The sequence below is a fragment of the Kitasatospora sp. NPDC036934 genome (genome assembly GCF_055608425.1).
The window spans coordinates 1-53,108 of sequence record NZ_JBVJQR010000040.1; the positions used below are offsets into that span (position 1 = coordinate 1).

The window sequence follows — 53,108 nt, forward strand, 5'->3', positions numbered from 1 at the left end:
CAGCGCCTCGCCCTGCCAGGTCCGCAGGAGCACGCGCCGGGCGACCGCCTCGTGCTCGGGGCCGAGGCCGAGCGCCACCTCAGCCGCCTCGTAGGTTACGGATGCCGCGCTGCTCCGCCACCGGCCGGGTCGGGCCGGTGGCGGCGGGCCGTGGGAGCCGGGCTCGGCGGTGAGGGCGGACCGACGGAGGAGACGGGCGGGTGGCCGGGGGTCAGGCCTCCTGGGGTGCCCGATCGGCGCCGATGCCGTCCTTGTCCGTCTTCGTGGGAGTTCCGTCGCCCATTCGGCGAACGCCGGGTGCGAGCACGAGGAGGCCGCGGACGACGAGATTGGCCACAGCGGCGGTGACCAGGACGGTGGTCGGGCCGACGACCGGGATGAGCATGCCGGTGACCGCCATGCCCATCGGGTTGAGCGCGAGGGAGCCGATCCAGTCGTAGGAGCTGACCCGGGACATCACCTCGGAGGGGACTTCGCGCTGCAGGGTGCTGTGCCAGAGGGCGTCGCTCATGGTCACGCCGGCTGCGCCCAGCAGGGCGACGGCGGCGACGGGCCCCACGCCGGCCGCCGTGGTGAGCGCCAGCAGGAAGAGGGAGTCCAGACCGACCAGGAGGTTGGAGGCCAGCAGTGGACGGGCGGGGCGCCACCAGAACAGGAGCAGGCTGCCGAGGAGGGCACCGATCCCCTGGGCGGCGATGACCATACCCCAGGCGCTCGCTCCCATGCCGTCCTTGCCGACGGCCAGTACCGGGCCGACGACGTAGATGGCCGGGCGCACCACACCCTGGTAGAAGCCGAAGCTGCTCACCATGGACCAGACCCAGTTGCGCCCGGCGAACTCCCGCCACCCCGCGACCAGGGACTGGCGCAGGCTCTCCTTCGCCCCGGTGGCCGGCGGCCTGAGCGGAAGACGGGCGAGCAGGGCGGCACTGGCCAGGAAGAACACGGCGTCGCCGAGCACGATGTAGCCCGGGTTCCAGAAGAGGAGCAGACTGCCCGCGGCCGCGGGTCCGCAGATGGCGGTGACGCTGCGGCTCAGGGTGATCAGCACGTTCGCGTCGTGGATGCGATCGACCGGTACGAGGTCCGGGACGACGCCGGTGTTGGCCGGGGTGAAGAAGGCGCGCGCCGTGCCCCAGACGGCCTGGAGGACCAGCAGGAGGACCAGGTCCGGGTGTCCGAGGACCAGCAGGAGAGCGGTGCAGGCCTGGCTGCCGGCCATGACGAGATTGGTCGCGATCATGATCGTCCTGCGCGCGCGGTCCCCGACCGCACCGCCCACCAGCAGGAACAACACCTGCGGAGCGGTCTGCGCGGCGAGCACCAGGCCGAGGGAGGACGCCGAGCCGGTGGCGTGCAGCACGGCGAAGGCCAGTGCCACCGGCGCCATGGTGGCGCCGAACATGTTCAGGGCTCGGGAGAGCAGGTAGAACGGGAATCCGGGGACGTCGGACATCGCCTTGCGGCGCAGGGTCTGCATGGTTTCCGTTCCGCTCAGGCGGGGCTGACGGCCCAGGCCGTGCCGATGACGGCGCCTCGGAGCTGTTTGACGGTGCTGGAGCCCAGGCCGAGGTCTATGCTGCGGCAGCCGTGCTGGAGGGCGTAGCGGACCGGGCCGTGGATCATGGCCTGGAGATAGCTGTGGTCGCGGCCGGGCATCTCGTCGACCAGACCGATCTCGTAGCTCTCCAGGAGCGTGTCCTGCCTGGCGAAGAAGGACGCGACGAGCAGCTCTCCGTCGGTGCTGCGGACGGTCGACGCCCAGCAGGCTTCCGGCCCCAGGGTCCGGACCCACTGCCGCAGACGGTACTCGCACATGCGTGGATGGTCAGGCACCCCGTACTTGCGTTTGACGGCACAGACCAGCGGGGCGGCCTCGGTGATGACGTCCTCGGCGGGGACGCAGTCCGTGCGGTGGCCCAGCGCTGAGAACTTCCGGCGGTCGCGGCGGCAGGAGGCACGCTGACTGGAGGTCAGCGCGGCTGTGTGTTCCTCCTCGTCGTTACCGGTGACCGGCAGTACGGCGGTGGTGTCGAGCGGGCGCACGGTGGCCCGGCCGGCTAGGCCCGAGGCGAAGGAGTCGACTTCGCGGTCGCGCACGTACAGGGCGACCGGGTAGTCCCCCGCCGCTTCCGCCTGCCCGAAGGCCTCGGCCGCCAGGACGGCCCGCACCTCGGCCGCCTCTTCCGCGGGCAGTTCGCTGGAGGTGAGCACCCCTGCGGCGAGCTCGCCGCTGCTGCCGACGAACACCCATCGCCGGGGGTCGTCGGGGACGACGCCACCGAGCAGGTCGGCACGCACACCGAGGTCGTGGGGCCCGTTGGCCGACTGTGGGCTGCGCGGGCTCCGACTGCTCACGGCGCCCAGGACCCGGCCCTGCGACCTCGCCACCGTCCATCCGGTGGACCACCGGACGTCGTCCGCGGCGGCGAGCATCCGACTGGGTGCGAGCGCCGGCGCGCCGAACTGCCATCCACCGTGCCGCAGTTCGTCGGGCACCTCACTGAGGGTCTCGATGATCAGCTGCATGGGGCGGAGGCTACCAACTGTCATGGGCACCGCACCACCGTCCATCTCGCCATGCAAGACGGCACGGTGACGTGGTCCGCAGGGGGGGGCACACGGGCCGGCTTCCCATGGGCCGCGGGTCAGGCCCAGGCCCCCAGGACCGCGAACCGGTACCGCTTGTAGAAGCAGTCCGCGTCCCGGAACCCCGCTTCCGCCAGCCATTCCAGATGTGTGCGGACCGGCACCGAGCGGTCGTACGCCATGCGTTCCCTGGCCTCGGTCAGTTCACGGGCGCTCGCGTTCCGGCGGGCCACGTCGCGCGACCACATCTCGTCGTAGAGGGTGTCCAGACGGGCGGTGGGGCCGGCGACCTGCTCGGCATGGACGAAGACGCCGCCGGAGGCCAGCACCTTGCGGATGCGCGGGTACAGGGCGCGCTGGTCCTCGTGCGGCAGGTGATGGATGGCGAGGGCGGAGACCACGATGTCGAACGGGCCGTCCGGGAGGGGGGCCCGCATGTCCGCCTCGACGACCTCGTGACGGACGGCGTACAACGCGAGTTCACGGCGGGCGATCGCGAGCATTCCGGGCGAGGAGTCCAGGAGCGTGAACGAGGCGTCGGGCAGGAGGGAGGCGAGTTCGGCGGTCATCAGGCCGGTGCCCGCACCCAGGTCGAGGACGCGCACGGCGGAGTCCCGGGCGGCGCCGACGGCAATGTCGACGGCGGTCTCGTAAAAGGGCGTCAGATCCGGTACCAGCCTGGCCCTGGCGCGGTCGAATGTCTCAGCACCTGCGTCGAACAGGCGGGATGCGTCGAGCACGGAAGGTTCACCCGTCGTTCGAGGAGGGGGCGCTCATCCTACAGACGCGAACGGTTCTACTGGAGCGCTCAGTTGTCGATCTCTCAGTATCTGAAATGACTGTTGCGCTATGCGGACAAGGTCTCTAAGTTGACGAAAGATCATCAAACCCCGCCGCTCACCCGTGGGATGAGCGTCTTCCCCGAGGAGCACCCATGACGTCTGAGCAGTCGCCCGAGTCCGTCGTCCGCGCCCTCTGGTGCGCCGTCCTCGGAGTCGAGGAGGCGCTACCGGAGGACGGGTTCTTCGAGCTGGGAGGACACTCCCTGCTGGCCATCGAGTTGCTCCAGCAGGTCGAGACCGATCTCGAAGTGGAGATCTCGGCCGACGTTCTGTTCCTGGACGGGACGCTGGCCGCACTCCTGGACGCGGCGCAGAAGGCGACGGCACAGAAGGCGACGGCACAGTGAAACCCCGGATAGGGGTGCTGTTCTCGCCCCGGGGTGCCGCCTCCGCCCGCGACGTGCTCGTGGCGGCAGCCGACGACATCGAGATCGTTCCGCTCCTGCGGTCCGGTGCCGGCGAACGGCAGCCCGCCCTCCCGCTACTGATCGACCGGTTGTTCGGTGCGCCCCTGGAGATCGACGAGGAGCACCTGACGGACCCGGGCCGGCCGCTGGCCGGGGTGGTGACCTTCGCCGACGCCGAGCTCGAACTGGCCGCGGCACTCGGCGCACACCTGGGCGTACGGCACCGGAGTGCGACCTCGGCGGACAAGTACCGTCAGCGCACAGTCGTCGGCGGGGCCGGATTCTCCCGGATCGCCGCACGCCCCGTGGACCGCGCGGAGGACTTGTCGGAGGCGGCCCGCCTCCTCGGGTATCCCTTCGTCGTCAAGCCGCGGCGCGGTGCCGGTGGCACCGACGTCATGATCGTCCGGGACGCGGCGCAGGCTTCCGCACTCAGGGACTCCTGGCGCTGGGCCGGCGGCACCCTCTACGCCGAACAGTTCATCCCGACGGCCGACCGGCCGCCGGGATCCTGGCGGGCGGACTACGTCTCGGTGGAGGTGCAGAGCATCGGCGGCAGCCACGATGTGATCACCGTCTTCGACAAGTTCCCGGTCCACGAGCGGAGTTCGGAGACCCGACAGGGCGGCCGGATGGCCACGACCGGCGACATCCTCCCGTGCGGACTGCCGCTCCGCCTGCGCACCGAGGTCGAGGAGCTGGTCCTCGGCGCACACCGGGCGCTGGACATGGACGACGGCATCACCCACACCGAGGTCAAACTCGGTGCCGACGGCCCGGAGATCATCGAGATCAACTGCCGGGTGGGCGGGCACCTTAGCCGGGTGCTCAACCGCCGCTCCGGCTTCGACCTGGTGCGCCAGGCCCTGCTGATCACCGCCGGACTGCCGCCCCAGCCGCTGCCCGACAATACGGGAGAGCGCCATGTCGCCGGCCTGTTCGTGCCCTTCGCCGACACCGACGGCCCGGTCCGCTCGCAGGTCTCCCCCCGCGCGCTGCGCATTCCGGGGGTCGCGGCGGTCGACGAGGTCGCACGCGCGGGCGCAGCGCGGACCGACACCGACGCGATCGCGTGCAACGTGGTCCTCGACTGCCCGCAGGAGGACGACCTGCGGCACGCCACGGCCGGTTTCCTGGCCCGCGTCAGCGAACTGTTCGCCGAGGACGGCGTCGGCCACCGCGACTGGACCGCGGAGATGAGCGCGAGGCTCGACACCGAACCATCCGCGGCGCCCACGCCGCGTCCCACGCTCTCATCTGGCAGGAGCCTATGAACGCCCAGGCACAACAGCACGCCATGCAGGCCGTCCTGCTCGAGTCACTGACCCGCAAGGCCGGCGGCGACCCGGCGGGCTTCAGCACCGCGCGCTCGTGGGCGCAGAACGGCGGCAGCTCGCTGGACGCCTACGCCGCGATCATGCGCATCGAGGAGGAACTCGGCCTGGTCGTGCCCGTGGCACGCCTGCTCGGCCCGAAACCCCTGGACGAGCTCATCCGGCAGGCCGGCGCCCCCACCTCCACGGTGCCGGCGGGAGTACCGTCCGAGGGTGCCGTGGCCGCGACGGCCTCGCAGCGACGCCACTGGCGCCACGCCCAGGGCGAGGGATCGGCCGCCTTCCTGAACATGGGCCGCGCCCTACGCTGCGCCCGCGACTTCGACGCGGACCGCGCCGAGGCCGCCTTCCGGGCCCTCGTCGCACGCCACGAGTCCCTCCGCAATCGCTACGTCCCCACCGCCGACGCGCTCCTCCTGGAGGAGGTCGCGGACTGGCCGGAGCGGGTCGAGTTCGTCCGCCACCCCGAGGCGGTGCACGCCGAGGCCGCAACGGCCCTGATCCGCAAGGCACTTGAACCCGCCTTCCGGCTGGCGGAGGAACCACCGGTGCGCGGTGGCTGCGTCCCGCTCAGCGACGGCGGCGCCGTCGTGTACGTCGGTGTCCACCACATCGCGGCCGACGGCTGGACCATCGACCTGCTCGTCGGCGACTTCCTCGCCCTCTACACGGAAGCCGGCCACGAACTCGCCCCGGCGACCCCCTTCAGCCGGTACGCGGCCACCCTGGAGGCCGCGGCCCGCTCCGGCGTCTACGCCGACGACATCGCCTACTGGCAGGAGAAGTTCGCCCGGCTCTCACCCGACTTCACCATCGCCCGGCGCAGCGGAGCCGCCGGTGGCCAGCGTGCGGGCACCTCCCGCCTGCTCTGGGACGGCCCCGGTGAGGCGAACGCCCTCCGCGAGCGGGCCCGTGCGCTGGGCGTCACCACATACAGCCTGCTGCTGTCCGCTCTCCTGGCCGCGGCCCAGGTGCTGTCCGGCGAGGACGAGGTCGTGGTGATGAGCGGCGTCGCCAACCGCAACCGCGCCGAGCACCGCAACACCGCGGGTCTCTTCACCAACCAGATCTTCTTCGTCGGCGACTTCCGCACCCCGGGCTCCATCGACGACTACGTGCGGCAGGTCCACGACGACGTGGTCGAGAGCCTGGCCCGCTCCCAGCTGCCGGTCGAGGTCGTCCTCGACCGGATGGGCGCCTACGACGCGGCCCGCACCCTCGCCCCGTACGCCAACATCCTCTTCCAGGCCGCCGAGGCGCCCATCGACCCGCCGGGGCTGCGTGACGGCACCTGGAGCTCCCACCCGTTGGGCAGCGGCTCCATCAAGCGGCACTGCAACATCCACCTGGAGGACGACGGCGCCGACGGCCTCGCCATCGAGCTGGACTACAGCCTCGCTCTGGTGGGCGCGCACGACGCGGCCCGGCTGCTGCGCGCCCTGCGGGCCGCCGCCGACCGCACCGTCCACGGCGGCGACGGCTCGGTGACGGAGCTGCTCGCCGCCGCCCGGGAGGCGGCCGGGAGCCCCGCGCCCACCCTGACCGTCTTCTCCGTGGACTACCCCGGCGCCCGGGCCGAACCGGCGCTGGCGTCCGTCGTCCGGGACAGCCTGCCCGGCGCCGGCCTGGTGGAACTCCCGGTCCCGCAGAGCCTGGACGCCGAGGAGATCGAGGACTGCCTGCGCCGGGGCCACGCCCTGATGGCGCGCGACACCACGGGCCCGGCGGCCGTCCTCGGCTACTGCTCGGCCGCCGCCTGGGCCCGGCACCTCGTCGCCACCCTGGACGGGGACGCCGCCCCGGCCCTGCTGACGCTGAACGGCAACGATCCGACCGAGGCCGACTGGTACGAGGAGTTCGCCCACCTCATCGGGAGGTTCGACACCGACGCCGACCTCACCGAGGTGGCGCCCGCGCGCATCGCCCTACCTCGCGACGGGGACCTGCCCAGTCGGTGCGCGGCCGCGCGGGACACCCTCGCCGTGATGCGCCGGCTGCTGGAGGGCGCGGTGGAGCGGCGCTTCGGCGCTCCGCTCGGCCGGGTGGCCCGGGAGACCCTGGACGTCCAGGTCAAGTGGCTGACCTACCTGGGCAGCTGCGTCGTCGTCGGAGCCGGGACGGCCCGCCCGGAGGAGCGCGCCCTGCCGGACGTGCGACTGGACCAGAGCGGCCGGACCGCGGCGTGGCTGCACGCCGAACTCGATCCCGACGGATCCCTGCGGTGAGCGAGGACGCCTTCGTCCAGCGGATGCTGGCGGCCCATCAGCTCCAACGCCGGTACTGTCGCGAACCGCACCCGGTGAGCCGTCGCGTGTTCGCCGACATCCTGGGGCAGGCCCGGGGCACGGCCTTCGGGCGCGACCACCGGCTCGGCCGGGTGCGCACTCCCGCCGACTTCAAGGCGGCCGTCCCCATCGGCGGCTACGAGTCCTTCCGGGGCTACGTGGAGCGCATCAGGGACGGCGAGCAGAAGGTGCTCACCGAGAGCCGCCCGTACGCCCTGCACACCACGTCCGGCACCACGGGCAACCCGAAGTACATCCCGACCACCCGCCACTGGCGCAACCGGTTCCGGGGGCCCGCCCTGTACGCGCAGTGGGGCCTGTACTTCCAGCGTCTGGGCCTGGAGCACTACCACCCCGGCAACGTCCTGGACATGTCGTGGGAGCGGTCCGTCATCGATCACCTGCCGGGACCGGACGGCACGGTGCCCGTCTACAGCATCACCAAGAGGCCCTCCGCCGTGGGCCCCCGCGACTGGAACCCGCCCTGGTACGGGGAGCCCTGGTTCCTCGACGACGCCGGCAGACTGTCCCTCTACGCCAAGCTGCGGCTCCTGGCCGACTCCGACGTCCGCATGGTCGTGGCGGTCAACCCCTCCCGGATCACGGCCCTCGGTGAACTCCTCAACGAGGAGCTGGAGACGCTCCTCAAGGACCTCCACGACGGCACGCTGCGCGGTGCGTCCTTCCCCGGCCTGGCCTCCGCCCGGGAGACCGCGTACCGCCTGGAGGCCGCGCACTCCTTCGGCGGGCGCGTCACCCTGGTCGACCTGTGGCCCCGGCTCTCGCTCCAGGTGTGCTGGAACTCGGCCTCCGCCCGCTACTACCGGGGATGGCTGGACCGCCTCGCACCCGGCGTCCCGCTCATCCCGTTCAGCACGACGGGCACCGAGGGCATCGTCACGATACCGGTGGACACCCACCCCTCCGCCGGTCCGCTCGCCGTCGACCAGGGCCTGTTCGAGTTCGTGCCCTGCGCGCCGGAGGATCCGGGGGAGCCGGTCCCGCCCGACGCGGCCACCGTCGACCACGACGAACTGGTCAACGGCGGCACCTACCGCCTGGTCATGAGCCAGGCCAACGGCCTCTACCGGTACGACTCCGGCGACATCTACCGGGTGGTCGGGCGGGTGGGCGGCCTGCCCCGGCTCGAGTTCGAGGGACGCGGCGGATCCGTCAGCTCGTTCACCGGGGAGAAGCTGACCGAGTCCGACGTGCACGCGGCGATCCGCGCCGCCGTCGGCAGCGCCTCCGTGCCCAGCGCATACTGCCTGGTGCCGTCCTGGGCCCGACCGCCGGGCTACACGCTGGTCATGGAGTGGCCGGACGGCCCGGGACCGGCGAGCGACGCGTTCTGCGCCCGCGTGGACGCCACGCTCTGCCGGGTCAACTCCGAGTACGCCGAGAAGCGCGGCTCCGACCGGCTCGCACCGGTCAGCGCCCGCACCGTTCCGCCCGGCACGTTCCGCGCGCTCGCCGAGCGCCACGTGGCCCGGGGTGCCTCCGCGGCCCAGGTCAAGCACCGCTGGCTGCACACCGACGACACCTTGCTGGCCGCCATCCCCGCGCACCCGCCCGGCGCGCGACCCATCGACCGAGCAGAGGACCGCACATGACTGATCTGGACACCCTCGCCGAGGACTTCCACCGCGACGGCTACGCCGTGGTCCCGGGCGTGCTCGACGAGGACGACTTCACCGAGGTCCGGCAGGAGTACGCGCGCCTGTTGGACGAACGCGCCGAGCAGTGGCGCCGCTCGGGCGCCCTCACGGGCGGCGAGGACCTCGTGGGCAGGCCCTTCGACGAGCACCTGGTGGCCCTCACCGCGCTCCCCGGCTTCGACACCGCACTGCTGAGCGAGCTCGACATCACCCTGCCGCACATGCCGTTCACCTCGCTCCAGCCGCACAGCCGGGTGCACACCGGGCCGGGCGTCCTCGGACTGCTCCGCAACGCCCGGGTCCTCGACGTGGTGGCGCGACTGGTCGGCGAGGAGATATCCGCGAGCCCCAACCAGCACGTACGGCTCAAGCTGCCCGCCACGAAGACACCGGGCGGGTTCGGCGCCCGACGCGGTGAGACCATGCACGCGCCCACGATGTGGCACCAGGACGCGATGACCCAGATCCCGCAGTCCGACGACACCACCCTGGTGACCTGCTGGATCCCGCTGATGGACGTCCCTGCCGAACTCGGCTGCCTGTTGGTGGTGCCCGGCCGGCACCGCGAGGAGAACCTGCTGCCCTGGCCGATGGGCCCCGACGTCGTCCGGGAGCTGGAAGCCGCCGCCGTGCCGTTGCCCGTCTCGAAGGGCGACCTCGTCCTGCTGCACAAGCGCACGCCGCACGGCTCCACCGTCAACCGGTCCGAACGCCTCCGCTGGAGCTTCGACTTCCGCTTCTACCCCTCGCACGAGCCCTCGGACCGGCCGTGGTTCCCGTCCGTGGTGACCCGCAGCGCCGCCGAACCCGCGCTGGCCACCACGGACGCCGTGCACTGGCGTGAGCGGTGGGAACAGGCCCGTGACATGTTCGTCGCCTCGGGCCAGATGGTCCCCGGCCGCCGGGAGTTCTCCCAGCTCGTCGCCGAGTCGCTGATAGCCCGCTGGGAGAATGGCGACGTACCGCACCTGGCACCGGCCGGAACCTCGGCCGATGCGTGAGCCGACCACCCGCCCGGACCCGGTCGTCGACCGGGTACCGGCCGGCGGGGAGACCCTCGCCCTGCACACCTGGGACGACGGGCGGCCCGGTCTCGCCGACCTGTTCTACGTCCACGGCCTGCAGAGCCACGCGGGCTGGCTCTTCGAGACCGGGCCCGCGCTGCTGGAGCGCGGTGTCCGGCTGACGGCGCTCGACCGCCGGGGATCCGGCGCCAGCACCGGCCCGCGCGGCCACCTGCCGGACGCCCGCACCGTGCTCGACGACTACGGCACGGTCCTGGCCGGCCTCGCCGCCTCGGCCCCCGGTCCGGTCACCGTGCTGGGCCAGAGCTTCGGCGGCAGCCTGGTCGCCGCCATGGTCGCCTCCGACCGGATCCCGCGCGGCTCGGGCATCGTGCTGTGCGCCCCGGCCCTGGGGCAGCAGCGCGCCCGCCTCGACGAAGCCGCCCGCCTGCGCACGCTGAGCAGGAACGGCCTGGACGCCTCGGCGGTGCAGCTCGAGGACGAGCAGTACACCACCGTGCCCGACTACCTCGCGTGGATGGCCAACGACGGTCTGATGATCCGGTCGGTGACGGATTCCTTCCGCGCCGCCATGGTCGAGACGGAGGACCTGTACGCGGGTGCGGGCCCCGCTCCCTGGGCTGACCACGAGGTCTGGGTGGCCTACCCCGACCAGGACTCGATCATCGACCTCCGGGCCTCCGAGGCGATGCTCGCCGACCTCGCGCCGCAGGCCGTGTCACGGTACTTCCCGGTCGCCTCCCACTACCTCGAGTTCACCGACGTCCGGGAGCAGTACTGGGATTGGCTGGCCACGGTGGTCCGCACCGGGGCAGAGCGGTGAGCGCCGGACGTCCCGCCGCAGGGGCGGGTTCCCCGTGCTGACGCTCACGGTGCACGAGGCGCGGATCCCGATGGAACGCCCCTTCCGGCACGCCCGGATGACCCGCCGGGAAACGGCTTCCGTGCTGGTCGCCGCGGAGTACGACGGGGAGACCGGCTGGGGGGAGGCAGCGCCTCGGGAGTACGTCACCGGAGAGTCGGTCGGCTCGGTCCTCGCCGCGCTACGCGGACGGGAACTGCCTTCCTCGGTGGCCGAGTTGGTCGCGGCCCCATTGGAGGAGGCGCTGGCCGGCCTAGCCGCGCTCGAACTGCCGGCCCTCCTCGGCGAACCCGGCCGACCAGCCCCTGCGGCCGCGGCCGCCCTGGAGACCGCCCTGTTCGACCTGATCTGCCGCAGGCACGGGGTGGCCGGTCTCCAGGCCCTGCGCCTGGCCGGGTACGACGACGTGCTGGCCGCCGAAGCCGCCCCCGCTCCGGTGGCGACCGTCCTGGACCTGAGCGGTGCGCCGCTGGCCCGCCTCGCCGCGATGTCCGGCCCCGCACGGAAGGCGATCCCGCACGTCAAGCTCAAGGCCGGTCCCGAAGTGGCCCCGGTCGCCGACCTGGTGGCACAGGTCGCCGACCTGCTGCCCGGCACCACCGTGTCGGTGGACGCCAACTGCGCCTGGGAGGTCGAGGAGGTCCTCGCCCGGGCCCCGCGCCTGCTCGCCGCAGGACTGTCCTGGCTGGAGGAACCCCTCGCACCGCGCCGGTGGGGGGACTTGGCCCGGCTGCGCCTGGCCGGGCTGTCGGTGATGCTCGACGAGTCCTTCTCCTCGGCCGGCGACCTCGCCGACTGCACCTCCCACCGGGCGGCCGACCTGCTCAACCTGCGCGTCTCCAAGTGCGGCGGCCCCTTGCGGCTGCTGGCACTCGCCCGCGCCGCGCGCACTGCGGGCCTCGGCCTCCAACTCGGCGTCCAGGTCGGCGAGCTCGGCCCCCTGTGGGCCGTGGGCCGGCTCATCGGCACGGCGCTGCGCGGGCCCGTCGCCGTGGAGGCCGGCCGGCAGGACGAGTGGTTCCCGGGCCGTCCCCCGCTCACCGCCCCCGCCTACCAGGTGGATCGCACCGCCTCCCGGGCCCCCGCCCTGCGCGGCCCCGGCATCGGACTGCGCCCCACCCAGGCCCTGCTGGACCTCTGCACGCCCGGTTTCCGGCGCCCGTGGACGGCGCCCCGACCGGCCGCCCCGCACCGTGCGCGACCCGCTGTCCAGAACACCCCACCGGAAGGACGACCGTGAGCACGGACCCGAACCGCCCGCTCCCGGTGCGCCGCGCCTGGGTCACGGGCGCCGCCTCCGGCATCGGCGCCGAGGTCGCCCGGCGCCTTGCCGAGGAGGGCGTCGACGTCCTCATGATCGACCGGGATCCGGCCGCCCTGGGGGCCGCCCGGCGGACCGTGCCAGGGGCACGCCCGCTCCTGCTGGACGTCACCGACACCGAGGCCGTCACGGCGTACGTCGAAGGGGCCGACCCGGACTCACTCCCCGACATCCTGGTCAACGGCGTCGGCGGCGACACCCGCCGCATCCCCCTGGAGGACCTCCGCGAGGCGGACCTCACCGCGGCGATCACCAACAACCTCCTCGGCTGCTTCACGCTGACCCGGCTGTGCGCCCCCACCATGCGCCACCGCGGCCGGGGCCGCATCGTCAACCTCGCCTCGATCGCCGGACGCACGTACTCGATCTTCAGCAACGCCGCCTACGTCGCCGCGAAGGCGGCCGTCCTCGGGTACACCAAGCAGTGTGCCTATGAACTCGCCCCGTACGGCGTGACGGTGAACGCCGTCGCGCACGGCCCCATCGCCACCGACCGCCTCGTCGCGGCCTGGGAGGAGATGCCGCCGGAGCGGCAGGCCGAGGTGCGCGGCCGCCTCCCCATGGCGCGCTACGGAACCGTCGGCGAGGCGGCCGCCGCCATCGTCCATCTGTGCGGCGAGGAAGCCGGATACACCACCGGTGCGCTCGTCGACGTCAACGGAGGTCTCCACATCTCATGAGCATTCACACGACCCACTCCCCCGGGAACGACCTCAAGGACGCCGTCGTCATGGTCACCGGCGCCGGCAGCGGCATCGGCCGTGCCACGGTGACCGCCCTCGCCCGCGCGGGCGCCCGCGTCGTGGCCGCGGGACGCCGGGAGCACACCCTGCGCGAGACCCTGGAGCTGGCAGGCCTGGAGCGCGACCGTGGCCTCGCCGTGACCTGTGACGTCACTGATGAGGAAGCTGTCGCGGCGTCAGTTGATACGGCCGTCTTGGAATTCGGACGCCTGGACGCGGCCGTGAACACGGCTGGTATGTTCGGCCCAAGTGGGCTCCTGTCAGAAGCGCTCCAGAAGGATGCCGTCGACGTCATGTCCGTCAATCTCATGGGCATGTGGCTGTGCCTCAAGCACCAGTCACGGGCGATGCTCCGGTCAGGCGGAGGAGCGATCGTCACGACCGGCTCGGTGGCCTCCTTCCTCGGGCACTCGGGCAGTCCCATGTATGCGGCGACCAAGCACGGCGTCGTCGGACTGACCAAGGCCGCGGCACTCCAGCTGGCCCCGCACGGGATCAGGGTGAACGCGGTCTGTCCGGGGTCCACCGACACCGCCATGCTGCGCGAGCTGTATCCGGACGAGGGACAGCTCGCGGCACGGGCCCGGCGCGCACCCCTCGGCCGGATAGGCCTGCCGGAGGAAGTGGCCGCGGCCGCCCTGTGGTTGGCCGGCCCGGCGTCGAGCTACGTGACCGGGCAGGCGCTGGCCGTGGACGGAGGCGTGACCGCCGGGTCCGCCGCTCCCGTCAGGCCCACCGCATAACCGTTCACTTCTTCGAGACGACCGACGAGGAAATAGCTCATGGGTTCAACGCTGTACAACAAGGTGTTCGATCTGCATACCGTGCGCGACTACGGCGACGACCGGGTCCAGCTCTTCATCGGCCTCCACCTGGTGCACGAGGCGACCAGCCCGCAGGCCTTCGCCATGCTGCGGGAGCGCGACCTCGGCATCGCCATGCCGGAGCGCAACGTGGCCACCGCCGACCACGTCATCCCCACCGACACCATCGCCCGCCCCCTCCTCGACCAGCTGGGCGAGGACATGCTGGCCCGACTGGAGACCAACACCGAGGACTTCGGGCTGCGCTTCTTCTCCCCGAGCAGCGGCGACTACGGCATCGTCCACGTCATCGGGCCGGAGCAGGGCCTCACCCAGCCGGGCATGACCATCGCCTGCGGCGACTCGCACACCTCCACCCACGGCGCGTTCGGCGCGGTCGCCATCGGCATCGGCACCTCCCAGGTGCGCGACGTCCTGGCCACCCAGACCGTGACCATGAACCGGCTCAAGGTGCGCCGCATCCAGATCGACGGCGAACTCTCCCCCGGCGTCACGGCCAAGGACGTCATCCTGCACGTGATCCACGAGCTCGGCGTCGTCGGCGGCGTGGGCTACGCCTACGAGTTCGCGGGCTCCGTCATCGAGAACATGTCGATGGACGAGCGGATGACGGTCTGCAACATGGCCGTCGAGGGCGGCGCCCGCTGCGGCTACGTCAACCCCGACGACACCACCTTCGCCTACCTGAAGGGCCGGCCCGCCGCCCCCACCGGCGAGGCGTGGGACCGCGCCGTGGCCTGGTGGCGCTCCATCGCCTCCGACCCGGACGCCACCTACGACGACGTCGTGGTGATGAACGGGAGCGACATCCGGCCCATGGTGACCTGGGGCATCAACCCGGGCCAGTCGGTCCCGGTGGACGGGCTGCTGCCCTCCCTGGAGGGCGCCTCGCAGGACGTCGCCGACTCCTACGCCGAGGCCTACGAATACATGGGCATGAAGCCCGGCGACAAGCTCGGCGACCACCCCATCGACGTCGCCTTCATCGGGTCCTGCACCAACGGCCGGGTCTCCGACTTCCTGGAGGTGTCCGAGGCGCTCAAGCGCAGCGGCGCCCGGGTCTCGCCCGGCGTGCGCGCGCTCGCCGTGCCCGGTTCCAACGCCGTGCGCGAGGAACTCCTCCGCCTGGGCGTGGACAAGGTGCTCGAGGAGGCCGGCTTCGAGTTCCGTCTGGCGGGCTGCTCGATGTGCCTGGCCATGAACATGGACAAGCTGGTGGGCCGCGAGCTCGCGGCGTCCTCCTCCAACCGCAACTTCAAGGGCCGTCAGGGCTCGCCCACCGGCCGGACGATGATCATGTCGCCGCTGGCGGTGGCCGCGGCCGCCGTCAACGGTTCGGTCTGCGACCCGGCGACCGTTTTCGGCCCGGCGACCGTCGTCTCTTCCTCCTAAGGAGCCCCAGCAGTGACCAGCGCCATCGATCCGCGCATCAGCACCGTCACCGGCACCACGGTCGTGCTCAGCGGCAACGACATCGACACCGACCGGATCATCCCGGCCCGGTTCCTCAAGCACCTGACGTTCGACGCGCTCGGCGAGCACGTCTTCGAGGACGACCGCAAGCAGGAGCACGCCCGCGGCGTCACCCACCCCTTCGACCAGCAGGAGCGCTCCGCCGGCAGCGTCCTGCTGGTCGCCAAGAACTTCGGCTGCGGCTCCTCCCGCGAGCACGCCGCGCAGGCCCTGCACCGCTGGGGCATCCGCGCCGTCGTCGGGGAGAGCTTCGGAGAGATCTTCCGCGGCAACTGCGGCACCATCGGCCTGCCCTGCGTGACCCTCGCCCCCGAGCACGCGGAGGAGGCCCGCAGCATCGGCCTGGCCGACGCCGACGCCGTTGCCGACGTGGACCTCGGCAAGGGTGTCCTGCGGATCGCCGACCGCGAGTTCCCCGTGGAGATCCAGGCGTCGCTGCGGGACTCCTTCCTGGAGGGCACCTGGGACACCCTCGCCGAACTCCTGAAGAACGCCGACCAGGTGAGCGAGACCGCCGCCCGGCTCCCCTACCTGACCGGGTTCTAGTCGGATGCCGTCCATAGTTCCGCCGTCCGGCCACCGTGTCTTCGTCGGCACCGACCGGGTCCTCGACGAGCTGCTCGACGAGATCGCCGAGCAGCTCGCCGCCCTGGGCCACCAGGTGGTCCGGGCGGCGGATCCGCTTGCTGTCGCGGACGGCCCGCTCGACGCCCTCGTACTCACCTCCCGCACCTCCGTCGGCCCCGGACTCCTCGACCGGCACCCGGAGTTGAAGGGCGTCGTGTTCGCCTCCAGCGGCTTCAACTCCATCGACGTCCCCGATGCCACCCGGCGCGGGATCGTCATCGCCAACGGGGCGACCCCGGAGAACCACGGCAGCATGGCCGAGGCCACCATCATGCTCGCCCTGGCCCTGAGGCTGCGGCTCGCGGACCGCCTCGCCGCCCTGGCCGAACAGCGCCCCCGTCCCCGACCCGCCGAGCTCGACAGCCGTTCGCTGCGCGGTGCCACCCTGGGCCTCATCGGCTTCGGCCGGATCGCCCGGGAGGTGTGCACCCGACTCGCGCCCTGGGGCACGGGCCCCGTCCTGTGCCACACCCGGACCCCTCGGCCCGAGGCCTGGCCCGAGGTGGACTTCTGCTCTCTGGACCGCGTCCTGACGGAAGCGGACATCATCAGCATCCACCTGCCGCTCAACGCCGCGACCCGCGGCCTGATCGGCGGGCCCGAACTGCGCCGCATGCGCGACAGCGCCGTCCTCATCAACACCGCGCGCGGCGGCATCGTCGACGAGGCGGCCCTGGCCGACGCCCTGCGCGGTAACCGGATCGCCGGCGCCGCCATCGACACCTTCGACGTCGAACCCCTCCCCGCGGACAGCCCGTTGCGCAAAGCCCCGAACGTGCTGCTCACCGACCACGTGGTGGGTCACACCGTGGAGATGTACCGCTCACTGGTGCCCGCCGCCGTCGAGAACACCGCGTGCATCCTGCGCGGGGAACGCCCCCCGTACCTGGTCAACCCGGACGCCCTCGCCCACCCCCAGGAAGGGGCCGCATGAGCAGCAGCACCCTACCGCCGTCAGCCGCACCGACCCGCCTGTACGGGCTGGTCGAGGCGACGGCCGCCCGCCACCCCGAGGCCGTCGCCCTGGAGACCCCCGGCGAGAAACCCCTGACGTACCGGGAACTGACGGACGAGGCGGAACGCCTGGCCCGCAGCATCGCGGCCGACCACGGCCCGGTGCCGTCCCGGATCGGTCTGATCGGCACGAAGTGCGCCCGCACGTACGTGGCCTACCTCGCCGTCCTGCGGCTGGGCGCCACGATCGTCCCGATCAGCAACGCCGCTCCCGCCGACCGCATCCGCGCGATCGCCGGGGCCGCCGGCCTCGCGCTGGTCCTGACCGACGACCTCGGGGGGCCGGCCGCCGCCCTCGCACCGGGCGCCGCCGGCACGTCGGAGACGCGGCCGCGCCTCGTGGAGATCCCCGCCCTCGGGACCCCGGCGGACGACGCTCCGTTCCGGGCTCCCACGGCCCAGCCGACGGCGTACATCCTCTTCACCTCGGGCAGCACCGGCCGGCCCAAGGGCGTGCCCGTGTCGCACGCCAACGTCCTCAGCTTCGTGAACCACAACCTCGCCCGGTACGGGGTGGGGCCCGGTGACCGGATGACGCAGAACTTCGACTTCGCGTTCGACGTCTCGGTCTTCGACCTGTTCGTGGCCTGGGGCTCGGGCGCCACCCTGGTCGCCCCCTCCTCCCGGGACCTGATGCACCCGGTCCGCTGGGTCAACGAACGCTCCCTCACGCACTGGGCCTCGGTGCCGTCCGCCGTCTCCACCGCCCTCGGCCTGGGCGAACTCGCCCCCGGCGCCATGCCGTCCGTGCGGATGAGCCTCTTCCTCGGCGAGCAGCTCACCGTCGAACAGGCCGCGGCCTGGCACGCCGCCGCCCCGAAGGGTGTCGTGGAGAACGTCTACGGCCCCACCGAACTGACCGTCTACGTCTCCGCGTACCGGCTGCCCGCCCGCACCGAGGACTGGCCCGCCACCGCCAACGGCACCGTCCCCATCGGCCACGTCTACCCGCACCTGGAGTCCGTCGTCGTCGCCGACGGACTGGAGGCCGACGAGGGCGAACTCTGCGTCCGGGGCCCCCAGCGCTTCGACGGCTACCTCGACGCGGAGGACGATTCCGGCCGCTTCCTCGCCGACGACGACTCCGTCGGCTTCGCCCCGGTCACGGGCCGTCCCCCGGTCCGCTCCGACTGGTACCGCACCGGCGACCTCGTCCGCCGCGCCCACGACGGCACCCTGACCCACCTCGGCCGCCTGGACTCCCAGGTCAAGATCCGCGGCCACCGGGTCGAACTCGCCGAGATCGAGGGCGCGCTGCGACGGCACGAGAAGCTCACGGACGCCGTGGTCCTGGCCCTCCCCGGCCCGGTCGGCAGCCTCGACCTGATCGCCTTCCACACAGGTGGCGAGACCGACTCCCGCACCCTGCGCGCCCACCTGGCGGCCGTTCTGCCCGCCTACATGATTCCCCGGCGCTTCGTGCACCTGGACGCGTTCCCCCTCACCGGCAACGGCAAGATCGACCGCCTCGCCCTCAGGGCCGCAGACGGTCGATAGGTACGGCAACCCCATCCGTCCTTCCCAGGAGGCGATTCCCCATGACGGTGCTCTTCGAGTGCGACTACGAGGAAGAGTCGTACTTCGCCCTGGGCGCGGCCCCGACCGGAGCCCCACTGCGCCTGTATCCGCTGTTCGACGAGCCCCTGGCCGTACTCGTCCGGGAATCCGGCGGGGACGCCGGTGCCCTGACGTCCGGCAGGGCACCGGTGGACGTGCCGGCCGGGGAACTGCACAAGGTGCGCACGCGCGTGCCGTGCCTCCCGCGCCAGGTGGGGGACGCCCTGGTCGGCGGCTTCATGATGACCCACAACGTGAAGGTCGACGGGACGACCCCGGACCAGCCCACCTGGTTCTTCAAGGGCCTCGGCGACGCGCTGAGGCTGCCGGGCGAGCCGTTGGACGTACCCGGCGGAGCACTCGCCGTGTGTGAGGAGGCGGAGGTCGTCCTCGTCTACGTGGGTGACGAGGAGACAGGTCGGCCCCGCTACGTGGGCTACACCTTCGGCAACGACGTGACGGACATCGGCCGGTTCAAACGGCACAACGGTCACCTGTCGTACGCGAAGCTCTGCAGCGCGGGCATCTCGCCCACGCTGCACCTGGGCCCGCCACCACGTCTCGTCACCGGTGAGACGACGATCGAGCGGGACGGCGACCTCGTCTGGAAGGGCACGTTCACCACCGGGACCGACGCCCTGTACTACGACCTCGACACCATCACGGCGGGGCTGTTCGTCCATGAGGCACTGCACCGGCCCGGCCGTGTGCACTACGTGTACATCGGGGCCGACCGGAGCAGCTTCCACGGCGGGCACACCATGGCGGACGGCGACCGGGTCACCCTCTTCTTCGAGAGCCACGGCGTCACGCTCACCCATCCGCTCGCGTGGACGCCGCAGGCCGGCTGACCCGCCGGGAGGGGTGCTGCCGGAGCGCCGTCACTCGCGGTAGAGCAGGAGGGTGCCCCCCGACCGGGGCGGCACTCGCGACCAGGGCCCAGGCCGTCCGCCTGTGCAGCACGAGGACGACGCCCGGGGCCCCTCCTCCGCCCGGTCGCCCCTGTGCGGGGGCGGCCGGGCTGTCGGGGCGGACGGAGCCGACCGCCCGGCACGCCGGGCACCCGGACATCCTGCGCGAACTCACCGACGGCGCCACCGGGGACCGCGCCCGGAGCTGACGCCGGCCCGCCCGAAGCCGAACCGCTCCGACGGAATCGCGGCCTACTCCGCCGGCGCGAGCTCGGCCGCCAGCCGGCGCAGCTCGTCCCCGTACTCCGGGTTGGCGAGCGCCGCGGCGAACTGGGCGCGCAGGTAGGCGGCGGGGTTGCCGGTGTCGTACCAGGTACCGTCGATGACCTGCCCGTAGACGGCGCGGCGGGCCGCGTAGGCGTTGATGGCGTCGGTCAGATAGACCTCGTCCTCGGGCTTCTCGTGCCAGCGGCGGGTGAGTTCGCGCAGCTCGTCGACGATCCCGGGAGTGATGACGTACCCGCCGATGGCGGCGTACCCGGAGGGGGCGTCGACCGGCTTGGGCTTCTCGACCAGGCCGGCGATCCGCAGCGACCCGCCGCCGAGGTCCTCCTTCACCACCGGCACGCCGTAGCGGTAGGAGTCCTCGGGGGCCATCGGCATCAGGGCCAGCACCGGCGCGTTGGTCTGCTCGAACGCCCGGATCAGCTGCTGCGCGCGGGGCACCTCGGCGACGAACACGTCGTCCGGCCACAGCACCAGGCAGGGCTCGTCCCCGAAGTGCCGGGCGGCGTTGAGCACCGGGGTGCCGTTGCCGTACGGGCCGTGCTGGTACAGGTAGCTGATGTGCCCCTTTCGGGACAGCTCCCCGACCTCCTCGACGGCGTCCGCGAACGCCGCCTTGCCGTCCCGGCGCAGCTGGTCGACCAGCACCGGATTGGGGCGGAAGTGCTCCTGGATGAGGCCCTTGTCGCCGTTGACGACGATGGTGATGTCGGTGATGCCGCTCTCGATCAGCTCGCGCACGGTGTGCTCGATCACCGGCTTGTCACCGACCGGCAGCATCTCCTTCGGGGTGGCCTTGGTCAGCGGCAGCAGGCGGGAGCCGAGTCCGGCGGCGGGGATGACGGCTCGGCGGATGGTCCTGGGGGCCATGTGATGTTCTCTCATGTCGATGGCGCTGCGCCGCAGTTGAGCGGCACCGCGACCGACGCTACCAAGGATCACGCCATGATCATTACCGCCGGGCGGGGGAGGGTGGACGCCACCGCCCTCCCCCGCACCGGCTGTTCACTCAGGCCGTGTAACCGCCGTCCACCGCGAGGGCTGTGCCGGTGACGTAACGTCCGCCCGGGCCCGCCAGGAAGGCGACGGCGGCGGCGATGTCCTCGGCCTCGCCGAAGCGGTCCAGGGCGGTGAGCGAACGCTGGAAGCCGGCGGAGTCGCCGTCGGCCGGGTTCATGTCGGTGTCGATCGGGCCCGGGTCGACGACGGTGACGGTGATCCCGCGCGGGCCGAGTTCCCGGGCCAGACCCTTGGTCAGCCCGGTGAGCGCGGTCTTGGCCGTCGCCTGGAGGACGAAGTTCGCCCCCGGGACCCGCCCGTTGAAGCAGGAGCCTATGCTGATGATCCGCCCGCCCTCGCCCATGTGCCGGGACGCGGCCTGCGCGGCCAGGAACACCGACCGGACATCGACGGCGAGCACCCGGTCGAGCTCCTCGACCGTCACCTCGGCGAGCGGGCCGTAGGTGAGGAAGCCCGCGTTGTTCACCAGGACGTCGATCCCGCCCAGCTGACGGACCGTCTCCTCCACCGCGTGCGTGGCTGCGTCCGCCTCGATCAGGTCGGCGCGGATCGCCACCGCCCGGCCGCCCGCCTCCTCGATCTCCTTGACGACCGTCCGGGCCTGCTCCTCCGCCCTGACGTAGGTCAGCGCTACCGCCGCCCCCTCGGCCGCCAGCCGCTTGGCCACCGCCGCGCCGATACCCCGGCTGCCGCCGGTCACCAGGGCCACCTTGCCGGTCAGGTCACTGCTCATCGTCGTTCCCCCTGTCAGTCGTGCCTCGTTCGTGGCTCACCCACGGTAGGACCTGACACCGGTGTCAGGTTCAAGCCTTTTCTTACGCGGGTGCCTCCTCAGCCCTCGCCTCCTCAGCCCTCGGCGCCGCGGACCGCCCCGCCCGCTCCGGCGCACCGCCAGGGTCAGCACCGCCAGGCCGGCGAACAGCGCGGCCGCGATCAGCCCGTCGACGTGCAGCCCGGCGGTGAACGCCGAGCGCGCCCCGTGCAGCAGTTCGGCGCCCGGCCCGGCGGGCAGGTGCCGGGCCGCCTCGACCGCGCCCGCCAGCGAGTCGGAGCCCCCGCCCGTACGGCCGCGGTAGACCGCCGCGGCGACGGTCCCCAGCAGGGCGAAGCCGAGCGAGCCGCCGAAGTAGTTGCCGGTCTCCGACATCGCGGCCACCGAGCCCGCCCGCTCCGGCGGCACCGAGCCGAGCACCAGCCCGGTGCCCAGGGCGAACAGCGGCCCAGTGCCCAGCGCCAGCACCGCGATGCCGGTCATCACCAGCGGCAGCGAGCCGGCGTCCTCGTCCACGGCGACCAGCAGCAGGGCACCCAGCGCCGAGAGCGCCAGCCCGCCGGCGATCGCGGTGGTCCGGCCGATCCGGCCGGCCAGCCGCGGCGCGGCCATGGTGCCGGCCGCCACCGCCAGGCCCATCGGCGCGAACAGCACGGCCGAGGCGAACGGCGAGTGGCCCAGCACGCTCTGCAGGTACTGGGTCACCAGCAGCCCGGTGCCGGCCATCGCGACCCCGGCGAGCACCAGCGAGACCAGCACGGCCGCGAACGGGCGGCTGCGCAGCAGCCGCAGGTCCAGCAGCGGCCGCTCCAGCCGCAGCTGCCGCCGAACGAAGAGGTGCCCGACGCCCGCGCCCACCAGCAGGGCCGTCACCGGCACCAGCGGCGCGTCCCCGGCCGGCAGTTGCTTGATCCCGTACAACATCAGCAGCACCGCCACCAACGACAGCCCGACCCCGGCCGGATCCGGCCGCCCGGCCGCCTCGCCGCGGAACTCCGGCAGCAGGAACGGCCCGGCCGCCAGCAGCACCGCCATCGCCGGGACGGCGGCCAGGAACACCGACCCCCACCAGAAGTGCTGGAGCAGCAAGCCGGCCATCACCGGCCCCAGCGCGCCGCCCGCGAACTGGCAGGTCGCCCAGACGGCGACGGCCCGCCCGCGCTCCCGCTCCTCCCGGAACATGTTGGTGATCAGCGCGAGCGTGGACGGCGCCAGCGTCGCCCCGGCGACGCCCAGCAGGGCGCGGGCCACGATCAGCGTCAGCGGGTCGACCGCGAGGGCGGCGACCACCGACAGCACCGCGAAGGCCGCCGCGCCGATCAGCAGCAGGCGACGACGGCCGATCCGGTCCCCCAGCGTGCCCATGGTGATGACCAGCCCGGCCACCGTCAGCCCGTAGCCGTCGCTGATCCACAGCTGCTGGACGCCGGAGGCGCCCAGGTCCGCGCTCAGCCTCGGCAGGGCGAGCAGCAGGGCCGTCATGTCCATCGCGACCAGCAGGGTCGGCAGCATCAGGACGGCCAGTCCCAGCCCGACCCGGGTGGCGTTCATCCCCGGTGGCTCCTCTCCTCGGAAACGTGTCACCGCCCGGTCGGAGCGGGCGGGCGCTCCTCGACGTCCCGGGCCGGGAAGTCGTGGCAGATTTCTCCGGCGGGGACGTCAAGACGGCGGCCCCGGCTCCGACCGACGGCCGAGGGGCCCGAACGGGGCTCGCCCACGACGAGGAGTTCGCGATGAAGTTCCTGATCAGCCTGCACATCAACCCGGCCGTGCTGGACGCGCTGACCGACGAGGAGAAGGCGGCGATCGGCGCCGGCCACGGGAAGTTCATCGAGGAGCTGAAGTCCTCCGGCGAACTGATCGTCACCCAGGCCCTGGTCGACCCCTCCCAGGCCGCCGTGGTCACGGTGCGGGACGGCCGGCCGGTGGTGACCGACGGCCCGTTCCTGGAGGCCAAGGAGTTCCTCGGCGGCTTCTACCTGGTCGACTGCGACAGCAAGGAGCGGGCGGTCGAGCTGGCCGCGCGGATCCCGGACGCCGCGATCGAGGGGCTGGGCGTCGAGGTGCGCCAGGTGATGTTCTCCGACGGACACTTGGAGGCATGACGGCACCGGACTTCGAGGACCTGCTGCGCGACCTCACGCCGCAGGTCCTCGGCACGTTGGTACGGCGGTACGCGCGGTTCGAGGGGTGCGAGGACGCCGTGCAGGAGGCCGTCCTCGCCGCGGCCGTGCAGTGGCCCGACGAGGGCGTGCCGGACAACCCGCGCGGCTGGCTGGTGACGGTCGCCTCCCGGCGGCTGGTCGACCGGATCCGCAGCGACCGGGCCCGCCGCGAGCGCGAGCACGCGACCACGGCCGCCGAGGTGGTGCCCGAGGAGGTGCCGGACACCGACGACACCCTGCTGCTGCTCCTCCTGTGCTGCCACCCGGCGCTCACCGCCGCCTCGCAGACCGCGCTCACCCTGCGCGCGGTCGGCGGCCTGACCACCGGCGAGATCGCCCACGCCTTCCTCGTCCCGGAGGCCACCATGGCGGCCCGGATCAGCCGCGCCAAGCAGCGGATCCGGGCCGCCGGCAGCTCCTTCACCCTCCCCGAGGGAGCCGAGCGCGAGGAGCGGCTGCGGGTCGTGCTGCACGTGCTCTACCTGATCTTCAACGAGGGCTACACCGCCTCCTCCGGCAGCGAACTGCACCGCGCCGACCTCGCCCGCGAGGCGATCCGGCTGACCCGGATGGTGCACGCCCAGCTGCCCGAGGACGACGAGGTGACCGGACTGCTCGCCCTGATGCTGCTCACCCACGCCCGCCGGACGGCCCGGACCACCGCGGCCGGCGACCTGGTGCCGCTGGCCGAGCAGGACCGCACCGCCTGGGAGCGCCCGCTGCTCGACGAGGGCACCGCACTGGCCAGGACCGCCCTGGCCGGCCCCCGGCTCGGCCCGTACCAGCTCCAGGCCGCCATCGCCGCCACCCATGCCGACGCCGCCACCGCCGAGGAGACCGACTGGGCGCAGGTGCACGCCCTCTACCTGATCCTGGAGCGGATCGCCCCCAACCCGGTGGTCACCCTCAACCGCGCCGTCGCCCTGGCCGAACTGGACGGCCCGCGGGCCGGGCTCGCCCTGCTCGCCGCCCTGGACCAGGACCGCCGGATGGCCGGCCACCACCGCCTGCTCTCCGTCCGGGCCCACCTGCTGGAGCGGGCCGGCGACCTCCCCGGCGCCCACGACCACTACCGCCGCGCCGCGAAGGCCACCGCGAGCCTCGCCGAACAGCGCTTCCTGGAGGCCCGGGCCCGCCGGCTACAGGCCTAGGCCCAGCCCAGCTCCGTCCGGTACCAGTCCGCCGCCCCGGCCAGGCGGGCCAGCGGCCCCGGGCCGGGCGGGCAGGCGGCCAGGCGCCAGACGTCGTCGCTGCGGTACCAGTGGTCGCGGGCGATCATGACGAACTGCCGCTCGGAGACCCGGCCCGGCGTGGCGGCGAGCAGCCGGCGGCACTCCGCCCAGGGCAGCGCCGGGCCGTCCGGGGCGGGCAGCAGGCCGAGCCCGGCGAGGGTGGCCAGCAGTTCGGCGGTGCGGACCGGCGCCGGGTGGGCGGCGTGGTGGATGCCCGGCACCGGGGGCGGGGCGTCCAGCGCCAGCGCGGTGATCAGCCGGGCCAGGTCGGCGCGGTCCACCAGGGAGAGCCGGGAGTCGCCGCCCGCCCACCGGCCCGGGACCCTGCGGGCCAGCTCGACCAGGGCGGGCACCACCCAGCGGTCGCCGGTTCCGGTGACCAGCGCGGAGCGCAGCACCACGGCACCGGCCGCCAAGGCGTGGCCCTCCCCCAGCAGCCGGGTCCGGCTGGCCTCGGACAGCGGTGCGGCGGGCACCTCGTCGACGCCGATGCCCGGGTGCGGGCCCTCGCCGTACACCGCCGTGGTCGACAGGTGGACGATCCGCCCGATCCCGGCCCGGGTGGCCGCCGCCATCACCGCCGCCGTGCCCCGGTCGTTGACGGCCGCGCACTCCTCGGCGCCGCCGCCGACCCGGGAGGCGAGGTGCAGCAGCACCCCGGCGCCCGCGCACAGCCGGTCCAGCGCGGCCCGGTCGGCGAGGTCGCCGGGCACCCAGCCGGTGTGCCCGTCCGCGACGGGCTCCCCGCGCACCAGCGCCCGCACCGGGATGCCGCGGGCCGCGAGCTCCGCCCGTACGGCGGAGCCGATGAAGCCGGTCGCCCCGGTGAGCGCGACCGCGGTCCGTGCCCCGGGCCGCTGTGGCGCTGCCATGCCTGGTTCCTCCCTGCCGACCGGCCGGTCAGTCTAGCCAGCGTGCCGCCCACCCGGAGCCACCCGTACGGAGGGGGCGCCGGTACCGCCGGGGTAAGGCCCACCTAGGCTGTATGCCAAGCAAAACGGGCGAACCGGACCCCCACCAGGGACCACGAGGACGGAAAGCGGGACCCGCCGATGGGCGACGGAATGTCAGGAATGCACCACCACGGCGGGATGGCCCCGCTGGGGCCGTTCAGCCTCTCCAACGTGTGGACCTGGTCCCCGGACTGGGTGTTCCTGCTCGGCGGCCTGGTCGCGCTGGCGCTGTACCTGGCCGGCGTGGTCCGGCTGTACCGGCGCGGGGACCGCTGGCCGGTCGGCCGGGTCGTCGGCTGGGTCGCGGGTGTCGCCAGCCTGCTGCTGGTCACCTGCAGCGGCCTGAACGACTACGGCATGGTGCTGTTCAGCGCGCACATGATCCAGCACATGGTGCTGTCCATGCTGACGCCGATCCTGCTGCTGCTCGGCGCCCCGATCACGCTGGCGCTGCGCGCCCTGCGCCCGGCGGGCAAGGGCCGGCCGCGCGGTCCGCGCGAACTGCTGGTGGCGCTGCTGCACAGCCGGTACGTCCGGGTGATCTCGCACCCGGCGTTCACCATCCCGATGTTCATCGCGAGCCTGTACGGGGTCTACTTCACCCCGGCGTTCGACTTCCTGATGCAGTACCGCCTCGGACACATCTTCATGATGGTCCACTTCCTCATGACCGGTCTGACCTTCTTCTGGCCGATCATGGGCGTGGACCCGGGCCCGCACCGCCCCGGCCATGTGATGCGGATCATCGAGCTGTTCATGGGGATGCCCTTCCACGCCTTCTTCGGCGTGGCCGTGATGATGGCCGGCCACCCGCTGGTGACCACCTTCACCGTCCAGGGCTCACCGCCCGGGACGGACCTGCTGGAGGACCAGAAGCTGGCCGGCGGCATCACCTGGGCGTTCGGCGAGATCCCGACCGCGATCGTGCTGATCGCGCTGGTCTACCAGTGGATGGGCTCCGAGCAGCGGCAGGCCCGCCGCCGGGACCGCGCCGAGGAGCGCAGCGGCGACGCCGAGCTGGAGGCGTACAACGCCTACCTGGCCTCGCTGCACAAGAAGGGCCCTCGCCCGGCCGCCGCACCCACCGCACCCGCCGCCCCGGCGGCCGACGCCGGCTGAGCCCGGCCCCGCGGCACCCCCGGAGCCCACGTCCTCCCCGGCGGACGTGGGCTCCGTCATGTTCCGGAACGGTGGTCCGGCCGGGGGCGTTCGAGGGGTATGCACGCCCTGTTCCTCCCCGCCGTACTGCTCGGCGGGTACGTCCTGCTCTGGCTGCTCGGCTTCCTCGGCTGGGCGCTGTTCCAGTGCCGTCGGCCGGTGCCCGCCGGGGCCGACTACCTGGTGGTGCTGGGCGCCGCGCTGGACGGCTGCGAGCCCGCTCCCACCCTCAGGGCCCGGCTGGACACCGCGCTGGAACGTTTCGCCGCCGAGGAGGCCGCCGGGCACGCGCCGCTGCTGCTGGTGACCGGCGGCAAGGGCCCGCACGAGGAGTGCACCGAGGCCGGCGCGATGGCCCGCTACCTGCTCGCCCGGGGCGTTCCGACCGAGCGGATCCGGCGCGAGGAGCGGGCCGTGAACACCGCGGAGAACCTGCGGTTCAGCGCCGCCCTGATGGCCGCCGAGCACCCCGGCTACCGCTGCACCGTGGTCACCAGTGGCTTCCACACCGTCCGCTCCGCCCTCGCCGCCCGCCGGGCCGGCGCCCCGGCCCGGCTGCTCGGCGCGGAGGGACCGCTCGCCCACGGCCCGTACCAGCTGCTGCGCGAGGCGGTCGGCACGGCGCTCGCGCTGCCGCGCGCCAACGGCGCCGCCCTGCTGCTGCTCACCGGCACCGGCGTGCTGCTCGGACTGGCCTGACGGCGCACGCGGGGAGGCCCCCGGGTCCGCTTGCCGCGGACCCGGGGGCCTCCCGGTGCATCGAACCGATCGGCGTCAGCCGAGGTTGGCGATGGCCTCGTTGAAGGTCTTCGACGGGCGCATCACGGCCGCGGCCTTGGCCGGGTCCGGCTGGTAGTAGCCACCGAGGTCGACGGCCGAGCCCTGGACGGCGATCAGCTCGTCCACGATGGCCTTCTCCTGCTCGGTCAGCGCCTTGGCCAGGCCGTCGAAGGCCTGGGCCAGCTCGGCGTCGGCGGTCTGCTTGGCCAGCTCCTGGGCCCAGTACATGGCCAGGTAGAAGTGGCTGCCGCGGTTGTCGATGCCACCGAGGCGGCGGCTCGGCGACTTGTCCTCGTTGAGGAAGGTGCCGGTGGCGCGGTCCAGGGTGTCGGCCAGCACCTGGGCGCGGGCGTTGTCCGTGGTGGAGGCCAGGTGCTCGAAGCTGGCGGCCAGCGCGAAGAACTCGCCCAGGCTGTCCCAGCGCAGGTAGTTCTCCTTGACCAGCTGCTGGACGTGCTTCGGGGCGGAGCCGCCGGCGCCGGTCTCGAACAGGCCGCCGCCCGCCATCAGCGGGACGACCGACAGCATCTTGGCGCTGGTGCCCAGCTCCAGGATCGGGAACAGGTCGGTCAGGTAGTCGCGCAGCACGTTGCCGGTGACCGAGATGGTGTTCTCGCCGCGGCGGATGCGCTCCAGCGAGAACTTGGTGGCCTCGACCGGGGACATGATCTCGATCTGCAGGCCGGTGGTGTCGTGCTGCGGGAGGTAGGCCTTGACCTTCTCGATCAGCACGGCGTCGTGGGCGCGCTCGGCGTCCAGCCAGAACACCGCCGGGTCGCCGGTGGCGCGGGCGCGGGTGACGGCCAGCTTGACCCAGTCCTGGATCGGCGCGTCCTTGGTCTGGCAGGCACGGAAGATGTCGCCCGGCTGGACGGCCTGCTCCAGCACCACGTTGCCCTCGGCGTCGACCAGGCGGACGGTGCCGGCGGCCGCGATCTCGAAGGTCTTGTCGTGGGAGCCGTACTCCTCGGCCGCCTGGGCCATCAGGCCGACGTTCGGCACCGAGCCGATGGTGGCCGGGTCCAGGGCGCCGTTGGCGCGGCAGTCGTCGATGGTGGCCTGGTACACGCCCGCGTAGCTGTGGTCCGGCAGGACGGCCAGGGTGTCGGCCTCCTGACCGTCCGGGCCCCACATGTGGCCGGAGGTGCGGATCATGGCCGGCATCGAGGCGTCGACGATGACGTCGGACGGCACGTGCAGGTTGGTGATGCCCTTGTCGGAGTCGACCATGGCCAGGGCCGGGCCCTCGGCCAGCTCGGCCTCGAAGGAGGCCTTGATCTCGGCGCCGTTCTCCAGCGCGTCCAGGCCGGCCAGGATGCCGCCGAGGCCGTTGTTCGGGTTCAGACCTGCGGCGACCAGCGCCTGGCCGTACGCCGCGAAGGTCTTCGGGAAGAAGGCACGGACCACGTGGCCGAAGATGATCGGGTCGGAGACCTTCATCATGGTGGCCTTGAGGTGCACCGAGAACAGCACGCCCTCGGCCTTGGCGCGGGCGACCTGGGCGGCCAGGAACTCGTTCAGGGCGGCGGCGCGCATCACCGAGGCGTCGACGACCTCGCCGGCCAGCACCGGGACCTTCTCGCGCAGGACGGTGGTGGTGCCGTCCTGGCCGAGCAGCTCGATGCGCAGGGCGCCGTCGGCGGCGATCACGGCGGACTTCTCGGTGCTCGCGAAGTCGTTCTCGCCCATGGTGGCGACGTTGGTCTTGGACTCGGCGGTCCAGGCGCCCATGCGGTGCGGGTGGGTCTTGGCGTAGTTCTTGACCGACTGCGGGGCGCGGCGGTCCGAGTTGCCCTCGCGCAGGACCGGGTTGACGGCGCTGCCCTTGACCTTGTCGTAGCGGACGCGGACGTCCTTGTCCTCGTCGGTCTGCGGGTCGTCCGGGTAGTCCGGCAGGGCGTAGCCCTGGGCCTGCAGCTCGGCGATGGCGGCCTTCAGCTGCGGCACCGAGGCCGAGATGTTCGGCAGCTTGATGATGTTGGCGCTCGGGGTCTTGGCGAGCTCGCCGAGCTCGGCCAGGGCGTCACCGATGCGCTGGGCCTCGGTCAGACGCTCCGGGAAGCTGGCGATGATCCGCCCGGCCAGGGAGATGTCACGGGTCTCCACCCGCACACCCGCCGTCGAGGCGTACGCCTGGACCACCGGCAGGAACGAGTAGGTCGCCAGGGCCGGAGCCTCGTCGGTGTGCGTATAGATGATGGTCGAGTCAGTCATCGGTACTCCGCTTCACGTCTCCAACGTCTTGACGTCAAGATATCTCGTCCCGGGCCCCTCGCTCCACCTCCCCCCGCCCCGGAGCGTGCGCCGGTCGGATCCGGGGGCCCGCGCAGCGGGCACCGGCGGCCGGATCCACCGTGGTCCGGAGTGCGCCGGACGGCAAGCGGAGCGCTCCCGGGCCGTACGGGACGGCCGGGGTTGGGGCGGATGTACGGCCCCGTTCCGGCCGTGTTCGGGTCGGCGCGGGACTGGTGTAGTCCAATCGGGTGAGCCGGGTGTCAGGAGTGCGTCAACGCACCACCTCATTCGGTCAACGCTGCGTCAGGACCGGCGACGTCCGGCAGGACTCGACCTAGCGTCGAGGCAAGCAGTTCCGGCAGCCACCACCACCCCACCCGGGAGCACCCGCATGGCCTGCGTCGTCTGGCACGTTCCGGTCACCACCACCGGCACCGGAAGCACCGCCGCCCTCCGCCTCTTCCGCATGCGCGACGGCAGCCGCTGCGCGGTCGGATTCTCCAGCCCCGACGCGCTCACCGCCCTCCTGGGGCCCGAGCAGGCCCACACCGAACTCGCCGAGGCCGCCCTGCGCAACCTCACCCGCCCGCTCGGCGTCGACACCCTGGTACTCGACCCGGGTCTGGTCGCCCCGCCCGTCGCCACCGCCGTCACACCCGGCGCCACCCCGGCCGCGGCCCCCGCCCCGGCCCCGACCGCCCGCCTCCAGCACCGGTGACGGCCCCGCTACAGCTCGTCCCGGGCGGGTTCGACCCCGCTCCGGGACGTACCGAGCAGGTCCGGGCGCTGCACGCGATCGCCCGGATCAGCCACGGGCCGGTCCCGCTCGACTTCGACCGGCTGGCCGCGGAGTTCCCGGCCGTGCAGAGCGGCCTGGCGCTCGCCGGGGATGCCGATCTGGAGCTGCGCCTCGCCTGCACCGGCCCGGAGGAGCTGCGGGCGGTCGCCGCCGCCATCCAGCGGGCCGGCGCGGCCAAGGTCCGGATCGACCTGGTGCTGCGGACGCTGACCCCGGCGCCGGTGACGCTCCGGCCGGTGCCGTGAGCCGGGCGGATCACTCGAACCCGGGGCGCGGGTTCGGATTGACCGCCTGGCCGTCGATCTCCGCGCCCCAGGCGTCCTCACCACTGGCGTCCACGCAGTAGCCGCTGCCCTCGACGTGCCCGCCCGCGGCCCGGCAGGTCGCGGCGGTGACGTCGCGCCGCGCGGCCCCCGTCGCCGGGGCGGGGGCCGCGGCACCGGCGACGAGGAGGACGGCGATCGCGGTCGTGACGGCCACCCGGGCCGCGCGTGAGCTCTTCATGCCGCCCACGACAGCACGGCGGCGTGCGCCCGGCGACCACAGCTCGCCCGCCCGGGTGCACCCCGCCGCACCCCGCGGGCTACGACCGGTACGTCGACCGGGTCAGGGCCGCGATCGCGGCCAGCAGCAGCACCGAACCGGCCACCAGCCCGGCCGTGCACGGCTCACCGAGGAACAGCACGCCGATCACCGCCGCCGTGGCCGGCTCCAGCAGCACCAGCACCGAGGCGGTGGTGCCCGGCACGGCGGTCAGCCCGCTGAAGTACCACCGGTAGGCGAACAGGGTCGGCACCGTCCCGAGGAACAGCAGCGCTCCCCCGCCGAGGCTGGTGAGCACCGGCCCGGCGCCGATGGTGACCAGGGTGCCCAGCCCCAGGCCCGCGTAGTGCACGGAGCCGAAGTAGGCGCACTGGCTGACGGCCAGCCCGAGGCCGGTGAGCACGGCGGCGCCGCGCCGGGTGCCGCGCTCCCGCCCCGAGGGCAGCAGCGCCACGCAGAGCGCCGCGACGCCGAAGCGCCAGCAGGAGACGGCCACCGGGCCGAGCCCGCTGGTGCGCATCAGGAGCGCGGCCACGGCTCCGCCCACCCCCAGGCGACGGCGGCGGCGGAAATGGACAACAGGCCGTGCCGGAAGGGCACGACGGTGCAGGAGGTCATGCGTCGGTGCTCCACGATGGTTCGCCGGTTCTGGTCCGCGGGGTACGCCGGGCGGCAGCCATCACCCCGGCGCCGGCGGGCTCTCCCGCTCGGCCGGGTCGGGTGAGGAGACCGCCCGCTAGCGGACCGGCGGCGGGAGGATCGCGAAACGCACGGGACCAGCCTACGACGGGCGGCCCGCGGCATGGCTATGCGGGATACGTCATCCCTATAAACACGTGGGCGATCCATAATGCCCGACCGGATAGCGAAGCTCAATTCACGCTCAAATAGTGAACCTACTGGCGAGTCACGTAACACGCCCATGAACAGAAGGCCCCCTACCTGCACGGATATCTGGCAAAGAAAGTAAACATTCAGCAATGAAATCTGTGCAGAGGTCTATGAATAGCCCTACTGTGTGGCAACTCTCCGCGCTCCGCCCACCCCGGAGCCCCCACACACAGAGAGATCATCCATGGCTTCCCTCAACCAGATCTCGCCGCCCGGCCAGAGCTCCGGCACCACCGGGACCACCCACCGGTCGCTCAAGCGCCACGTCGGACTCGTCGGCCTCATGTGGGCCTCGGTCGGCTCGATCATCGGCTCCGGCTGGCTCTTCGGCGCGAAGAGCGCCGTCACCGCCGCCGGACCGGCGGCCGTCATCTCCTGGGGCATCGGCGCCGTCGCGATCGTGCTGCTCGCGCTCGTGCACGCCGAGCTCGGCGGACTCTTCCCGGTCTCGGGCGGCACCGCGCGCTACCCGCACTACGCCTTCGGCGGCCTGGCCGGCATGTCCTTCGGCTGGTTCTCCTGGCTCCAGGCGGCCACCGTGGCACCGATCGAGGTCGAGGCCATGATCAATTACGCCAAGGACTCGCCCTGGGCCGGCGGACTGCTGAACGCCGACAAGACCCTGACCACCAGCGGGTTCATCGTCGCGACCGTGCTGATGGCGGTATTCGTCGCGGTCAATTTCCTCGGCGTGAAGATCCTCGCCCGGACCAACAGCATCGCCACCTGGCTGAAGATCTTCGTTCCTCTGCTCACGATCTTCCTGCTGGCGATCACCAGTTTCCACGGCTCCAACTTCACTTCGCACGGCTTCGCCCCGTTCGGCGCCAAGGGCGTGCTGGCCGCGATCAGCACCAGCGGCATCATCTTCGCGCTGCTGGGCTTCGAACAGGCCATCCAGATCGCCGGCGAGAGCCGCAACCCCAAGCGCGACATCCCCCGCGCGGTGCTCGGCTCGGTCGCCATCGGCACCCTGATCTACACCCTGCTGCAGGTCGTCTTCATCGGCGCCCTGCCGGTCAGCGCCTTCGCCAACGGCTGGGCGAAGCTCGACTTCCCCGGCATCGACGGCCCCTTCGCCGGTCTGGCCACCCTGGTCGGCCTCGGCTGGCTGTCCTACGTGCTGAAGGTCGACGCGGTGATCTCCCCCGGCGGCACCGGCCTGATCTACACCACCTCCACCTCGCGGATCTCCTACGGCCTGAGCCGCAACGGCTACGCCCCGCAGAAGTTCGAGCAGCTGGACAAGAACGGCGTGCCGTGGTTCGGCCTGATCATCTCCTTCGTGACCGGCGTGATCTGCTTCCTGCCCTTCCCCAGCTGGCAGGAGCTGGTCGGCTTCATCACCTCCGCCAGCGTGCTGATGTACGCCGGCGCCCCGCTGGCCTTCGGCGCCCTGCGCCGCCGGCTGCCCGACCGGGAGCGCTCCTACCGGCTGCCGCTGGGCGCCGTGATCTCCCCGGCCGCCTTCGTGGTCTCCAGCCTGATCATCTACTGGGCCGGCTGGCAGACCCTGTCCCGCCTGGGCATCGCCATCGTGCTCGGCTACGCCCTGCTCGGCAGCTACGCGGCGTACGCGATCAAGAAGGGCCTGCCGAACGCGCCGCGGCTGAACTGGAAGGCCGCCCAGTGGCTGCCGGTCTACCTGCTGGGCCTCGGCCTGATCTCCTGGCAGGGCGGCTTCGGTGACGGCACCGGCCGGATCCCGATGTGGTACGACATGGCGCTCGTCTCGGTGTTCTCGCTGGTCATCTACTACTGGGCGATCCGGGTCGCGCTGCCCGCCGAGGAGATCGAGCGGGAGGTCGCCGACGTCGAGGTGGTCGACGCGGGCGGTCACTGATCCCTCCGAACACGCGGCGGGGCCCGCCGGACACCCGTCCGGCGGGCCCCGCCGCGTTCCGCTACAGGTCCAGCACCGCCCGCAGCGCGGCCTCGACCTCGGCCTCCGGGTCGGCCACCGGGCCCGTCGAGCGCCAGGCGACGAAGCCGTCCGGGCGCACCAGCAGCGCGCCGCCCGGGCCGATGCCGTGCAGGGCGGCGAAGTCCGTGCCCGGCTCCGGGGCCAGGTCGTCCTCGGCGCCGTCGCCGATCCGGTAGGCGTCCAGCGGCACGGCCAGCCGGTCGGCCGCCCGCCGGGCGCCCTGCTGCCAGGCCGTACCCTCCGGGTCGGTGAGCAGCACCATCGCCTGCTCGTAGAGGTCCAGCGTGGACAGCCGCACCCCCGCGCACAGCAGCCACTGGTGCGGCGCCCGGCTGCCCGGTTCACCCGCCGACTCGAACGCCTCCGGGACGACCGGTCCGTGCCGGTCCGTACCGAGCACCGCGCCCCGCGGGTAGCGGTAGCCGAGCGCCACCGCGAGCACCCCGGCCTGCCGGCCGACGCCCGGGACCACCGCGTAGCCGGGGTGGCTGTGCTCGGCGGAGCGGGCCGAGGCACGCTCACCGGTGACCTCGGCGACCGGGCGGCGCTCCTGCCCGTACGTCTCCAGCAGGCCGGGGCCGGCCCAGCCGCAGAGGACGGCGGCCAGCTTCCAGGCCAGGTTGTGGGCGTCCTGGATTCCGGTGTTGGAGCCGAACGCGCCGGTCGGGGACATCTCGTGGGCGGAGTCCCCGGCGAGGAAGACCCGCCCGGCGCCGTACCGCTCGGCGACCCGTTCCGCCGCGTGCCAGGGCGCCTTGCCGGTCACCTCGACGTCCAGTTCGGGCAGGCCGACGGCGGTGCGGATGTGCCGCTCGCAGCGCTCGTCGGTGAAGGCCTCCAGCGGCTCGCCGTGCTCGGGGTGCCAGGGCGCGTGGAAGACCCACTCGGACTGGTTGTCCACCGGCAGCAGCGCGCCGTCCGCCTCCGGGTCGGTCAGGTAGCAGGCGATGAAGTGCCGGTCGCCCACCACCTCGGCCAGCCGCTTGCTGCGGAAGGTGATGCTGACGTTGTGGAACAGCTCGCCCTTGCCGGTCTGGCCGATGCCGAGCCGGGTCCGGGCCGGGCTGCGCGGGCCGTCCGCGGCGATCAGGTACTCCGAGCGCACCACCCGCTCCTCGCCGGTCTCCCGGCTGCGCAGCAGGGAGGTGACACCGTCGGCGTCCTGCTCGAAGGAGACCAGTTCGGTGCTGAACCGCAGGTCGCCGCCGAGTTCGCGGGCCGCGCGCAGCAGCACCGGCTCCAGGTCGTTCTGGCTGCACAGGCACCAGGCGCTGGGGCTGAACCGGGCCAGCCGGCCGCCCGGGTCGATCTCCCGGAACAGCCACTCCTGTTCCTCGCCGGTCAGCGAGGGCGCCTGGAGGATGCCGTGGTTCGGGGCCAGCACCGAGGCCGCCTCGCGGACCGCCGGCTCGATCCCGGCCACCCGGTACAGCTCCATCGTGCGGACGTTGTTGCCCCGCCCGCGCGGGTGATGCGAGGTGTCGGCGTGCTTCTCGACCAGCAGGTGCCGGACACCCAGCCGCCCGAGGAACAGCGCCGCCGACAACCCGACCAGGGAGCCGCCCACGATCAGGACCGGCACCCGCTCGTCAACCTTCGGATTCATCAATTGCTCCACCCTTTACGGGGATTGCGCGGCCCGGCGACTGGCTCGGCACCGCCCTCGACGGGCCCGCTCAGCCGGGGGCCCCGCTCTTCCATCCCCCGCCCGAGGGGGGCTGTGCCGCTGCTTCGCCCGGATGGCTCGCAAATCTCGCGCCGCGCCCGGTCGGCCGCTCACGATCGACCTCAGGCCTGGCGCCGCCTGCCCGGGCCGACCGCCACCGCACCTCCCTCCCACCGGCCGGGAGCACCCGCCGGACGCGGCCGTCACGGCCCGCCGCGTGCGGCCAAGAGCAGAAAGTGGATCATGACAACTCTGTCCGAACCGCAGCCGAAGCAGCACGAAGACTCCGACACCCGGCTGAGGGTGGTGCTGATGCTGGAGATCCAGGACGGCGCCCAGCAGCGTTTCCTCGACGTCTACGAGCAGCTGCGCCACCAGGTCGCCTCGGTCCCCGGCCATGTCAGCGACCAGCTGTGCCAGTCCATCAACGACCCCCGCCAGTGGCTGATCACCAGCGAGTGGGAGGACCAGGAGACCTTCCTGCAGTGGGTGGACAGCCCCGCCCACCGCGAGATGGTCAAGCCGATGCACGGCTGCGTCAGCGACAACTTCCGTTCGCTGCGCTACGCCGTCCTGCGCGAGACCTCGGCGGCCGGCTCCACCGGCACCCGGGCCCCCGTGGAGGTTCCGCCCGGTCTGCCGCGCAGCGAGCCCGCCGGGCACGTCGGCCCGCCGCGGGCCGACCCGGGCCCGGACGGCGTGGTGCGCCACGCGCTGACCTTCACGGTCAAGCCCGGCAGCGAGGCCGAGGTGGCCCGCATCCTGTCCGGCTACACCTCGCCCCGGGCCGAGGTGGACGAGCACACCCGGCTTCGCCGCACCTCGCTGTTCATGCACGGCAACCGGGTGGTGCGGGCCGTCGAGGTGGTCGGCAACCTCGGCGACGCGCTGCGCCACGTGGCGATGCAGCCCGAGGTGCGGGCGGTCGAGGAGGAGCTCAACCCGTACCTGGAGGAGGCCCGCCAGCTGGGCGACCCGCAGTCCGCCCGCGCCTTCTTCGCCAAGGCGGCACTGCCCGCCCGGCACCAGGCGATCGCCAGCTCCCCCGCCTCCGGGCGGCTGCACCGGCACGCCGTGCTCTACCCCGTCCGCCCGGGCCGCGGCCAGGCCGTCGCCGAGCTGCTCTTCGACCACGACAACCTCGCCACCGCCGACCCGACCGGCCCGGTCGCGGCGGCCACCGTGTTCCAGCGCGAGGACACCGTGGTGCGCCTGGTCGACCTGCGGGTGCCGGCCGAGGCCGAACCGGCCGCCGCGCTCGGCGTGGCCGGCGACCAGGAGGCGGCCGAGCTCGCCCCGCTGCTCGACCTCGGAGCGGCCGGCGACCTGCGCACCGTCGCGGGCCTGAGCGCGTTCCTCGCCGCCCGTGCCATGAGCCCGGTCACCGACCGCAGCTCCCAGAACGCCTGACCGTCGGCCAACCCTCCCGGAGGAAAGCCATCATGACCACGCAGTACCCGCGGATCATCAACCTCGACGAGGCCCCGGAGAACCGCCGCCACGGCGCCGAGCTGCGCACCATGCTCACCCCGCCCAGCTGCGGGGCGACCAGCGGCTTCATGGGCCTGGCCATCATCAAGCCCGGTGAGCGGATCAACGAGCACTACCACCCGTACTCCGAGGAGTTCGTGTTCGTCGTCTCCGGCGACCTCGAGGTGGACCTGGACGGGGAGACCCGGCCGCTCAAGCCCGACCAGGGGCTGATGATCCCGATCAACATGCGCCACCGCTTCCGCAACGTCGGCGACACCGAGGCCCGGATGGTCTTCCACTGCGGCCCGCTCGCCCCGCGCCCCGACCTCGGCCACGTGAGCACCGAGGAGTCCGCAGGCACCGGGGAGAGCGCCGCCTCGGGCCCGCCGGAACCCGCCAAGGTGGTCTCGTGACGCGGCGGGTCGCCGTCACGGGAATCGGTGTGGTCGCGCCCGGAGGGATCGGCATCCCGGCGTTCTGGGAGCTCCTGACGTCCGGCCGCACCGCCACCCGGGGCATCACGCTCTTCGACCCGGCCGGGTTCCGCTCCCGGATCGCGGCCGAGTGCGACTTCGACCCGGCGGCCCACGGACTGACCCCGGAGGACGTCCGACGGGCCGACCGCTACGTGCAGTTCGCGATGGTCGCGGCCGCCGAGGCGGTCGCCGACGCCGGCCTGGACCTGGCCGTCGAGGACCCTTGGCGGATCGCCGTCTCGCTCGGCACCGCCGTCGGCGGCACCACCCGGCTGGAGCACGACTACGCCCTGGTCAGCGCCACCGGCGCGCGCTGGGACGTGGACCACCGGCACGCCGAGCCCCAGCTGCACCGGGCCTTCGCCCCCAGCACGCTGGCCTCCGCGGTGGCCGAACGGGTCGGCGCCCACGGCCCGGTGCAGACCGTCTCCACCGGCTGCACCTCCGGACTGGACGCGATCGGCTACGGCTTCCAGGCCGTCGAGGAGGGGCGCGCCGACATCTGCGTCGCCGGCGCCTCCGACTCCCCGATCTCGCCGATCACCGTCGCCTGCTTCGACGCCATCAAGGCCACCAGCGAGCGCAACGACGACCCGGAGCACGCCTCCCGCCCCTTCGACGCCCACCGGGACGGCTTCGTCCTCGGCGAGGGCGGCGCCGTCCTGGTGCTGGAGGAGCTGGAGCACGCCCGCCGCCGGGGCGCCCGGATCTACGGCGAGATCGGCGGCTTCGCCACCTTCGGCAACGCCTACCACATGACCGGCCTCACCAAGGAGGGGCTGGAGATGTCCCGCGCGATCGACCACGCGCTCGACCACGCCAAGGTCGACCGCACCGACGTCGACTACGTCAACGCGCACGGCTCGGGCACCAAGCAGAACGACCGGCACGAGACCGCCGCGGTCAAGCGCTCGCTGGGCGACCACGCCTTCAGGACGCCGATGAGCTCGATCAAGTCGATGGTCGGGCACTCGCTCGGCGCGATCGGCGCGATCGAGGTGGTCGCCTGCACCCTCGCGCTGGCCCACGGCGTGGTGCCGCCGACCGCCAACTACGAGACTCCCGACCCGGAGTGCGACCTCGACTACGTGCCGCGCACCGCGCGTGAGCTGCCGCTGAGCCACATCCTCTCGGTCGGCAGCGGATTCGGCGGATTCCAGTCCGCCGTCGTGCTCAACAGAACGGGGTGAGATCCATGACGTCACGTCAGCAGGGCCGCCGGGCGGTGGTCACCGGTCTCGGCGTGGTGGCGCCGAACGGTGTCGGTGCCGACGCCTTCTGGAAGGCCACCAGGCAGGGCGTGAGCGTCCTCGACCGGATATCCCGCGAGGGCTGCACCGAGCTGCCGCTCAAAGTCGCGGGCGAGGTGCGGGAGTTCGAGCCGCAGTCGGTGATCGACAGCCGCTACCTCGTGCAGACCGACCGCTTCACGCACTACGCGATGGCCGCCGCCGACCTGGCGGTGACCGACGCCGGGTTCCGGCCCGACCCCGAACACCCCTTCGCGGTCGGCGTGGTGACCGCGGCGGGCTCCGGCGGCGGCGAGTTCGGCCAGCGCGAACTCCAGCAACTCTGGGGCCAGGGGCCGAGGTTCGTCGGCCCGTACCAGTCCATCGCCTGGTTCTACGCGGCCAGCACCGGCCAGATCTCGATCCGCGGCGGCTACAAGGGCCCGTGCGGGGTGGTCGCCAGCGACGAGGCCGGCGGCCTGGACGCCCTCGCGCACGCCGCCCGCTCGGTCGAGCGCGGCACCGACGCCGTGGTGGTCGGCGCCGCCGAGGCCCCGCTGGCGCCGTACTCCATGGTCTGCCAGCTCGGCTACCCCGAGCTGAGCCTGGCCGACCGGCCCGACGCGGCCTACCTGCCGTTCACCGCCCAGGCCTGCGGTTTCGCCCCCGCCGAGGGCGGCGCGATGCTGCTGCTGGAGGACGAGCAGGCGGCCCGGCGGCGCGGCGCCGACGTCCGGGCGTACCTGGCCGGGCACGGCGCCACCTTCACCGGGGCCTCCCGCTGGGAGGAGTCCCGGGAGGGGCTGGCCGCCGCGATCCGGATCGCGCTGGACGAGGCGCGGATCGCGCCCGAGGAGATCGACGTGGTCTTCGCGGACGCGCTCGGCGTCCCCGCCGCCGACCGGGCCGAGGCCCTGGCACTGGCCGACACGCTCGGTCCGGCTGCCGAGAGGGTCCCGGTCACCGCCCCCAAGTCCGGTACGGGCAGGGCCTATTGCGGCGCCCCGATGCTGGACGTGACGGCCGCCGTGCTGGCCATGGAGGACGGCGTGCTGCCGCCCACCCCCAATGTCACCGAGGTCTGCCACGACCTCGCCCTGGTGACCGACCGCGCCCGCCCGGCCGAACTGCGCACCGCGCTGGTGCTCAGCCGCGGGCTGATGGGCTCCAACTCCGCGCTGGTGCTCCGCCGCGGCGAGCCGTCCTGACCCCTGAACCCCCGATCCACCGCACTTCGAAGGGAACCCCGTGAGCAACACCCTCAGCTATCCCGAACTGGCCGCCCTACTCCAGTCCCGGGCCGGTGTCACCGTCGACCCGGGCGACCTGGAGCAGCCGGGCGCCCAGTTCGACGACTTCGGCGTCGACTCGCTCGGACTGCTCGGCATCGTCGGCGAGCTGGAGAACCGGCACAGCCTCAAGGTCACCTCCGGCGCCGAGAGCGCCAAGACGCCGGCCGAGTTCCTGGAGCTGGTCAACACCTCCCTGTCCGCGAAGGCAGGTGCCTGAGATGCCCGGCCACACCGACAACGAGATCGTCATCAACGCCCCGGTCGACCTGGTCTGGGAGATCACCAACGACCTGGAGAACTGGCCGGAGCTGTTCAGCGAGTACGCCTCGGTCGAGGTGCTGGAGCGCGAGGGCGACCGGGTGCAGTTCCGGCTCACCATGCACCCGGACGAGAACGGCAAGGTCTGGAGCTGGGTCTCCGAGCGCACCACCGACCGCTCCTCGCTCGCGGTCAGGGCCCGCCGGGTCGAGCCCGGCCCGTTCGAGTTCATGGAGATCCGCTGGGAGTACGCGGAGGTCCCGGCCGGCACCAGGATGCGCTGGATCCAGGACTTCGCGATGAAGCCCACCGCGCCGGTGGACGACGACGGCATGGTCAACCACATCAACAAGAACTCCCGGATCCAGATGCAGCTGATCCGCGAGAAGGTCGAGAAGCGGGCGGCCGAACGATGACCGGGACCCACCGCGCCCTGATCGTCGCCCGGATGAAGCCCGAGGCCGCCCCGGACATCGCCGAGGTGTTCGCCGACTCCGACCGGGGCGAGCTGCCGCACCTGATCGGCGTCACCGGCCGCAGCCTCTTCCAGTTCGGCGACGTCTACCTGCACCTGATCGAGGCCGACCGCCCGCCGGGCCCGGCCGTCGCCAAGGTCCTCGGCCACCCGGAGTTCCGGACCGTCAGCGACCGCCTCACCGCCTACGTCCAGGCGTACGACCCGGCCACCTGGCGCGAGCCCAAGGACGCCATGGCTCGCGAGTTCTACCGCTGGGACCGCTGACCGCCACCGCGGTCCGCCGTCCCTCTGGGCCCGCCCCCGGCCGTGCGCCGGGGGCGGGCCCACGCGCGCCCACCACCCGGCGGCGCGGGGCGCCAGTGCCACCCGCGCGCGACTCGTGGCCCGTACCACCCGGCGGCGACGTGTGGCACCGCTACCACCCGGCGCCACGCCAGGTTCACCCGGATCGCCGGGGCACCCGGGTGAACACGCCCCGGACTCCACTCGAAGGGCGCACGGAGCGTACCGGTGCTGCCACGCTCCGGTGGCAGTCGGCCGCACCGTGGTTGACGGTGGATCAGGCGCCACTTTCCGCGAGTCCCCTTGACCGGCATCGTGCCGGCGGTCGCGGTCCGCGCGCCGGAAGGATCATCCTCATGCGTTCTGCACGTACGCTGCTCGCCGGAGCGGCCGTCGCCGCCGTCCTCACCGTCGGCACCCCCATGGCCTTCGCCGACGGCACCTCCTCGGACCAGGGCAAGAACCTCACCTGGCAGGAGAAGCAGCCCGACAACAAGGGCGGTTCCGGCTACGACGACAAGAAGTCCGGCGGCTCCGACGAGCACAAGGGATCGGGCGAGCACAAGGGCAACGACGACCACAAGGGCAACGACGAGCACAAGGGCAGTGACGGCCGGGGCTCCGACGGCCGCGACGAGGAGTACGCCTCCCCGCACGGCGGCGTGCACACCGGCGGCGGTGGCCTGGCACTGTCCGGCGGCGGCCTCGCCTCCGGCGCGGTGCTGCTGCTCGGCGGCCTGGGGGCCGGCGCGTACGCGCTGCGCCGCGGCCGCCGTACGTCCGGCGCGGTCGCCTGACCCTGCCGACTGATGCCTGCTGCCTGATGCCGCCTCTGGGCGCCTCCCCCCGGCCGGGGTGGGGCGCACGGAGGCGGCGGGCCGTTGCGGAACCCCGACGAAGGAACGTCGAGCGGAGGACAGGAATGACGGGCGGTCCCGGGTCCGGAATGCCCCGGCTGCTGCGCGGCGGCATGGGCGCGGCTGCGGTCGGCCTGCTGCTGATCTACAACTCGGTGGACACCGGGCCGAGCGGGGACACGACGGCCGGCCAGGCCGCTCCCCCGGCGGCCGTCGCCCCCGCCGTCCCGGGCGCGGTGGCGGCCGCCGCCACCGCGAACGCCTCGCCCGCGGCGCCGGGCTCGCCGGTGCTCAAGCGCTCCAAGCCGACCCGGCTGCGGATCCCGCAGATCGCGGTGGACGCGCCGTTCACCGAGCTCACCCTGGGCCCCGCCGGGCAGCTGAACGCGCCGCCGCCTGACGACAAGAACCTGGTCGGCTGGTACCGGGACGGCGCCGCCCCCGGCGAGCGCGGCAGCGCCGTCGTCGCCGGGCACGTGGACACCACCAAGGGCCCGGCGGTCTTCCTGCTGCTGAGCCTGCTGCTGCCCGGCAACAAGGTCGAAGTCAGCCGCGCGGACGGCACCGTGGCGGTCTTCACCGTCGACGCGGTGGAGACCTTCGCCAAGAACGCCTTCCCGGACCAGAAGGTGTACGGCAAGACCCCGGACGCCCAGCTCAGGCTGATCACCTGCGGCGGCACCTACGACAAGAAACGGCGGGACTACCTGGACAACGTCGTGGTCTTCGCCCACCTGGAGTCCTCCCACAAGGCCTGAACCCACGCGACGGCCGCTGCTCCCCGACCCGTCGGGGAGCAGCGGCCGTCGCGTACGGGCCGGGCGGCTCAGCCGCGGACGGTGGCCTCGAAGGCGTGCAGGTAGGGATTGACCGGGCGGACGGCGGCGACGTCGAGGCCGGCCTCCTGCATCAGCTGGACCATGCTGTCCTCGGAGTGCTTGGCGCCGCCCACGTTGAGCATCAGCATCAGGTCCATGGCGGTGGTGAAGCGCATCGAGGGGCTGTTGTCGACGAGGTTCTCGACCACCACGACGCGGGCGCCGGGGCGGGCCACGGCGACCACGTTGGCGAGGGTGCGGCGGGTGCTGTCGTCGTCCCACTCCAGGATGTTCTTGATGATGTAGAGGTCGGCGCGCACCGGGATCTCCACCCGGCAGTCGCCGGGCACCAGGCGGGCGCGGGCGGAGAAGGCGCCGCCGTCCTGCAGCCGGGGGTCGGCGCCGGCGACGACCTTGGGGAGGTCGAGCAGGGTGCCGTGCAGGGCCGGGTGCTTCTCCAGCAGGCTGGCCAGCACGTGGCCCTGGCCGCCACCGATGTCCGCGACCGAGTCGATGCCGGTGAGGTCCAGGTAGCCGGCGAAGTCCATGGCGGACTGGCGGCTGGAGGTGGTCATCGCCTTGTCGAAGACCTTCGCCGAGTCGCCGGCGTCGCTGTGCAGGTAGTCGAAGAACTCCTTTCCGAACAGCTCGGGGAAGACGTTGCGCCCGGAGCGCACCGCCTCGTCCAGCTTCGGCCAGGCCTCCCAGGTCCACGGCTCGGTGCACCAGAGGGCGATGTGGCGCAGCGAGTTGGGGGCGTCCTCGCGCAGCAGCCGGGACATCTCGGTGTGTTCGAAGCAGTCGTCGCCGGTCTCGGCGAAGAGCCCGTAGCAGGTGAGCGCGCGCAGCAGCCGGCGCAGCTGGCGGGGCTCGGTGTCGAGCCGCGCGGCGAGTTCGGTGACGGCGGTCGGGGTGTCGCCGAGGACGTCGGCGACACCGAGCCGGGCGGCGGCGCGCACGGCGGCGGCGCAGGCGGCGCCGAAGACGAGCTCGCGCAGGCGCATCGCGGCCTGGGGCGTGGGGTTGACGGGTGCGGTGGTCATGGGCTGGTCCTTCTCGATCGGGGTCGTCAGCAACGGCCGGACGGCTCGGAGACCGAGCAGGTGTTGCGGGCGAAGGAGTTGTCGGTGCCGGAGTCGCGGTCGGCGAGGTCGGCCGGGCCGTTGCCGCTCAGGTGGTTATCGGCGACGGTCGCCCGGGTGTTGGGGATGCCGACGGCGCTCTTGAAGAGCACGATGCCGCCGGAGAAGTCCGAGGCGCCGACGTTGTCGTGGACCTCGTTGTCGGTGACCCGGGCGTCCTCGGTGCCGGTGAGCACGATGCCGGCGCCCTGGATGGCGCCGAGGCGCGGGTTGGCCGGGCAGAACTTGTTGTTGGCGACCACCCGGTTGCGCCGGACGTCGAGGTCCCCGGCGCGGGGCACGCCCTCGTCGCCGACCACGAAGACGCCGCTGCAGTTGCCGCTGATCCGGTTGCCCTGGACGGTCAGCACCCGCAGTCGGCGCACGGTGACGCCGACCCGGTTGCCGGTGAGCTCGTTGCCCTCGACGACGGTGCCCCCGGTGTCGGGCGCGCCGCCCTCGCGGTAGGCGTAGTTGGCGAGGAAGACGCCGGACTGGCCGTTGTCCACCGAGCGGTTGCCGAGGATGGCGGCCTTGGTGGAGATCTCCTGGCTGATGCCCTGCTGGGCGTTGTCGTGGACGTAGGTGGCGCGGACGGTCAGGCCGGTGGTGCCGCTGGCGTCGATGCCGTTCTTCCGGAAGCCGGTGACGGCCAGGGCCTCCACCGTGACGCCGGGCAGCGGGGCGGCCTCGGTGCCGACCACGCAGACGCCGTGCCCGGCGGTGGCGCAGGCGTTCTCGGTGCCGTCCCCGGGGGTGATCACGCTGTCCGGTCCGGAGCCGCGCAGGGTGAGGTCGGGGGTGGCGATGCGGACGCTCCCGCGGTAGGTGCCGGGGAGGAGCTGGATCGTGTCGCCGGGGTGGGCTGCGTCGACGGCTCGCTGAATCGATTCTCCCGGCTGGACGAAGAGCACCGCGCCATCGGCGGCCTGGGCCGCGGGGGCGGCGGCCAGGGTGGCGAGGACGGTGGTCAGGGCGGTGGCGGCGGCGGTGGCCGCGGCGAGGTGGTGGAGCCGACGGGTGGGCATGGTGGTGACCTGCTCTTTCGGCGCGCTTGGTGCGGCGGGTGCGGCGGGTGGGGCAGCGGGGACGGTGCGGCGGTGGGACGTGCGGCGGTACGGAGGTGGGGCAGCGGGGACGGTGCGGCGGTGCGGGGTCGTGCTGCGCGGGAGGCGCTCCGACCCGGCGTGTGCGGGTGGTGACGTTCGGTGAGTGCGGCCGAGTCGACGGTACGGGCGCCCCGTGGGGGCCGCCACCAGGGCTGGGCTGCCGGACTGACGGGACGTCGGCCGCCGGTGGGACGCCCCGGCGTGGCGCGCTTACCCGGCGCCAGGACGGGCCCGCGCGCCGTCGCCCGTCGGGCCCGTGGCATCCTCGGGGGCATGAGCACCGCGCCCGAACCGACCGCCGCCGCAATCCGCAATCCGATCGGCGCCCACGTCCCGGTGGCCGGCCGCGGCCTGGCGGGCACGGGACTGGCGTACGCCCGCAGGGTGGGCGCCGAGACCGTGCAGGTGTTCGTGGCCAACCCGCGCGGCTGGGCCACCCCCGCGGGCAACCCGGCGCAGGACGAGGAGTTCCGCACCGCCTGCGCCGAGCAGGGCGTCCCGGCCTGGGTGCACGCGCCGTACCTGATCAACTTCGGCTCGGACAACCCGGCCACCCGGGAGCGCTCGGCCGACTCGCTGCGACACTCGCTGCACCGCGGGCACGCGATCGGCGCGCTGGGCGTCGTGCTGCATACCGGCTCGGCGGTCGGGACGGCACCCGGCGGCGGCTCGCGCCGGGCCGAGGCGATGGCCCAGGTGCGCGCCGACGTCCGGCCTCTGCTGGACGAACTGGACGCGCTCGGCGACGACGCCCCCTGGCTGCTGCTGGAGCCGACCGCCGGGCAGGGCAGCTCGCTCTGCTCCCGGCTGGAGCAGCTGGCCGAGTACGTGGAGGCCCTGGACGGGCACCCCAAGGTGGGCGTCTGCCTGGACACCTGTCACGCCTTCGCCGCCGGGCACGACCTGGCCGCTCCCGGCGGGGTGACGGCCGCGCTGGACGCCCTGGCCTCGGCGGCCGGCCCGGGTCGGCTGCGGCTGATCCACGCCAACGACTCGGAGGACGTGGTCGGCGCCCGTAAGGACCGGCACGCCAACATCGGCGCCGGGATGATCGGCGCGGAGCCGTTCCGGGAGCTGTTCGAGCACCCCGAGACGGCCGGGGTTCCGCTGCTGGTGGAGACCCCGGACCGCAAGCACGGCGGGGACGGCACCGGGCACGCGATGGACATCGCGGTGCTGCGGGAGCTGCGCGAGCGGGCGGCCGTACCGGCCTGAGGCCCGCCGGGGCGGCTGTCGCCGGCGCCCGCCCGACCTGCTGCGGCGGGCGAGCACGGGTGAGCCCGGGACCGCTGCGCGGTTCCCGGGCTCACCCGTCGATCAGCCGATCAGCAGTCGCCGATGCAGTCGTCCTCGGTGTGGGCGTGGACGTTGGTCCAGTTGGCGTGCGGGCCGAACAGGCCGACACCGGCGCTGCCCATCTCCAGGCTCTGCCCGGTCGACGAGTGCGACGCGTGCCAGTTCGCCATCGCCGGCGCCGGCGCCGCGAGGGCGGCGGCACCCGTCACCACGGTGATCACGGCGAGCTTGCGGATGTTCCCACGAAGCGACATCTGATGTCCCTTTGGCTTGTCTCTGGTCCTCGACCCGCGCCCCCGAACGGCCAGTTCGAGCCGATTCGACGGGCCGGGCGACGCCCCACCGGGAGGCGCCGGGCCAAGGTTGGCACACGAACCCGCACCGGAGGCGCGCGCCGCAGCCGCGCTGGGACATTCGGGTGACACATCTCCCCCTGCCGGACGAACGCGGTCGTACGCCTGCATTCCGGGTCGAACAGCTTCGCGGGGCGCCCCGGACGAGTGCCCGTCCGAGCGGCCCGAGACCGCAAGTCTTGCGGCGATCCGCCGGGCGGAATGAACAAATCCCATCGATTTGGTGCAAGGTGCCGCGCGGTCCGAGCATGAACGGTCGCTCCACCGAGCGCGAGCAGGACCACGAAAGGCGCACCACCCTCATGCAGACCAGCCCCGCCGCACCCCGGCAGGCGACCCGACCGAGCGCTCCGGCCGGCCTCGACCCGGCAGGCCCGGAGCCGGTCACCCCCGCTCCTCCGCAGAACGGCCGCCGCTTCGGGCTGCCGACCGCCACCGCCCTGGTGATGGGCAACATCATCGGCGGCGGCATCTTCATGATCCCGGCCGCGGTGGCGCCGTTCGGGACGGTCAGCCTGCTCGCCTTCGTCGTCCTCACCGTGGGGGCGATCGCCCTCGCCCTGGTCTTCGGGCAGCTGGCCCGCCGCAACCCGCGCACCGGCGGGCCGTACGTCTACGCCCGGGAGGCCTTCGGAGACTTCGCCGGCTTCCTGTCGGCCTGGTCGTACTGGATCACCACCTGGGTCAGCAACGCCGCGCTCGCGGTGGCCGCCGTCGGCTACCTGGACGTACTGGTGCCGCTGCACCACGACATCGCGCTGGAGATCACCGCCGCGCTGGCCCTCCAGTGGCTGCCCGCGCTGGCCAACCTGGCCGGCACCCGGTTCGTCGGCGCCGTCCAACTCGTCTCCACCGTCCTGAAGTTCATCCCCCTGCTGCTGATCTCGGTGGGCGGGCTGTTCTTCTTCGACCCGAAGAACATCGGGCCCTTCGACGCCGGCGACCAGGGCTGGATGGGCGGCATGACGGCCGCCGCGGCGATCCTCCTGTTCAGCTACCTGGGCGTGGAGTCGGCCGCGATGAGCGCCGGGCAGGTCCGCGACCCGGAGCGCAACGTCGGCCGGGCCAGCGTGCTGGGCACCAGCGGCGCCGCGGTGGTCTACCTGCTGGGCACCCTCGCCGTCTTCGGCACCGTCGCGCACCAGCAACTGGTCAGCTCCAGCGCGCCGTTCTCGGACGCCATGAACGGCATGTTCGGCGGCACCTGGGGCGGCACGGTGATCGCCGTCGCCGCGCTGATCTCGATGACCGGCGCGCTCAACGGCTGGACCCTGCTCGCCGCCCAGGCGCCGTACGCGGCCGCCAAGGACGGGCTGTTCCCGGCCGCCTTCGGCCGGGAGAAGCGCGGCGTGCCGACCTTCGGCGTGATCGTCAGCGTCGCCCTCGCCTCGGTGCTGACCATCGCCAACTTCGCCAGCGGCGCCAAGGGCGCGTTCAACATGCTGGTGCTGGTCACCACCTTCACCGCGGTGGTGCCCTACCTGCTGTCCACCGCCGCCCAGTTGTACTGGCTGGTCCGCGGTGCAACCGACAAGGTCAACGGCCCGCACCTGGTGCGCGACGCCGTCCTCGGCCTCGGCGCCTTCGCCTTCTCGCTCTGGCTGCTGGCCGGCGCCGGCTACGCCGCCGTCTACCAGGGCGTGCTGTTCCTGTTCGCCGGCGTCCTGGTGTACGTCTGGCTGGCCGGGCGCCGCCGCTAGGTTCTGTCCGCGACCCGCCGGCATCGCGGCTACGGAACGGCACTTCTCGCCGTAGGGTGCTCTCCCGCGAGGTCCCCTCACGGGCCCAGATCTTCGGAGGCGGCTTCCCCGACCCCAGCCGCATCCTGTTCGCCGATCTGAACGGCGACGGCAAGGCGGACGCCGTCAAGGTCAACCAGGACGGCACACTCACCGCCTGGCCCAACCACGGCGTCCTCGACGACGGAGGCTGGGGTACCCAGCGGCAGATCGGCTCCGGCTGGAACGACCCCGCCCGCAAACGCTTCACCGACCTCAACGGCGACGGCAGGGCCGAGGTCGTCTCGATCGACGCCGACGGGAACCTGCGTGCCTTCCGCGACATCGACGGCATCAACGGAAACCGGGCCGACGGTGTCACCGTCGGCACCGGCTGGAACGATCCCACGCGCACCCGTCCTCGCCTGACCGACACCCGCCGAAGGGCGGCAGATCACCGGCCGGAACCCCTTCACACCCGGCGCGGTCGGGTGGTGGCCCCGGCAACGGTCCGGCCACCCGACCGCGCCCGCTGCGCGAGGCGGGGCCCGGCACCTACCGGCCCGGAGGAGGGCCCCGCCGGTGCCGGGCGGCGAGCGATCGGTAAGCGATCGGTAAGACGCCCCTGCCTACATTCGAGGTACACACCCGCGGGGGGACGGCCGGGTCCGCGCAGGGGACGGACCCGGCCGCGGGTGTGTACCGTCCGTGGACGGCCCGAACCGTCCGTGGACCACCGCGGCGCGCCTCACCCGTCGTGCGACAGCGCGTCCGCGTCGCCGTTCGCCGGGCCCTCGCCCAGCTCCCGGGCCTCACGCCGCACCCGTTCGGCGGGCCCGGCCAGCCCCGCCGCCTCGTAGGCGCGCCCGAGCGCCCGCAGCGCCTCGGCGAGGAAGGACCGCCAGCCGCGGGCCCGCCAGAGCAGGACGGACTCCTCCAAGTGCGCGACGGCCGCTTCGTGCTGCCCCGCCGCGAGGTCCAACTCACCCAGGATGCCCAGGGCTTGGGCGAGGTGGTGGCCCAACTCGAAGCGCCGCGCGATGGCCAGCGCCGCCTCCGCCGTCTGCCGCGCCCGGTCGTCGCCGGTCTTCGCATGGAGCGTGGCCAGGTAGAGCAGGGAGAACGCCTCGGCGTAGCTGTCGCCGAGCGAGCGGGCCATCGCGAGCGAGCTCATGAGCAGGTCGCACCCGCGCCCGACGTCGCCCGCGCGGCCGTGGGCGGCCCCGAGGAACTGGATCGCGGTGGCCTCGAAGCGGACGTTGCCGATCATGCGCGCCAGGCGCAGCGTCTCGGTGAGGTGCTCGATGGTGCGGCCGAGGTCGGTCTCGCCGTGGGCGACGGCGATGATCTGGTGTGCCTTGGCCACTCCGCCGGGGTGGTCGTGGCCGGCGGCGAGGTCCAGGGCGTGGTGGGCGGTGTCGAGGGCCTCGCGCGCGCGGCCCTGGGCGACCAGGCTCCAGGCGAGCAGGACGAGGGCGTCGGCGGCGCCGCGCGGTTCGCCCACCTGCTCGAACAGATCGAGAAGCTGCCGCGCGCGGCCGTCCAGCGCGACCATCGCCTCGGTCCCGTCGGCGGGGGTCGCCCAGGTGGTCACCTCGATGAGGCCACGGGTGAGCACGGCCGTGCCGACGACGTCGCCGGCCGCCTTGCAGACCTGGAGGAGGGCGAGGTTGGTGGTGCGCCAGTCGTCGTAGAGGCCGCGGACGTCGCAGTACTTCTCCTGGCAGGCGGCAAGGTCCCAGGCGGTCGGGACGAGGCGCAGCGCGGCGGCCTGCCGGGCGCACGCGTTGAGCGCGGGCTGCTCGACGTCGAACCAGGCCATCGGGTCGTCGAGCAGCCGCGCCGCGGGGCCGTCCGGCAGCGGGCGGCGCGGGGCGGCGCTGTGGATCGCGGCGAAGCAGGGCCCCGGCACCTGGTCGCCGGCCTGTTCGGCGAGCCAGAGCCAGGCGCCGAAGGCCCGTTCGAGGGCGTCGGCGCGATCGGCGGGGCCGTCGGTGGCGTGGGCGTGCTCGCGGGCGTAGAGCCGGACGAGGTCGTGGAAGCGGTAGCGAAGGTGGGGCTCGGTGCCGGTCTCCTGGAGGAGCTGGGCGTCGATGAGCTCCTCCAGCTGCCGCTCGGCCTCTTCCAAGGGGATGTCTGCGAGCGCGGCGGCGGCCCAGGGGGCGAAGTCGGGTGCGTCGAGCAGGCCGAGCAGGCGGAAGGTGCGGCGGGTCGACTCCGGCAGCCGGGTGTAGCCGACGGCGAAGCCCGCCCGCACGGCCAGGTCACCGGCCGCGAGCTCGTCGAGGCGGCGACGCTCGTCGCGCAGCAGCTCGGCGAGGCGGGCGAGGCTCCAGCGCGGGCGGGCGGCCAGGCGGGCCCCGGCGATGCGGACGGCGAGCGGCATGCCCCCGCACAGGTCGGCGATCTGCCCGGCGGCGACGGGTTCGGTGGAGACCCGCGCGTCGCCGACGATGTGGCGCAGCAGCGTCTCGGCGTGGGCGGCGTCGAACCCGCCGAGGTCGATGAGCCGGGCGCCGGGCAGGGCGGTGAGGGTGGCGCGGCTGGTGACGAGCGCGGCCGTTCCGGACTGTGCCGGGCTGCCGGGGAGCAGGGACCGGAGCTGGGCCTCCCCCGCGGCGTTGTCCAGGAGGACGAGCACGCGGCGGTCGGCGAGCAGGGTGCGGTAGAGGGCCGCGCGTTCGTCGAGGGACTCGGGGATCTCCCGGGCGTCGGCGCCGAGGGCGCGCAGGAAGGCGGCGAGCACGCGGGCCGGGTCGGCCGGTTCGTCGTCGGCGCCGCGCAGGTCCGCGTAGAGGCGGCCGTCGGGGTAGTCGGCGGCGGCGCGGTGGGCGGCGTGGACGGCGAGGGCCGTCTTGCCGATGCCGCCCATGCCCGAGACCACCGGCACGCGGCCGTCGGAGAGGGCGGCGAGGACGAGCCGCAGGTGCTCCTCGCGGCCGGTGAAGTCCGGCAGATCGGGCGGGAGTTGGCTCGGCGCGCGGGCCGGTCGGGCGCCGTCGTGATCGCGGGCCAGCAGCGCGAGGAAGACGCTCTGGACCTGCTCGCCCGGCTCGATCCCGAGCTCCTGGGCCAGCCTCCGGCGCAGCGTCTGGAAGCGGCGCAGCGCCTCGGCGGGGCGGCCGTCGGCGGCGAGCAGTTCGAGGAGGGCCGCCTGCACGGGCTCGTCGAAGGGGTACTCCTCGGCGAGCGCCGTCACGGCCGGCAGGGCGCAGCGGGGGTCGGCGCTCCGGGCGAGGGTGAGGGCGGTGGTGCGGACGGTCTCCTCGACCGCCGTCAGCAGCGGGTCCTCGCGGTTGAGCCGGTCCAGCCCGGCCAGCACCGGGCCGCGCCGCAGGTCGAGCGCGGCGGCCGGCTCCCCGTCGGCGGCCAGCCGCCGGAAGCGCCCGAGGTCGACGGCCTCGGGGCGGACGGCCAGCCGGTAGCCCTCGGCGTCGGATTCCAGCACGACCGTGCCGTCGCCGAACGTCGCGAGCCACCCGCGCAACCGGGACACCCCGGTGTGCACGGCGCCCCGGCCGACCCGGTCGGTCTGCCCGGCCCACACGAGCTCCAGCAGCCGCGCGGCCGACAGCCGCTCGCTCTCCGCGAGCAGCAGCGCGCCCAGCAGCCCGCGCAGCACTGCCGCCCGGGGCAACGCCTGCGGCTCCGAGTCCACGGCGACCGCCAGCGGACCCAGCACCCCGAACGTCATCCCCATCGGTTCCAGCCCCTCACGCTCGTCACTCGAACAGGCCGCTCCCCGCACACGTGATCATGACAGCGGTGCGGACACCGAGCAACGGCCCCGCGCAACGCTATCGGGCCCGCCTTCGCGGGCCCCGTGCACTGCCGGTCAGCCGGTGAGCGCGGACGCCGCTCGCTCCGTTCGTGGTGCCGGGCGCTTCGGGACCGGATGATCAAGCACGCGCGGGGTTGCTAGAGTCAGCGGTGATGATGTTCCGAACCACCTACACCGGACGGGAACGGTGAGCCCGGTGACTTCGCCCACCTCGCGGCAGCCCCCGGTGGTGAGCGTGCCGCTGTACCAGCACAAGGCGGAGTTCTTCAAGACGCTCGGCCACCCCGCTCGGATCCGGGTGCTGGAGCTGCTGAGCGAACGTGAGCAGGCCGTCGCGGAGCTGTTGCCCGAGGTCGGGATCGAGGCCGCGCACCTGTCCCAGCAACTGGCGATCCTGCGCCGCACCGGGCTGGTCGCCTCCCGCCGGGAAGGCGGCACGGTGCTCTATCGCCTCACCACACCCGAGGTCGCCGAGCTCCTGGCGGTCACCCGCTCGATCCTGGGCACCCTGCTCACCGACCGCGCCGAGCTCCTGGACGAGCTGCGCGGCGACACCGGCCCCACCGAGCACGGGGCATAGGCCCAATGCCGGTGACTTTGCTGTCTCTGCCTCGTTGATGGTGGTGTGGCGAGGGTGGGGCAGGTCAAGTCGCCTGCGGGTGAGCGGTTGTC

General features: G+C 73.2%; 49 protein-coding genes. 33 read left to right on the plus strand and 16 right to left on the minus strand.

What is annotated here, in order from left to right:
* Nucleotides 1-211: 211 nt before the first annotated feature.
* The 3 genes from ACZ7BZ_RS35155 to ACZ7BZ_RS35165 all read right to left on the minus strand — a co-directional run bounded on the left by ACZ7BZ_RS35155 (nucleotide 212) and on the right by ACZ7BZ_RS35165 (nucleotide 3,329).
* Nucleotides 212-1,480: an MFS transporter gene (locus tag ACZ7BZ_RS35155; protein WP_470361891.1), complete on the minus strand. Its 1,269-nt coding sequence runs from the start codon at nucleotides 1,478-1,480 to the stop codon at nucleotides 212-214.
* A 14-nt stretch (nucleotides 1,481-1,494) separates the two neighbouring features.
* Complete coding sequence (locus ACZ7BZ_RS35160; protein ID WP_470361892.1) at nucleotides 1,495-2,529, minus strand: GNAT family N-acetyltransferase; 1,035 nt, start codon at nucleotides 2,527-2,529, stop codon at nucleotides 1,495-1,497.
* Between the two features lie 119 nt (nucleotides 2,530-2,648).
* Nucleotides 2,649-3,329, minus strand: coding sequence for a class I SAM-dependent methyltransferase (locus tag ACZ7BZ_RS35165; RefSeq protein ID WP_470361893.1), 681 nt, complete (start codon nucleotides 3,327-3,329; stop codon nucleotides 2,649-2,651).
* Between the two features lie 194 nt (nucleotides 3,330-3,523).
* Between ACZ7BZ_RS35165 and ACZ7BZ_RS35170 the strand changes: the two genes are divergently transcribed.
* Genes ACZ7BZ_RS35170 through ACZ7BZ_RS35235 form a run of 14 tightly spaced genes read left to right on the plus strand, consistent with a single transcriptional unit; the run spans nucleotide 3,524 to nucleotide 19,412 of the window.
* The gene (locus ACZ7BZ_RS35170; protein ID WP_470361894.1) at nucleotides 3,524-3,778 is read left to right on the plus strand and encodes a phosphopantetheine-binding protein; all 255 of its coding nucleotides are present in this window, start codon (nucleotides 3,524-3,526) and stop codon (nucleotides 3,776-3,778) included.
* Complete coding sequence (locus ACZ7BZ_RS35175) at nucleotides 3,775-5,112, plus strand: ATP-grasp domain-containing protein (protein WP_470361895.1); 1,338 nt, start codon at nucleotides 3,775-3,777, stop codon at nucleotides 5,110-5,112. Before ACZ7BZ_RS35170 ends, ACZ7BZ_RS35175 begins: the two co-directional genes overlap by 4 nt.
* Nucleotides 5,109-7,397 carry a condensation domain-containing protein gene (locus tag ACZ7BZ_RS35180; RefSeq protein ID WP_470361896.1) on the plus strand — a complete coding sequence of 763 codons (2,289 nt, stop codon included), beginning with the start codon at nucleotides 5,109-5,111 and terminating at the stop codon, nucleotides 7,395-7,397. Before ACZ7BZ_RS35175 ends, ACZ7BZ_RS35180 begins: the two co-directional genes overlap by 4 nt.
* Complete coding sequence (locus ACZ7BZ_RS35185; RefSeq protein ID WP_470361897.1) at nucleotides 7,394-9,070, plus strand: GH3 auxin-responsive promoter family protein; 1,677 nt, start codon at nucleotides 7,394-7,396, stop codon at nucleotides 9,068-9,070. Before ACZ7BZ_RS35180 ends, ACZ7BZ_RS35185 begins: the two co-directional genes overlap by 4 nt.
* Nucleotides 9,067-10,116, plus strand: a complete 1,050-nt coding sequence (locus ACZ7BZ_RS35190) for a phytanoyl-CoA dioxygenase family protein (protein ID WP_470361898.1) — start codon at nucleotides 9,067-9,069, stop codon at nucleotides 10,114-10,116. The genes ACZ7BZ_RS35185 and ACZ7BZ_RS35190 overlap by 4 nt, the downstream gene beginning before the upstream one ends.
* Entirely contained in the window at nucleotides 10,109-10,963 is an 855-nt protein-coding gene (locus ACZ7BZ_RS35195) for an alpha/beta hydrolase (RefSeq protein ID WP_470361899.1), read from the plus strand. Before ACZ7BZ_RS35190 ends, ACZ7BZ_RS35195 begins: the two co-directional genes overlap by 8 nt.
* A 34-nt stretch (nucleotides 10,964-10,997) precedes the next feature.
* Nucleotides 10,998-12,242: an enolase C-terminal domain-like protein gene (locus tag ACZ7BZ_RS35200; RefSeq protein ID WP_470361900.1), complete on the plus strand. Its 1,245-nt coding sequence runs from the start codon at nucleotides 10,998-11,000 to the stop codon at nucleotides 12,240-12,242.
* Nucleotides 12,239-13,003: an SDR family NAD(P)-dependent oxidoreductase gene (locus tag ACZ7BZ_RS35205; protein ID WP_470361901.1), complete on the plus strand. Its 765-nt coding sequence runs from the start codon at nucleotides 12,239-12,241 to the stop codon at nucleotides 13,001-13,003. Before ACZ7BZ_RS35200 ends, ACZ7BZ_RS35205 begins: the two co-directional genes overlap by 4 nt.
* 50 nt (nucleotides 13,004-13,053) lie before the next feature.
* Nucleotides 13,054-13,809: an SDR family NAD(P)-dependent oxidoreductase gene (locus tag ACZ7BZ_RS35210; RefSeq protein WP_470361902.1), complete on the plus strand. Its 756-nt coding sequence runs from the start codon at nucleotides 13,054-13,056 to the stop codon at nucleotides 13,807-13,809.
* A gap of 39 nt (nucleotides 13,810-13,848) precedes the next feature.
* Entirely contained in the window at nucleotides 13,849-15,282 is a 1,434-nt protein-coding gene (locus ACZ7BZ_RS35215; RefSeq protein ID WP_470361903.1) for a 3-isopropylmalate dehydratase large subunit, read from the plus strand.
* Nucleotides 15,283-15,294: 12 nt separating this feature from the next.
* Entirely contained in the window at nucleotides 15,295-15,909 is a 615-nt protein-coding gene (locus ACZ7BZ_RS35220; RefSeq protein ID WP_470361904.1) for a 3-isopropylmalate dehydratase small subunit, read from the plus strand.
* Between the two features lie 4 nt (nucleotides 15,910-15,913).
* On the plus strand, nucleotides 15,914-16,924 hold the full coding sequence (locus ACZ7BZ_RS35225; protein ID WP_470361905.1) for an NAD(P)-dependent oxidoreductase: 1,011 nt from the start codon (nucleotides 15,914-15,916) through the stop codon (nucleotides 16,922-16,924).
* On the plus strand, nucleotides 16,921-18,501 hold the full coding sequence (locus tag ACZ7BZ_RS35230; RefSeq protein WP_470361906.1) for an amino acid adenylation domain-containing protein: 1,581 nt from the start codon (nucleotides 16,921-16,923) through the stop codon (nucleotides 18,499-18,501). Before ACZ7BZ_RS35225 ends, ACZ7BZ_RS35230 begins: the two co-directional genes overlap by 4 nt.
* 41 nt (nucleotides 18,502-18,542) lie before the next feature.
* Nucleotides 18,543-19,412, plus strand: a complete 870-nt coding sequence (locus ACZ7BZ_RS35235) for an FAH family protein (RefSeq protein WP_470361907.1) — start codon at nucleotides 18,543-18,545, stop codon at nucleotides 19,410-19,412.
* Between the two features lie 312 nt (nucleotides 19,413-19,724).
* Here ACZ7BZ_RS35235 and ACZ7BZ_RS35240 read toward each other — a convergent pair whose 3' ends face one another.
* The 3 genes from ACZ7BZ_RS35240 to ACZ7BZ_RS35250 form a co-directional block, all read right to left on the minus strand.
* Complete coding sequence (locus tag ACZ7BZ_RS35240) at nucleotides 19,725-20,627, minus strand: UTP--glucose-1-phosphate uridylyltransferase (RefSeq protein ID WP_470361908.1); 903 nt, start codon at nucleotides 20,625-20,627, stop codon at nucleotides 19,725-19,727.
* Between the two features lie 139 nt (nucleotides 20,628-20,766).
* The gene (locus ACZ7BZ_RS35245; protein WP_470361909.1) at nucleotides 20,767-21,510 is read right to left on the minus strand and encodes a 3-oxoacyl-ACP reductase family protein; all 744 of its coding nucleotides are present in this window, start codon (nucleotides 21,508-21,510) and stop codon (nucleotides 20,767-20,769) included.
* A gap of 36 nt (nucleotides 21,511-21,546) precedes the next feature.
* The gene (locus tag ACZ7BZ_RS35250) at nucleotides 21,547-23,100 is read right to left on the minus strand and encodes an MFS transporter (RefSeq protein WP_470361910.1); all 1,554 of its coding nucleotides are present in this window, start codon (nucleotides 23,098-23,100) and stop codon (nucleotides 21,547-21,549) included.
* 83 nt (nucleotides 23,101-23,183) lie between these two features.
* Here ACZ7BZ_RS35250 and ACZ7BZ_RS35255 point away from each other — a divergent pair, with 83 nt between their 5' ends.
* Together ACZ7BZ_RS35255 and ACZ7BZ_RS35260 are read left to right on the plus strand one after the other, a co-directional pair.
* On the plus strand, nucleotides 23,184-23,654 hold the full coding sequence (locus ACZ7BZ_RS35255) for a YciI family protein (protein ID WP_470361911.1): 471 nt from the start codon (nucleotides 23,184-23,186) through the stop codon (nucleotides 23,652-23,654).
* Nucleotides 23,651-24,865 carry an RNA polymerase sigma factor gene (locus ACZ7BZ_RS35260; RefSeq protein ID WP_470361912.1) on the plus strand — a complete coding sequence of 405 codons (1,215 nt, stop codon included), beginning with the start codon at nucleotides 23,651-23,653 and terminating at the stop codon, nucleotides 24,863-24,865. The genes ACZ7BZ_RS35255 and ACZ7BZ_RS35260 overlap by 4 nt, the downstream gene beginning before the upstream one ends.
* Here the strand turns inward: ACZ7BZ_RS35260 and ACZ7BZ_RS35265 are convergent.
* Nucleotides 24,862-25,818: an NAD-dependent epimerase/dehydratase family protein gene (locus ACZ7BZ_RS35265; protein ID WP_470361913.1), complete on the minus strand. Its 957-nt coding sequence runs from the start codon at nucleotides 25,816-25,818 to the stop codon at nucleotides 24,862-24,864. The two genes, ACZ7BZ_RS35260 and ACZ7BZ_RS35265, sit on opposite strands and share 4 nt — an antisense overlap.
* A gap of 201 nt (nucleotides 25,819-26,019) precedes the next feature.
* Between ACZ7BZ_RS35265 and ACZ7BZ_RS35270 the strand changes: the two genes are divergently transcribed.
* Together ACZ7BZ_RS35270 and ACZ7BZ_RS35275 are read left to right on the plus strand one after the other, a co-directional pair.
* Nucleotides 26,020-27,018: a cytochrome c oxidase assembly protein gene (locus tag ACZ7BZ_RS35270; RefSeq protein ID WP_470361931.1), complete on the plus strand. Its 999-nt coding sequence runs from the start codon at nucleotides 26,020-26,022 to the stop codon at nucleotides 27,016-27,018.
* 99 nt (nucleotides 27,019-27,117) lie between these two features.
* Nucleotides 27,118-27,756 carry a YdcF family protein gene (locus ACZ7BZ_RS35275; protein ID WP_470361914.1) on the plus strand — a complete coding sequence of 213 codons (639 nt, stop codon included), beginning with the start codon at nucleotides 27,118-27,120 and terminating at the stop codon, nucleotides 27,754-27,756.
* Between the two features lie 75 nt (nucleotides 27,757-27,831).
* On the opposite strand, the gene ACZ7BZ_RS35280 is transcribed toward ACZ7BZ_RS35275, so the two are convergent.
* Complete coding sequence (locus ACZ7BZ_RS35280) at nucleotides 27,832-30,051, minus strand: NADP-dependent isocitrate dehydrogenase (RefSeq protein ID WP_470361915.1); 2,220 nt, start codon at nucleotides 30,049-30,051, stop codon at nucleotides 27,832-27,834.
* Nucleotides 30,052-30,463: 412 nt separating this feature from the next.
* Between ACZ7BZ_RS35280 and ACZ7BZ_RS35285 the strand changes: the two genes are divergently transcribed.
* On the plus strand, nucleotides 30,464-30,790 hold the full coding sequence (locus tag ACZ7BZ_RS35285) for an SAV_915 family protein (RefSeq protein WP_470361916.1): 327 nt from the start codon (nucleotides 30,464-30,466) through the stop codon (nucleotides 30,788-30,790).
* Complete coding sequence (locus ACZ7BZ_RS35290; protein ID WP_470361917.1) at nucleotides 30,787-31,116, plus strand: hypothetical protein; 330 nt, start codon at nucleotides 30,787-30,789, stop codon at nucleotides 31,114-31,116. Before ACZ7BZ_RS35285 ends, ACZ7BZ_RS35290 begins: the two co-directional genes overlap by 4 nt.
* Before the next feature lie 10 nt (nucleotides 31,117-31,126).
* Here the strand turns inward: ACZ7BZ_RS35290 and ACZ7BZ_RS35295 are convergent, their stop codons facing one another.
* Nucleotides 31,127-31,375 (minus strand): hypothetical protein, encoded by a 249-nt coding sequence (locus ACZ7BZ_RS35295; protein WP_470361918.1) that lies wholly within the window; start codon nucleotides 31,373-31,375, stop codon nucleotides 31,127-31,129.
* A gap of 79 nt (nucleotides 31,376-31,454) precedes the next feature.
* Nucleotides 31,455-31,949: an EamA family transporter gene (locus ACZ7BZ_RS35300; RefSeq protein WP_470361919.1), complete on the minus strand. Its 495-nt coding sequence runs from the start codon at nucleotides 31,947-31,949 to the stop codon at nucleotides 31,455-31,457.
* 540 nt (nucleotides 31,950-32,489) lie between these two features.
* Here ACZ7BZ_RS35300 and ACZ7BZ_RS35305 point away from each other — a divergent pair.
* Nucleotides 32,490-34,148: an APC family permease gene (locus ACZ7BZ_RS35305; RefSeq protein WP_380457154.1), complete on the plus strand. Its 1,659-nt coding sequence runs from the start codon at nucleotides 32,490-32,492 to the stop codon at nucleotides 34,146-34,148.
* A 61-nt stretch (nucleotides 34,149-34,209) separates the two neighbouring features.
* On the opposite strand, the gene ACZ7BZ_RS35310 is transcribed toward ACZ7BZ_RS35305, so the two are convergent.
* On the minus strand, nucleotides 34,210-35,835 hold the full coding sequence (locus ACZ7BZ_RS35310) for an FAD-dependent oxidoreductase (RefSeq protein WP_470361920.1): 1,626 nt from the start codon (nucleotides 35,833-35,835) through the stop codon (nucleotides 34,210-34,212).
* 303 nt (nucleotides 35,836-36,138) lie between these two features.
* Here ACZ7BZ_RS35310 and ACZ7BZ_RS35315 point away from each other — a divergent pair, with 303 nt between their 5' ends.
* From ACZ7BZ_RS35315 to ACZ7BZ_RS35355, 9 genes are all read left to right on the plus strand, one after another.
* The gene (locus ACZ7BZ_RS35315; RefSeq protein ID WP_470361921.1) at nucleotides 36,139-37,305 is read left to right on the plus strand and encodes a SchA/CurD-like domain-containing protein; all 1,167 of its coding nucleotides are present in this window, start codon (nucleotides 36,139-36,141) and stop codon (nucleotides 37,303-37,305) included.
* Nucleotides 37,306-37,337: 32 nt separating this feature from the next.
* Nucleotides 37,338-37,781: a cupin domain-containing protein gene (locus ACZ7BZ_RS35320; protein ID WP_380463434.1), complete on the plus strand. Its 444-nt coding sequence runs from the start codon at nucleotides 37,338-37,340 to the stop codon at nucleotides 37,779-37,781.
* Complete coding sequence (locus ACZ7BZ_RS35325; protein WP_380463432.1) at nucleotides 37,778-39,034, plus strand: beta-ketoacyl-[acyl-carrier-protein] synthase family protein; 1,257 nt, start codon at nucleotides 37,778-37,780, stop codon at nucleotides 39,032-39,034. The genes ACZ7BZ_RS35320 and ACZ7BZ_RS35325 overlap by 4 nt, the downstream gene beginning before the upstream one ends.
* A 5-nt stretch (nucleotides 39,035-39,039) precedes the next feature.
* Entirely contained in the window at nucleotides 39,040-40,281 is a 1,242-nt protein-coding gene (locus ACZ7BZ_RS35330; protein ID WP_470361922.1) for a ketosynthase chain-length factor, read from the plus strand.
* A gap of 40 nt (nucleotides 40,282-40,321) precedes the next feature.
* Nucleotides 40,322-40,582, plus strand: a complete 261-nt coding sequence (locus ACZ7BZ_RS35335; RefSeq protein WP_470361923.1) for an acyl carrier protein — start codon at nucleotides 40,322-40,324, stop codon at nucleotides 40,580-40,582.
* A 1-nt stretch (nucleotide 40,583) separates the two neighbouring features.
* The gene (locus tag ACZ7BZ_RS35340) at nucleotides 40,584-41,039 is read left to right on the plus strand and encodes an SRPBCC family protein (protein WP_380463426.1); all 456 of its coding nucleotides are present in this window, start codon (nucleotides 40,584-40,586) and stop codon (nucleotides 41,037-41,039) included.
* Nucleotides 41,036-41,365, plus strand: coding sequence for a TcmI family type II polyketide cyclase (locus tag ACZ7BZ_RS35345; protein ID WP_317621160.1), 330 nt, complete (start codon nucleotides 41,036-41,038; stop codon nucleotides 41,363-41,365). Before ACZ7BZ_RS35340 ends, ACZ7BZ_RS35345 begins: the two co-directional genes overlap by 4 nt.
* Nucleotides 41,366-41,739: 374 nt before the next feature.
* Nucleotides 41,740-42,180 (plus strand): hypothetical protein, encoded by a 441-nt coding sequence (locus ACZ7BZ_RS35350; protein WP_470361924.1) that lies wholly within the window; start codon nucleotides 41,740-41,742, stop codon nucleotides 42,178-42,180.
* Between the two features lie 125 nt (nucleotides 42,181-42,305).
* Entirely contained in the window at nucleotides 42,306-42,998 is a 693-nt protein-coding gene (locus tag ACZ7BZ_RS35355; RefSeq protein WP_470361925.1) for a class F sortase, read from the plus strand.
* Nucleotides 42,999-43,066: 68 nt separating this feature from the next.
* On the opposite strand, the gene ACZ7BZ_RS35360 is transcribed toward ACZ7BZ_RS35355, so the two are convergent.
* Together ACZ7BZ_RS35360 and ACZ7BZ_RS35365 are read right to left on the minus strand one after the other, a co-directional pair.
* Nucleotides 43,067-44,101, minus strand: a complete 1,035-nt coding sequence (locus ACZ7BZ_RS35360; RefSeq protein ID WP_470361926.1) for a methyltransferase — start codon at nucleotides 44,099-44,101, stop codon at nucleotides 43,067-43,069.
* 26 nt (nucleotides 44,102-44,127) lie between these two features.
* Complete coding sequence (locus tag ACZ7BZ_RS35365) at nucleotides 44,128-45,207, minus strand: right-handed parallel beta-helix repeat-containing protein (RefSeq protein WP_470361927.1); 1,080 nt, start codon at nucleotides 45,205-45,207, stop codon at nucleotides 44,128-44,130.
* A 354-nt stretch (nucleotides 45,208-45,561) separates the two neighbouring features.
* On the opposite strand from ACZ7BZ_RS35365, the gene ACZ7BZ_RS35370 reads away from it, so the two are divergent.
* On the plus strand, nucleotides 45,562-46,503 hold the full coding sequence (locus ACZ7BZ_RS35370; RefSeq protein WP_470361928.1) for a deoxyribonuclease IV: 942 nt from the start codon (nucleotides 45,562-45,564) through the stop codon (nucleotides 46,501-46,503).
* A gap of 110 nt (nucleotides 46,504-46,613) precedes the next feature.
* On the opposite strand, the gene ACZ7BZ_RS35375 is transcribed toward ACZ7BZ_RS35370, so the two are convergent.
* Nucleotides 46,614-46,838, minus strand: a complete 225-nt coding sequence (locus ACZ7BZ_RS35375) for a hypothetical protein (protein ID WP_465748189.1) — start codon at nucleotides 46,836-46,838, stop codon at nucleotides 46,614-46,616.
* A gap of 401 nt (nucleotides 46,839-47,239) precedes the next feature.
* Here ACZ7BZ_RS35375 and ACZ7BZ_RS35380 point away from each other — a divergent pair, with 401 nt between their 5' ends.
* Nucleotides 47,240-48,637, plus strand: coding sequence for an amino acid permease (locus ACZ7BZ_RS35380; protein WP_470361932.1), 1,398 nt, complete (start codon nucleotides 47,240-47,242; stop codon nucleotides 48,635-48,637).
* 77 nt (nucleotides 48,638-48,714) lie between these two features.
* On the opposite strand, the gene ACZ7BZ_RS35385 is transcribed toward ACZ7BZ_RS35380, so the two are convergent.
* Complete coding sequence (locus ACZ7BZ_RS35385; RefSeq protein ID WP_470361929.1) at nucleotides 48,715-49,131, minus strand: hypothetical protein; 417 nt, start codon at nucleotides 49,129-49,131, stop codon at nucleotides 48,715-48,717.
* A 272-nt stretch (nucleotides 49,132-49,403) separates the two neighbouring features.
* Nucleotides 49,404-52,355, minus strand: a complete 2,952-nt coding sequence (locus tag ACZ7BZ_RS35390) for an ATP-binding protein (RefSeq protein ID WP_470361930.1) — start codon at nucleotides 52,353-52,355, stop codon at nucleotides 49,404-49,406.
* 310 nt (nucleotides 52,356-52,665) lie between these two features.
* Here ACZ7BZ_RS35390 and ACZ7BZ_RS35395 point away from each other — a divergent pair, with 310 nt between their 5' ends.
* Complete coding sequence (locus ACZ7BZ_RS35395) at nucleotides 52,666-53,016, plus strand: ArsR/SmtB family transcription factor (protein WP_380463832.1); 351 nt, start codon at nucleotides 52,666-52,668, stop codon at nucleotides 53,014-53,016.
* Nucleotides 53,017-53,108: the final 92 nt, after the last annotated feature.

Bases quoted from the DNA above. Each gene is read 5' to 3' on its own strand.
- ACZ7BZ_RS35160 (WP_470361892.1), bottom strand. From the start codon at position 2,529: ATGCAGCTGATCATCGAGACCCTCAGTGAGGTGCCCGACGAACTGCGG.
- ACZ7BZ_RS35375 (WP_465748189.1), bottom strand. From the start codon at position 46,838: ATGTCGCTTCGTGGGAACATCCGCAAGCTCGCCGTGATCACCGTGGTG.
- ACZ7BZ_RS35225 (WP_470361905.1), top strand. From the start codon at position 15,914: ATGCCGTCCATAGTTCCGCCGTCCGGCCACCGTGTCTTCGTCGGCACC.
- ACZ7BZ_RS35310 (WP_470361920.1), bottom strand. From the start codon at position 35,835: ATGAATCCGAAGGTTGACGAGCGGGTGCCGGTCCTGATCGTGGGCGGC.
- ACZ7BZ_RS35215 (WP_470361903.1), top strand. From the start codon at position 13,849: ATGGGTTCAACGCTGTACAACAAGGTGTTCGATCTGCATACCGTGCGC.
- ACZ7BZ_RS35285 (WP_470361916.1), top strand. From the start codon at position 30,464: ATGGCCTGCGTCGTCTGGCACGTTCCGGTCACCACCACCGGCACCGGA.
- ACZ7BZ_RS35230 (WP_470361906.1), top strand. From the start codon at position 16,921: ATGAGCAGCAGCACCCTACCGCCGTCAGCCGCACCGACCCGCCTGTAC.
- ACZ7BZ_RS35315 (WP_470361921.1), top strand. From the start codon at position 36,139: ATGACAACTCTGTCCGAACCGCAGCCGAAGCAGCACGAAGACTCCGAC.
- ACZ7BZ_RS35250 (WP_470361910.1), bottom strand. From the start codon at position 23,100: ATGAACGCCACCCGGGTCGGGCTGGGACTGGCCGTCCTGATGCTGCCG.
- ACZ7BZ_RS35360 (WP_470361926.1), bottom strand. From the start codon at position 44,101: ATGACCACCGCACCCGTCAACCCCACGCCCCAGGCCGCGATGCGCCTG.
- ACZ7BZ_RS35195 (WP_470361899.1), top strand. From the start codon at position 10,109: ATGCGTGAGCCGACCACCCGCCCGGACCCGGTCGTCGACCGGGTACCG.
- ACZ7BZ_RS35265 (WP_470361913.1), bottom strand. From the start codon at position 25,818: ATGGCAGCGCCACAGCGGCCCGGGGCACGGACCGCGGTCGCGCTCACC.
- ACZ7BZ_RS35365 (WP_470361927.1), bottom strand. From the start codon at position 45,207: ATGCCCACCCGTCGGCTCCACCACCTCGCCGCGGCCACCGCCGCCGCC.
- ACZ7BZ_RS35260 (WP_470361912.1), top strand. From the start codon at position 23,651: ATGACGGCACCGGACTTCGAGGACCTGCTGCGCGACCTCACGCCGCAG.
- ACZ7BZ_RS35180 (WP_470361896.1), top strand. From the start codon at position 5,109: ATGAACGCCCAGGCACAACAGCACGCCATGCAGGCCGTCCTGCTCGAG.
- ACZ7BZ_RS35305 (WP_380457154.1), top strand. From the start codon at position 32,490: ATGGCTTCCCTCAACCAGATCTCGCCGCCCGGCCAGAGCTCCGGCACC.
- ACZ7BZ_RS35235 (WP_470361907.1), top strand. From the start codon at position 18,543: ATGACGGTGCTCTTCGAGTGCGACTACGAGGAAGAGTCGTACTTCGCC.
- ACZ7BZ_RS35270 (WP_470361931.1), top strand. From the start codon at position 26,020: ATGCACCACCACGGCGGGATGGCCCCGCTGGGGCCGTTCAGCCTCTCC.
- ACZ7BZ_RS35320 (WP_380463434.1), top strand. From the start codon at position 37,338: ATGACCACGCAGTACCCGCGGATCATCAACCTCGACGAGGCCCCGGAG.
- ACZ7BZ_RS35350 (WP_470361924.1), top strand. From the start codon at position 41,740: ATGCGTTCTGCACGTACGCTGCTCGCCGGAGCGGCCGTCGCCGCCGTC.
- ACZ7BZ_RS35380 (WP_470361932.1), top strand. From the start codon at position 47,240: ATGCAGACCAGCCCCGCCGCACCCCGGCAGGCGACCCGACCGAGCGCT.
- ACZ7BZ_RS35240 (WP_470361908.1), bottom strand. From the start codon at position 20,627: ATGGCCCCCAGGACCATCCGCCGAGCCGTCATCCCCGCCGCCGGACTC.
- ACZ7BZ_RS35210 (WP_470361902.1), top strand. From the start codon at position 13,054: ATGGTCACCGGCGCCGGCAGCGGCATCGGCCGTGCCACGGTGACCGCC.
- ACZ7BZ_RS35355 (WP_470361925.1), top strand. From the start codon at position 42,306: ATGACGGGCGGTCCCGGGTCCGGAATGCCCCGGCTGCTGCGCGGCGGC.
- ACZ7BZ_RS35275 (WP_470361914.1), top strand. From the start codon at position 27,118: ATGCACGCCCTGTTCCTCCCCGCCGTACTGCTCGGCGGGTACGTCCTG.
- ACZ7BZ_RS35245 (WP_470361909.1), bottom strand. From the start codon at position 21,510: ATGAGCAGTGACCTGACCGGCAAGGTGGCCCTGGTGACCGGCGGCAGC.
- ACZ7BZ_RS35330 (WP_470361922.1), top strand. From the start codon at position 39,040: ATGACGTCACGTCAGCAGGGCCGCCGGGCGGTGGTCACCGGTCTCGGC.
- ACZ7BZ_RS35390 (WP_470361930.1), bottom strand. From the start codon at position 52,355: ATGGGGATGACGTTCGGGGTGCTGGGTCCGCTGGCGGTCGCCGTGGAC.
- ACZ7BZ_RS35345 (WP_317621160.1), top strand. From the start codon at position 41,036: ATGACCGGGACCCACCGCGCCCTGATCGTCGCCCGGATGAAGCCCGAG.
- ACZ7BZ_RS35370 (WP_470361928.1), top strand. From the start codon at position 45,562: ATGAGCACCGCGCCCGAACCGACCGCCGCCGCAATCCGCAATCCGATC.
- ACZ7BZ_RS35190 (WP_470361898.1), top strand. From the start codon at position 9,067: ATGACTGATCTGGACACCCTCGCCGAGGACTTCCACCGCGACGGCTAC.
- ACZ7BZ_RS35170 (WP_470361894.1), top strand. From the start codon at position 3,524: ATGACGTCTGAGCAGTCGCCCGAGTCCGTCGTCCGCGCCCTCTGGTGC.
- ACZ7BZ_RS35280 (WP_470361915.1), bottom strand. From the start codon at position 30,051: ATGACTGACTCGACCATCATCTATACGCACACCGACGAGGCTCCGGCC.
- ACZ7BZ_RS35340 (WP_380463426.1), top strand. From the start codon at position 40,584: ATGCCCGGCCACACCGACAACGAGATCGTCATCAACGCCCCGGTCGAC.
- ACZ7BZ_RS35295 (WP_470361918.1), bottom strand. From the start codon at position 31,375: ATGAAGAGCTCACGCGCGGCCCGGGTGGCCGTCACGACCGCGATCGCC.
- ACZ7BZ_RS35155 (WP_470361891.1), bottom strand. From the start codon at position 1,480: ATGCAGACCCTGCGCCGCAAGGCGATGTCCGACGTCCCCGGATTCCCG.